This is a genomic window from Paraburkholderia kururiensis JCM 10599 = LMG 19447 (assembly GCF_003986935.1).
Taxonomy (GTDB): domain Bacteria; phylum Pseudomonadota; class Gammaproteobacteria; order Burkholderiales; family Burkholderiaceae; genus Paraburkholderia; species Paraburkholderia kururiensis.
Genome location: NZ_RJZE01000005.1, coordinates 168,671 through 226,341 on the forward strand (window position 1 = coordinate 168,671; position 57,671 = coordinate 226,341).

The 57,671-nt window shown below is 65.5% G+C and carries 46 protein-coding genes (2 of these 46 running past the window's edge); 21 read left to right on the top strand and 25 right to left on the bottom strand.

What is annotated here, in order from left to right; all coding sequences use genetic code 11:
- Positions 1–67, bottom strand: partial view of a pyridoxal phosphate-dependent aminotransferase gene (locus PKKP23_RS07735; RefSeq protein ID WP_126876450.1) — the 5' portion only. The gene continues 1,091 nt to the left of window position 1, outside the view; only the first 67 of its 1,158 coding nucleotides appear in the window; its start codon is at positions 65–67; the stop codon falls past the left edge of the window.
- A 491-nt stretch (positions 68–558) separates the two neighbouring features.
- On the opposite strand from PKKP23_RS07735, the gene PKKP23_RS07740 reads away from it, so the two are divergent.
- From PKKP23_RS07740 to PKKP23_RS07750, 3 genes are all read left to right on the top strand, one after another.
- On the top strand, positions 559–2,148 hold the full coding sequence (locus PKKP23_RS07740) for an inorganic phosphate transporter (RefSeq protein WP_126876451.1): 1,590 nt from the start codon (positions 559–561) through the stop codon (positions 2,146–2,148).
- A 568-nt stretch (positions 2,149–2,716) separates the two neighbouring features.
- Positions 2,717–3,202 carry a DUF2844 domain-containing protein gene (locus PKKP23_RS07745; protein ID WP_026121975.1) on the top strand — a complete coding sequence of 162 codons (486 nt, stop codon included), beginning with the start codon at positions 2,717–2,719 and terminating at the stop codon, positions 3,200–3,202.
- Positions 3,203–3,216: 14 nt separating this feature from the next.
- Complete coding sequence (locus tag PKKP23_RS07750) at positions 3,217–4,539, top strand: DUF3443 family protein (protein WP_126876452.1); 1,323 nt, start codon at positions 3,217–3,219, stop codon at positions 4,537–4,539.
- A gap of 201 nt (positions 4,540–4,740) precedes the next feature.
- On the opposite strand, the gene ppk2 is transcribed toward PKKP23_RS07750, so the two are convergent.
- Entirely contained in the window at positions 4,741–5,661 is a 921-nt protein-coding gene (ppk2, locus tag PKKP23_RS07755) for a polyphosphate kinase 2 (RefSeq protein ID WP_126876453.1), read from the bottom strand.
- A 234-nt stretch (positions 5,662–5,895) separates the two neighbouring features.
- Here ppk2 and PKKP23_RS07760 point away from each other — a divergent pair, with 234 nt between their 5' ends.
- On the top strand, positions 5,896–6,972 hold the full coding sequence (locus tag PKKP23_RS07760) for a S1C family serine protease (protein ID WP_126876454.1): 1,077 nt from the start codon (positions 5,896–5,898) through the stop codon (positions 6,970–6,972).
- Positions 6,973–7,083: 111 nt separating this feature from the next.
- Here PKKP23_RS07760 and ggt read toward each other — a convergent pair whose 3' ends face one another.
- From ggt to ehuR, 9 genes are all read right to left on the bottom strand, one after another.
- On the bottom strand, positions 7,084–8,811 hold the full coding sequence (gene ggt / locus PKKP23_RS07765) for a gamma-glutamyltransferase (protein ID WP_126876455.1): 1,728 nt from the start codon (positions 8,809–8,811) through the stop codon (positions 7,084–7,086).
- Between the two features lie 179 nt (positions 8,812–8,990).
- Positions 8,991–10,394 (bottom strand): aspartate aminotransferase family protein, encoded by a 1,404-nt coding sequence (locus PKKP23_RS07770; protein ID WP_126876456.1) that lies wholly within the window; start codon positions 10,392–10,394, stop codon positions 8,991–8,993.
- 58 nt (positions 10,395–10,452) lie between these two features.
- Positions 10,453–11,955, bottom strand: coding sequence for an NAD-dependent succinate-semialdehyde dehydrogenase (locus PKKP23_RS07775; protein ID WP_126876457.1), 1,503 nt, complete (start codon positions 11,953–11,955; stop codon positions 10,453–10,455).
- Between the two features lie 203 nt (positions 11,956–12,158).
- On the bottom strand, positions 12,159–12,647 hold the full coding sequence (locus PKKP23_RS07780) for an Lrp/AsnC family transcriptional regulator (RefSeq protein ID WP_126876458.1): 489 nt from the start codon (positions 12,645–12,647) through the stop codon (positions 12,159–12,161).
- 31 nt (positions 12,648–12,678) lie between these two features.
- A complete protein-coding gene (doeB, locus tag PKKP23_RS07785; RefSeq protein ID WP_126876459.1) occupies positions 12,679–13,731 on the bottom strand; it encodes a N(2)-acetyl-L-2,4-diaminobutanoate deacetylase DoeB in 1,053 nt (350 codons plus the stop codon).
- Between the two features lie 3 nt (positions 13,732–13,734).
- Positions 13,735–14,970: an ectoine hydrolase DoeA gene (gene doeA / locus PKKP23_RS07790; protein ID WP_126876567.1), complete on the bottom strand. Its 1,236-nt coding sequence runs from the start codon at positions 14,968–14,970 to the stop codon at positions 13,735–13,737.
- Positions 14,971–15,070: 100 nt separating this feature from the next.
- On the bottom strand, positions 15,071–16,084 hold the full coding sequence (locus PKKP23_RS07795) for a cyclodeaminase (protein ID WP_126876460.1): 1,014 nt from the start codon (positions 16,082–16,084) through the stop codon (positions 15,071–15,073).
- 38 nt (positions 16,085–16,122) lie between these two features.
- On the bottom strand, positions 16,123–17,094 hold the full coding sequence (gene eutB / locus PKKP23_RS07800) for a hydroxyectoine utilization dehydratase EutB (protein WP_126876461.1): 972 nt from the start codon (positions 17,092–17,094) through the stop codon (positions 16,123–16,125).
- Between the two features lie 106 nt (positions 17,095–17,200).
- On the bottom strand, positions 17,201–18,610 hold the full coding sequence (gene ehuR, locus PKKP23_RS07805; RefSeq protein ID WP_176048891.1) for a MocR-like ectoine utilization transcription factor EhuR: 1,410 nt from the start codon (positions 18,608–18,610) through the stop codon (positions 17,201–17,203).
- Positions 18,611–18,831: 221 nt separating this feature from the next.
- Here ehuR and ehuB point away from each other — a divergent pair, with 221 nt between their 5' ends.
- The 4 genes from ehuB to ehuA all read left to right on the top strand — a co-directional run bounded on the left by ehuB (position 18,832) and on the right by ehuA (position 22,180).
- The gene (gene ehuB / locus PKKP23_RS07810; RefSeq protein WP_017777435.1) at positions 18,832–19,698 is read left to right on the top strand and encodes an ectoine/hydroxyectoine ABC transporter substrate-binding protein EhuB; all 867 of its coding nucleotides are present in this window, start codon (positions 18,832–18,834) and stop codon (positions 19,696–19,698) included.
- A gap of 210 nt (positions 19,699–19,908) precedes the next feature.
- Positions 19,909–20,628: an ectoine/hydroxyectoine ABC transporter permease subunit EhuC gene (ehuC, locus tag PKKP23_RS07815; RefSeq protein WP_126876462.1), complete on the top strand. Its 720-nt coding sequence runs from the start codon at positions 19,909–19,911 to the stop codon at positions 20,626–20,628.
- The gene (gene ehuD, locus PKKP23_RS07820; protein WP_017777433.1) at positions 20,625–21,284 is read left to right on the top strand and encodes an ectoine/hydroxyectoine ABC transporter permease subunit EhuD; all 660 of its coding nucleotides are present in this window, start codon (positions 20,625–20,627) and stop codon (positions 21,282–21,284) included. Before ehuC ends, ehuD begins: the two co-directional genes overlap by 4 nt.
- Positions 21,285–21,355: 71 nt before the next feature.
- The gene (ehuA, locus tag PKKP23_RS07825; protein ID WP_017777432.1) at positions 21,356–22,180 is read left to right on the top strand and encodes an ectoine/hydroxyectoine ABC transporter ATP-binding protein EhuA; all 825 of its coding nucleotides are present in this window, start codon (positions 21,356–21,358) and stop codon (positions 22,178–22,180) included.
- 63 nt (positions 22,181–22,243) lie between these two features.
- On the opposite strand, the gene PKKP23_RS07830 is transcribed toward ehuA, so the two are convergent.
- On the bottom strand, positions 22,244–23,659 hold the full coding sequence (locus PKKP23_RS07830; protein WP_126876463.1) for an MFS transporter: 1,416 nt from the start codon (positions 23,657–23,659) through the stop codon (positions 22,244–22,246).
- 288 nt (positions 23,660–23,947) lie between these two features.
- Here PKKP23_RS07830 and PKKP23_RS07835 point away from each other — a divergent pair, with 288 nt between their 5' ends.
- The 3 genes from PKKP23_RS07835 (at position 23,948) to PKKP23_RS07845 (ending at position 26,825) form a co-directional block, all read left to right on the top strand.
- Positions 23,948–24,370, top strand: a complete 423-nt coding sequence (locus tag PKKP23_RS07835; protein ID WP_126876464.1) for a hypothetical protein — start codon at positions 23,948–23,950, stop codon at positions 24,368–24,370.
- Between the two features lie 536 nt (positions 24,371–24,906).
- Positions 24,907–26,061: a porin gene (locus PKKP23_RS07840; protein ID WP_126876465.1), complete on the top strand. Its 1,155-nt coding sequence runs from the start codon at positions 24,907–24,909 to the stop codon at positions 26,059–26,061.
- 407 nt (positions 26,062–26,468) lie between these two features.
- Positions 26,469–26,825: a sugar ABC transporter ATPase gene (locus PKKP23_RS07845; protein ID WP_126876466.1), complete on the top strand. Its 357-nt coding sequence runs from the start codon at positions 26,469–26,471 to the stop codon at positions 26,823–26,825.
- 267 nt (positions 26,826–27,092) lie between these two features.
- On the opposite strand, the gene PKKP23_RS07850 is transcribed toward PKKP23_RS07845, so the two are convergent.
- Together PKKP23_RS07850 and amaB are read right to left on the bottom strand one after the other, a co-directional pair.
- Complete coding sequence (locus tag PKKP23_RS07850; RefSeq protein WP_126876467.1) at positions 27,093–28,265, bottom strand: NAD(P)/FAD-dependent oxidoreductase; 1,173 nt, start codon at positions 28,263–28,265, stop codon at positions 27,093–27,095.
- A 97-nt stretch (positions 28,266–28,362) separates the two neighbouring features.
- Positions 28,363–29,862 (bottom strand): L-piperidine-6-carboxylate dehydrogenase, encoded by a 1,500-nt coding sequence (gene amaB / locus PKKP23_RS07855; protein WP_126876468.1) that lies wholly within the window; start codon positions 29,860–29,862, stop codon positions 28,363–28,365.
- Positions 29,863–30,157: 295 nt separating this feature from the next.
- Between amaB and PKKP23_RS07860 the strand changes: the two genes are divergently transcribed.
- The gene (locus tag PKKP23_RS07860; protein WP_126876469.1) at positions 30,158–30,805 is read left to right on the top strand and encodes a helix-turn-helix domain-containing protein; all 648 of its coding nucleotides are present in this window, start codon (positions 30,158–30,160) and stop codon (positions 30,803–30,805) included.
- Positions 30,806–31,033: 228 nt separating this feature from the next.
- On the opposite strand, the gene PKKP23_RS07865 is transcribed toward PKKP23_RS07860, so the two are convergent.
- Both PKKP23_RS07865 and pcaQ read right to left on the bottom strand, forming a co-directional pair.
- The gene (locus PKKP23_RS07865) at positions 31,034–32,149 is read right to left on the bottom strand and encodes a 4-hydroxyphenylpyruvate dioxygenase family protein (RefSeq protein ID WP_017777424.1); all 1,116 of its coding nucleotides are present in this window, start codon (positions 32,147–32,149) and stop codon (positions 31,034–31,036) included.
- A gap of 194 nt (positions 32,150–32,343) precedes the next feature.
- Positions 32,344–33,426 (bottom strand): pca operon transcription factor PcaQ, encoded by a 1,083-nt coding sequence (gene pcaQ, locus PKKP23_RS07870; protein ID WP_126876470.1) that lies wholly within the window; start codon positions 33,424–33,426, stop codon positions 32,344–32,346.
- Between the two features lie 123 nt (positions 33,427–33,549).
- Here pcaQ and pcaH point away from each other — a divergent pair, with 123 nt between their 5' ends.
- Both pcaH and pcaG read left to right on the top strand, forming a co-directional pair.
- Positions 33,550–34,254 (top strand): protocatechuate 3,4-dioxygenase subunit beta, encoded by a 705-nt coding sequence (gene pcaH, locus PKKP23_RS07875; protein WP_126876471.1) that lies wholly within the window; start codon positions 33,550–33,552, stop codon positions 34,252–34,254.
- Positions 34,255–34,257: 3 nt separating this feature from the next.
- Complete coding sequence (pcaG, locus tag PKKP23_RS07880; RefSeq protein WP_126876472.1) at positions 34,258–34,845, top strand: protocatechuate 3,4-dioxygenase subunit alpha; 588 nt, start codon at positions 34,258–34,260, stop codon at positions 34,843–34,845.
- Positions 34,846–35,030: 185 nt separating this feature from the next.
- Here the strand turns inward: pcaG and PKKP23_RS07885 are convergent, their stop codons facing one another.
- Entirely contained in the window at positions 35,031–35,609 is a 579-nt protein-coding gene (locus PKKP23_RS07885) for an NnrU family protein (RefSeq protein ID WP_017777420.1), read from the bottom strand.
- 217 nt (positions 35,610–35,826) lie between these two features.
- Here PKKP23_RS07885 and PKKP23_RS07890 point away from each other — a divergent pair, with 217 nt between their 5' ends.
- The 4 genes from PKKP23_RS07890 to PKKP23_RS07905 all read left to right on the top strand — a co-directional run bounded on the left by PKKP23_RS07890 (position 35,827) and on the right by PKKP23_RS07905 (position 39,566).
- The gene (locus PKKP23_RS07890) at positions 35,827–36,213 is read left to right on the top strand and encodes a hypothetical protein (protein WP_126876473.1); all 387 of its coding nucleotides are present in this window, start codon (positions 35,827–35,829) and stop codon (positions 36,211–36,213) included.
- A 42-nt stretch (positions 36,214–36,255) separates the two neighbouring features.
- Positions 36,256–36,801: a GNAT family N-acetyltransferase gene (locus PKKP23_RS07895; protein WP_126876570.1), complete on the top strand. Its 546-nt coding sequence runs from the start codon at positions 36,256–36,258 to the stop codon at positions 36,799–36,801.
- 430 nt (positions 36,802–37,231) lie between these two features.
- Positions 37,232–39,082, top strand: a complete 1,851-nt coding sequence (locus tag PKKP23_RS07900) for a S10 family serine carboxypeptidase-like protein (RefSeq protein ID WP_126876474.1) — start codon at positions 37,232–37,234, stop codon at positions 39,080–39,082.
- A 70-nt stretch (positions 39,083–39,152) separates the two neighbouring features.
- Positions 39,153–39,566: a hypothetical protein gene (locus PKKP23_RS07905; protein ID WP_026121971.1), complete on the top strand. Its 414-nt coding sequence runs from the start codon at positions 39,153–39,155 to the stop codon at positions 39,564–39,566.
- 97 nt (positions 39,567–39,663) lie between these two features.
- Here the strand turns inward: PKKP23_RS07905 and PKKP23_RS07910 are convergent, their stop codons facing one another.
- From PKKP23_RS07910 to uvrA, 5 genes are all read right to left on the bottom strand, one after another.
- Complete coding sequence (locus PKKP23_RS07910) at positions 39,664–40,473, bottom strand: class II aldolase/adducin family protein (protein WP_126876475.1); 810 nt, start codon at positions 40,471–40,473, stop codon at positions 39,664–39,666.
- A gap of 195 nt (positions 40,474–40,668) precedes the next feature.
- Positions 40,669–40,926 carry an H-NS histone family protein gene (locus tag PKKP23_RS07915; protein ID WP_026121970.1) on the bottom strand — a complete coding sequence of 86 codons (258 nt, stop codon included), beginning with the start codon at positions 40,924–40,926 and terminating at the stop codon, positions 40,669–40,671.
- A gap of 322 nt (positions 40,927–41,248) precedes the next feature.
- Positions 41,249–43,435 (bottom strand): TonB-dependent siderophore receptor, encoded by a 2,187-nt coding sequence (locus PKKP23_RS07920; protein WP_126876476.1) that lies wholly within the window; start codon positions 43,433–43,435, stop codon positions 41,249–41,251.
- Positions 43,436–43,650: 215 nt separating this feature from the next.
- A complete protein-coding gene (locus PKKP23_RS07925) occupies positions 43,651–43,968 on the bottom strand; it encodes a hypothetical protein (RefSeq protein WP_017777412.1) in 318 nt (105 codons plus the stop codon).
- 144 nt (positions 43,969–44,112) lie between these two features.
- Entirely contained in the window at positions 44,113–50,073 is a 5,961-nt protein-coding gene (gene uvrA / locus PKKP23_RS07930) for an excinuclease ABC subunit UvrA (RefSeq protein ID WP_126876477.1), read from the bottom strand.
- A gap of 292 nt (positions 50,074–50,365) precedes the next feature.
- Here uvrA and PKKP23_RS07935 point away from each other — a divergent pair, with 292 nt between their 5' ends.
- Together PKKP23_RS07935 and PKKP23_RS07940 are read left to right on the top strand one after the other, a co-directional pair.
- On the top strand, positions 50,366–51,316 hold the full coding sequence (locus PKKP23_RS07935) for a hydroxymethylglutaryl-CoA lyase (RefSeq protein WP_126876478.1): 951 nt from the start codon (positions 50,366–50,368) through the stop codon (positions 51,314–51,316).
- Positions 51,313–52,518, top strand: a complete 1,206-nt coding sequence (locus PKKP23_RS07940) for a CaiB/BaiF CoA transferase family protein (protein WP_033351720.1) — start codon at positions 51,313–51,315, stop codon at positions 52,516–52,518. The genes PKKP23_RS07935 and PKKP23_RS07940 overlap by 4 nt, the downstream gene beginning before the upstream one ends.
- A 21-nt stretch (positions 52,519–52,539) precedes the next feature.
- On the opposite strand, the gene PKKP23_RS07945 is transcribed toward PKKP23_RS07940, so the two are convergent.
- The 3 genes from PKKP23_RS07945 to PKKP23_RS07955 form a co-directional block, all read right to left on the bottom strand.
- Entirely contained in the window at positions 52,540–54,357 is a 1,818-nt protein-coding gene (locus PKKP23_RS07945; protein WP_126876479.1) for a chloride channel protein, read from the bottom strand.
- 19 nt (positions 54,358–54,376) lie between these two features.
- Positions 54,377–54,790 carry a MarR family winged helix-turn-helix transcriptional regulator gene (locus tag PKKP23_RS07950; RefSeq protein ID WP_126876480.1) on the bottom strand — a complete coding sequence of 138 codons (414 nt, stop codon included), beginning with the start codon at positions 54,788–54,790 and terminating at the stop codon, positions 54,377–54,379.
- Between the two features lie 119 nt (positions 54,791–54,909).
- A complete protein-coding gene (locus tag PKKP23_RS07955; protein ID WP_126876481.1) occupies positions 54,910–56,094 on the bottom strand; it encodes an HPP family protein in 1,185 nt (394 codons plus the stop codon).
- Between the two features lie 351 nt (positions 56,095–56,445).
- On the opposite strand from PKKP23_RS07955, the gene PKKP23_RS07960 reads away from it, so the two are divergent.
- Positions 56,446–57,671: the 5' portion of a phospholipase C gene (locus tag PKKP23_RS07960; protein ID WP_126876482.1), read on the top strand. Its footprint extends 466 nt past the window's final position; the window shows 1,226 of its 1,692 coding nt (coding positions 1–1,226); the start codon lies at positions 56,446–56,448; its stop codon lies beyond the right edge, outside the window.

Here is a 57,671-nt window from a genome sequence, read left to right on the forward strand (position 1 = left end):
CGTCCGCGGCGTCGCCCATTCGGTCCACGCCAATGCCGGGAATCATCTTGAGACGGGAAACGGTCATGCCTTCCTCCTCGGTTGATGCCCGCGCGCTCCTGCAGCGCACGAGTCTGCGCGAGCGACGCCAGAGCGGTCTTCTACCAACGTCCGAGCAGCCGAAGACCGCCCGGAACTGCGCGCGCCAAACCAAACTCACCCCAAAGCGACCCCAACGCGGTCGCATCCATACAAAACCGTCATCAAGCCGACATTCACATTCGCCACGATGGACGGGGACCCGCTTGTTGGTCCGCTGTTCGGTCGGCTTTCGGGTCAGCTTTCAGTGCGCTTTTCTGGCACGCGCTTGAGATCGTTCTGAGCCCGCTCTGAGCCCGCTTTCGAACCTGCTTCTGGCCCGTTTTGGGCCGGTTTCGGGCTTGCTTCAAGGCCTCTTCAGGGCCTGCTTCAAAACCCCTTCAAGGCCGCTTTCAGGCCCGATCCCGAGCGGCCCTGCCCCGGCCGCGTCCTGCCAAGGCCGCTCCCGATCTCGACACCCTAATGAGGAGAGACAAGGCAATGCCCGACCTTTCGTATCCCCAGCAGGCCACTGCCGGCGCCGCGCGCGGCCGCAACGCAAGCCTGGCCGCATTTCTCGCCGTGCTGCTGATCGGCGCCGTCTACGTTGCAACGCACCTGGTCGGCGATCTCGCGCCCGTGCGCGAGGGCTCCATCCTGCCCTGGCTGCTGCTGGGCGTGGCCCTCGCCATCGCGCTCGGCTTCGAATTCGTGAACGGCTTCCACGATACCGCGAACGCCGTGGCCACCGTCATCTATACCCATTCGCTCACGCCGAATGCGGCCGTGATCTGGTCGGGCACGTGGAATTTTCTGGGCGTGCTCACGTCCACGGGCGCCGTCGCGTTCGGCATCCTGCAACTGCTGCCGGTGGAACTGATCCTGCAGGTGGGCAGCAGCGCGGGCTTCGCGATGGTGTTCGCGCTGCTGATCGCGGCCATCATCTGGAACCTGGGGACGTGGTACTTCGGGCTGCCGTCGTCGAGTTCGCATACGCTGATCGGCTCCATCATCGGCGTGGGGCTCATGAACCAGCTGATGCACGGCGCCTCGCGCACGAGCGGCGTGGATTGGAGCCAGGCGCTGGGCGTCGGCAAGTCGCTGCTGTTTTCGCCGGTGGTCGGCTTCCTGCTTTCCGCGCTGTTGCTGCTCGTGCTCAAGGCGCTCGTGCGCGTGCCGGCGCTCTACGCCGAACCCAAGGGCAACGAAGCGCCGCCGTTCTGGATTCGCGCGCTGCTCGTGCTGACGTGCACGGGCGTGTCGTTCGCGCATGGCTCCAACGACGGCCAGAAGGGCATGGGGCTCATCATGCTGATCCTGATCGGCACGGTGCCCACCGCCTACGCGCTCAACCGCGCGGTCACGCCGGCCGAGACGCAGACCTTCATCGCCGTGGCGCACGAGGCGGCGGCCACCTTCGGCAAGTACACGAACGGCGTAGCGGCGCCCGCGCAGCCGCGCGTCGAGGCGGAACGCTACATCGCGAGCCGGGAGCTGTCGCCCGCCACGGTGCCGGCCATTCAGGCGCTCACGCTGCGCATTGCGGACCAAGTGGGCGCGTCGCCCTCCATGGCCGCCGTGCCGCAGAGTGAAGTGGGCAACGTGCGCAACGACATGTACGTGGTGTCCGAAGCCATCCGGCTCATGGAAAAGGCGAAGCAGCCGGTCTTCGCGGCGGCGGATGCCGGCGCCATCGACAACTTCCGCAAGCAGGTGGACCACGCCACCAAGTTCATCCCGACCTGGGTGAAGGTGGCCGTGGCGATCGCGCTCGGGCTGGGCACGATGGTGGGCTGGAAGCGCATCGTCGTGACGGTGGGCGAGCGCATCGGCAAGCAGCATCTGACCTACGGCCAAGGCGCCTCGGCGGAACTTGTCGCCATGGCGACGATTGGCGCGGCCGACGTGTACGGGCTGCCGGTCTCCACGACGCACGTGCTCTCGTCGGGCGTGGCGGGCACGATGGCGGCCAACGGCTCGGGGCTGCAATGGGGCACGGTGCGCAGCCTCGTGCTGGCCTGGGTGCTGACGCTGCCGGCCTCGATCGCACTGGCGGGCGCACTGTACTGGGTGTTCCGCCACGCGTTCTGACGGGCGGACGGACGTGGTGCGCGGTGCGCCGCCGCCATTCGGCGGGCGGGATGCGGCGCACTGCCTTCCCGCGCGGCCGTCCGAAGGATGAGCCGGGACGCGCCACCTTTCCGCGTGGCCTTCCGAAGGAAGAGCCGCCACGCGCCGCCTTTCCGCACAACCCTCCGAGGGATGAGCCTCCACGCGCCCCCTTTCCGCGCGGCCTTCCGATGGGTAAGCCGCGCCCCGCACCTTCCGGTCGGCGGACGCGCCACACACGTCGCGGCCGCCCCATTTTCCGCGCCGCTGTTTTCTCCGTTCAGCCTTGTCAGCCTGAGGGTGTCGCACGCGCCAGGCGCTCCCGCGGCCATTCATTTCGGATCATTGATCGAACGCTGTTCCGCTACGATTGCGTTGCCGCGTCTTACCCGCTGCCGCGAACGCCAAGCCCAGCGGGGCTACGACTGCTTACCGGCGTAATCGCCCTTAAGAATTCCCTTTAACTGCCGTCATTCCCCATTGGGTGACCCATGAATCACCTGTTGTCGCACCACTCACCCAATAAACATAAAACGTTGGATATTCGCGAATGAGAAGATTCGATACGAGGGTTTTGTCGCCCGTTGCTGTCGCGCTCGCCGCGGCCGCAATCGTTTCCGCCTCGCCGGCCTATGCCGAGCTGGGCGCCGCTCCGACCTGGCAGCCCGCCAGCACCACCAACACGCGGATGACGCAGCGCATCAACGCCGCTGCCGTGCTGTTCCGCGTCAACGAGACCACGCTGCCGAGCGGCACGGTGGTTCGCGAATACGTCGGAACGAACGGCACCGTGTTCGCCATTGCGTGGCAAGGCCCGCAGATGGCGCCGCTGAACACGCTGCTCGGCACCTACTTCCCTGCCTACGTACAGGGGCTCGCTACTGCGCATGCGGCGCAGCACAACGGATACGGACCCGCCACCGTCCAGCAGTCGAACCTCGTGGTTCAGACGGGCGGACACATGGGTTCCTTCACGGGCCGTGCATGGCTGCCGCTCGCGGTGCCGGCCGGTTTCAACACTGACGATATCCAGTAAGCGAGATAACCCTCATGTCCAGCAAATTCGCATGGTTTGGCGCGATCGCCGGCTTCTGTCTCGTTCTGGCCGCCTGTGGCGGCGGCGGTGGCGGCGGCTCCAGCACGACCACGACGACCAGTTCCGGCACGACGTCGGGCAGCACCACGACGTCCGGCAGCACGAGCAGTTCGACCAATTCCACGAACACCACCCCCTGGGCCGACGCAACGGCTACGCCGACCGCCGTCAACGGCACCAACGCGGTGGCGATCAGCGTGTCGAACCAGCTGTATGGGCTCGTGAACGCGCCGATGGTGAGCGTGACGGTGTGCCAGGCCAACACCGGCGCCACGGGCTCCACCTGCTCGACGATTCCGAACGTGCTGCTGGATACCGGCTCGTATGGCTTGCGGCTATTCGCATCGGTCGTGCCTTCGAACACGATGAATGCATTGGCGGCACCGACTGTCGCCGAATGCGGCCTCTTCGTCAGCGGCTACACGTGGGGCGGCGTGCGCAACGCCGACATCAAGCTCGGCACCGAAGTCGCCACGAACGTTCCGGTGCAGATCATCAGTGACTCCGCGATCTCGGCATCGGCTCCGAGCGAATGCCAGATCGGCACGGCCATGAACACGCCTAATGCGGCCTTTGCCAACGGCATTCTCGGCGTCGGCAGTAGTCAATACGACTGCGGCACCGGGTGTGTGAGCGGCGCGCAGAGCGGCGCGTATTACACGTGCTCGGGCTCCACCTGCACGGCTACCACGCAGCCGCTCGCCTTGCAGGTGCAGAACCCCGTCGCCCTCTTCCCGACGGACAACAACGGCGTGATCGTGGAAATGGCGCAGGTGGCGGATCTGGGCGCGACAACCGCCTCAGGCACGCTCGTGTTCGGCATCGACAAAACAAGCAACAGCGTCTTGTCTGGGACTGGCGCCACGCTGCTCAAGACCAACAACGCGGGCAACTTCACGGCCACCTACAAGACGCAGACCTTCACCGACAACGCGTTCTTCGACTCGGGCTCCAACGGCCTGTTCTTCCCGGACTCGACCATTACGCGCAGCGGTTCGTGGTACGCGCCCAGCACGACGCTGCCGCTCACGGCCTCGCTCACCAATTCGAGCGGAAATGCCTCGGCGACCACCACGGCGCTGAACTTCAACGTGGCCAACGAAATCGTGCTCGCCAACACCGGCAACTTCGCGTTCAACGACATCGCGGGCACGGCCAGCGGCATGATGGACTTCGGCCTGCCGTTCTTCTACGGACGTCACGTGTACGTGGGCATCGTCGGCAAGACGTCGACCGGCGGTGGCACGGGGCCCTACGTCGCGTACGTGTCGCAGTAATGTCGCAGTGACCCGCTGACCGTGGCCGTCTGAAGAACGACACCGCGACGGTCCGCAACAATCCCGCCTTGGCGGAGCCGGCAACAAAAAACGCGCGGCGCAGGCACTGGCAGAAACCAGTGTCCGCGCCGCGCGTTTCGTCTTTCAGGCTCTGAAACCGCCGCGGTTACAGTTGGCGCGCTGCTCCCGCAGCGCCACGGCTCAATACACCTCGGGCACCATCATCGCCCCCGGCACGGGCTGGCGGATGTAGTCCGGATGATGCACGCGCGCCGGCAACGCCACGGCCGGATGCTCGATCTCGTGGTACGGCACCTGACTCAGCAGATGGTGGATGCAGTTGAGCCGCGCGCGCTTCTTGTCCACGGCGTGCACCACCCACCACGGCGCCTCGGGAATGTGCGAGCGCTGCAGCATCACTTCCTTCGCCTGCGTGTAGGCTTCCCAGCGGCGCCGGCTTTCCAGATCCATCGGGCTCAGCTTCCACTGCTTGAGCGGGTCGTTGATGCGGCTCTGGAAGCGGATTTCCTGTTCGTCGTCCGTGATCGAAAACCAGTACTTGACGATCTGGATGCCGCTGCGCACCAGCATCTTTTCGAACTCGGGCACGGAGCGGAAGAACTCCTCGTATTCATCGTCAGTGCAGAAATTCATGACGCGCTCCACGCCCGCGCGGTTGTACCAGCTGCGGTCGAACAGCACCATCTCGCCGCCTGCCGGCAGATGCGGCACGTAGCGCTGGAAATACCACTGCGTGCGCTCGCGGCTGTTCGGCGCGGGCAGCGCCGCGACGCGGCACACGCGCGGATTGAGCCGCTGCGTGATGCGCTTGATCGCGCCGCCCTTGCCCGCCGCATCCCGCCCCTCGAAGATCACGACGAGACGGTGGCCCGTGTGCACGATCCAGTCCTGCAGCTTCACGAGTTCGCCCTGCAGGCGGAACAACTCCTTGAAGTAGAGCCGGCGCGTGCTGCGAGCCTCGTCGGTGAACGCGGCCTCGCCATCGAGGATGCGGTCGTCCACCTCCATCTCGAGTTCTTCGTCGTATGCGTCGATCAGTTCTTCCTCGAGCCGCCGCTGCCGCTCAAGCGACATATCGGGCTTGCGGTCTTCGTCGTTCATCGGCTTCCTCCTCGCTACGAAAATGGGTCGCGTGCTGCTTGCGCGGATTGCACACATGGCGCGGCACAAAATGGCGCGCCCCATTATCTGATGCCACGGTGTCAACCGTATTACCCCGCGCATGACTCGCTGTCCAGCAGGGCGGCCACGCGAAACGCGGCACCGCTTGCCCGCGCCCTTGAAAAACAGGGCAATGACCCCGCATCTGCGGCCCTCTTCATCCGGAGCCCCAACATGGGAAGCCGTCCCCGTTTTATCGACGATCTTTCGCGCGGTGCGCCTGAGCCGGACGCATCTCAGCCGGCCACGCCTGAGCCGGCCGCACCTCAGCCGGCCACGCCGGGTCCATTAAGCGACGACGCCCTGCTCGACGCCTACTCGCGCACCGTGATCGGCGCGCTGGCCCGCGTGCAGCAGGCCGTCGCCTTCATTGCCGTCGAACGCAGCCTGCCCGGCGACACCGGCCGCGCGCCGCGCGTGCGCGGCGGTACCGGTTCGGGATTCCTGTTCACGCCCGACGGGTATCTGCTCACCAACAGCCACGTCGTGCACGGCGCCACGCGCATCAGCGTGACGCTCGCCGACGGTTCGAAATACGATGCCGACCTCGTCGGCGACGACCCCGATAGCGACCTCGCCGTGCTGCGCATCGGCTGCGCGGAGCCGCTGCCGCACGTGGAGCTAGGCGACTCGTCGTCGCTGCGCGTGGGGCAGATCGCCATCGCGGTGGGCAATCCGCTCGGCCTCGCGCAGACCGTCACGACGGGTGTCGTCTCGGCGCTCGGCCGCTCGCTGCGCTCCACCACGGGCCGCATGATCTACGACGTGATCCAGACCGACGCCGCGCTCAATCCCGGCAATTCGGGCGGTCCGCTGATCAATTCGGCAGGCCAGGTGATCGGCGTGAACACGGCGATCATTCAGGGCGCGCAGGCCATCAGTTTCGCCACCGCAATCGACACCGCGAAGTGGGTCATCATGCAGATCTTCGCGTATGGCCGCGTGCGACGCGCCTATATCGGCGTGGCGGGCACCGTGTCGCCGGTATCGCGGCGCGCACAGCGCTACTTCGGGCTCGATCAGGCCGCGGGCGTGCGCGTGCTCGAAGTGGTGAAAGGCAGCCCCGCCGCTCAGGGCGGCCTGCGCGTGGACGACACGATCGTCGCCATCGACGCGCTGCCCGTGGACAGCGTGGACGCGTTGCAGCGCTCGCTCGACGCATCGCGTATCGATCGCGCGGTGAAGATCACCGTGCTGCGCGGCGTGCAGCGGCTGGAACTGGACGTGACGCCTGTGGAGCAGAAGGGGTGAGCTGAGCACTGCGGAAAACATCCGTTCGCCGCGGCCCGGCAAAAACGAAAGAGGCATCGCACGGCTACCCGTGCGATGCCTCGTCACTCCAGCTTCCTGCTGACCTGCTACTTACTGAACCACCCGCGTCACCCCGCGCCCGCGCGGGTCCGCCGCGGGCAGCGGCGTGTCGCCGTCGATCTTGATGGCCTGGATGTCGCCGCTGAAGTTCTGCCCCTTCAGCACATAGCCCTTCGCCTCGACCGCCTTCGCAAGCTCGCCGTCCATGGGCTGATACGGCTCCCAGAAGATCGTATTGGGCGGCAGCAACTGGTGATGGAAGCGCATTGCCGCCACCGCGTCTTTCAGCGGCATGTGGAAGTCGTAGATGTTGTTGATCACCTGGAAGATCGACGTGAAGATGCGCGAGCCGCCAGGCGTGCCGATCACGAGCGACACCTTGCCGTCCTTCGTGAGGATGGTGGGCGTCATGGAGGAAAGCGGCCGCTTCTTCGGCGCAATCGCATTCGCGTCGCTGCCCACCACGCCGAACATGTTCGGCACGCCGGGCTTGGCCGAGAAGTCGTCCATCTCGTCGTTGAGCACGATGCCCGTGCCGTCCGCCACCACACCCGAGCCGAAATAGCCGTTGATGGTGTAGGTGTTCGACACCGCGTTGCCCCACTTGTCCACCACCGAGAAGTGCGTGGTCTCCGCCTTCTCCGGCATCGAGGTGCCAAGCCCCGGCTGCACGCTCTTCGTATCGGACGGCGTGTTCTCGTTGACCTCCGCCGCGCGCTTCGCAATGTAGGCATCGTCGGTCAACTGCGCGATGGGCACCTTATAGAAGTCCGGGTCGCCGAGGTACTGGGCGCGGTCTGCGAACACGCGCTTCTCGATCTCCGCGATCAGGTGAACGTATTGAGCCGAGTTGAGCGAAACGCCCTTGAAATACGGCGCGAGATCGGCCTTCATCTTCAAGAGCTGCACGAGCCCGATGCCACCCGAGCTGGGCGGCGGCGCCGTGATGATGCGATAGCCGTTCCAGTTCGCTTCGATCGGTTGACGCCACACGGCCTTGTACTGCTGCAGGTCCTGCTTCGTGATGAGACCGTGGCCGCGCATGGAGGCGGCGATCAGGTCGGCGGTCTTGCCGCTGTAGAAATCTTTCGCGCCGTCGTTGGCGATGCGCGTCAACACGGACGCCAGTTGCGGCTGCTTGAAGTTGACGCCTTCGTTCATGCCGCCGAAGTACTGATCGAAATTCGTCTTGCCCGCGAATTCCTTCGATGCCGCGTCGCGACGCTGCGCGAGCTGGTCGCTCACTTCGAAGCCGTCGCGCGCGTAATGGATGGCGGGCGCAAGCACCTGCTTCCACTTGAGCTTGCCGAAGCGCCGCTGCGCTTCCCACATGCCCGACACGGTACCGGGCACGCCTACGGCGTCATAGCCATAGAGGCTCTTGCCGGGAATCACGTTGCCCTGGTCGTCCAGGTACATGTTGCGCGTGGCGGCCAGCGGCGCACGTTCGCGATAGTCGATGAAGTACGGCTTGCCGTTCACGTAGAGCGTCATGAACCCGCCGCCGCCGATGTTGCCGGCTTCGGGATACGTGGCCGCGAGTGTGAACGCGATGGCGACGGCGGCATCCACCGCATTGCCGCCTTCCTTGAAGACCTGTTCGGCGGCGTCGGCTGCATATTTGTCCGCTACGGCAACCGCCGAGCCGGTAAGGATGGCCGGCTGCTGCGGTACCTTCGCAACAGCGGGCGTGCTCTCGAGAAAGCCCGCGGATACCGATGCGAGCGAGACGAACGCGAATGCACTAGCAGCGACTTTGCTTCTTTCGATTAACTTCATTGGACGTCCCCCATGGCAACACTGCATGGCACTTGCGTGCGCAGTGAGTTGAGTGCGCAGCGAAAACTCTGCCTTGGGCTTATATCACGCCAATGATCGGTTTGCGAGCACGAGCGGGCGCAAACGCCGCGCCCGCGCTGCCTCTGTCGCCTCTACTGCTTCTGCCCTTCGATTTACTTCTACGCTGCCGCCGACGCTTTCTGCGTCAGCACCTGCCCGGCCACGTCGTCCACTGCGGCTTTCGCCAGTTGCACGATCTCGTCAACGTCCGCACGCGATGCGATGAGCGGCGGCGCGAAGCCGAGAATGTCGCCGTTCGGCATCGCACGCGCGATCAGACCGCGTTGCAGCGCAGCAGCCGACACGCGCGGCCCCACCTTCAGCGCGGCATCGAACGGAATGCGCGCATCCTTGTCGGCCATGAATTCGAGCGCGGCCAGCATGCCCTCGCCGCGCACTTCGCCCACGAGCGGGTGCGCATCGAACGCCGCGTGCAGTTGCTGTTGCAGGTACGCCCCCGTTTCGGCCGCATTGCGCGTAATCGACTCGCGTTCGAGGATGTCGAGATTCGCGAGTGCCGCAGCCGCGCAAATCGGATGCCCCGAGTACGTCCAGCCGTGCCCCATGGCGCCAAGTTCCTGGGATGCCTGATCGATTACGTCCCACACGCGTTCGCTCACGATCACGCCCGAGAGCGGCGCATACGCACTCGTGAGGCCCTTGGCCACCGTGATGAGATCGGGCTCGATGCCGTAGTGCTGCGCGCCCATCTTCGAACCGAGCCGCCCGAAGCCGCACACCACTTCGTCGCAGATCAGCAGAATGTCGTGCTTCTTGAGCACTGGCTGGATGGCCGCCCAGTAGCCCTTCGGCGGCGGCAGGATGCCGCCCGTGCCCATTACCGGTTCGCCGATGAACGCGGCGATGGTGTCCGCGCCTTCGTGCGCAATGAGCTTTTCGAGTTCATCCACGCAGTACGCGACGAACTGCTCTTCGCTCATCCCCGCCGGCGCCTGGCGATACCAGTGCGGACACACCGTGTGCTTGACGCGCTCGACGGGCAGGTCGAAGCACTGGTGAAAGCCCGGCAGCCCCGTGAGGCTGCCCGTCACGATGCCCGAGCCGTGATAGCCGCGCTGGCGCGAGATGATCTTCTTCTTTTGCGGGCGTCCCTTCACGTTGTTGTAGTACCAGACGATCTTGATCTGCGTTTCGTTCGCGTCCGAACCGGACATGCCGTAGTACACCTTCTTCATGCCGGCCGGCGCCCAGTCGATGATGCGCGACGACAGTTCGATGATGGTGTCCGTCGAGTGGCCGACATAGGTGTGGTAGTAGGCGAGCTTCTTCGCCTGCTCGTAGATGGCCTCGGCCACTTCGGTGCGGCCGTAGCCGATGTTCACGCAATAGAGACCCGCGAAGGCGTCGATGAACGACTTGCCCGTGTGGTCTTCAATGCGAATGCCCTTCGCGCCCGTGACGATGCGACCCGGCAGCGCGCCGCTCGCGTGGTCGTGAGCGTGCGTGGAGGGGTGCATGAAGTGGGCGCGGTCGGCCGTGAGCAGGGAGTCGAATGAGGTCATGTGCTTCTCCGTGATGATGTCGTGATCGGTTGAATAGAGGGGCGGGCCTGCTCGCGCGTCATGCCGCAGCCGCATGCCGCATCGATGCGGCGTTCGCGTGAGGCAAGCCAAGTTGGCCCAGGCAGTAGTAGCGGGTTTCCACGAACGGTTCGAAGCCTTCCATGCCGCCTTCGCGGCCAAGGCCCGAGGCCTTCATGCCGCCGAAGGGAATGGGCGCGCCCGTGAACTTCACGCCGTTCACGGAGACCATCGCGAATTCGAGTCGGCGAAGGGTCTGCCAGACGGTGTTCAGGTTCGTCGACATCAGATAGGCGGCAAGGCCGTATTCGGTGTCGTTGGCAAGCGCGATGGCTTCGTCGAGCGTCTCGAACGGCGACACCGCCGAGATGGGTGCGAAGTTTTCTTCGTCGTAGACGCGCATGCCGGGCCGCGCGTCGGCAATCACGGTGGGTTCGAAGAACCAGCCGCCCAGCGCGTGCGGCTCGCCGCCCACGGTGATGCGTGCGCCTTTCGCGCGGGCGTCGGCCACGCGTTCGCGCGTGGTGTCGAACGCCGCCTGGTGCATGAGCGGACCCACGTCCACGCTGTCTTCGAATGCTCCGCCCACTTTCAGCGCACGCACGGCGTCGCTGTAGCGGGCAACGAATGCTTTGTAGAGCGGCTTCGCCACAAGAATGCGGTTCGCTGCGCAGCAGTCTTGCCCCGAGGTCTGAAACTTCGCGGCCACGGCCACGCGCACGGCTTCTTCGAGATCCGCATCTTCCGCGACGATGAAGGGCGCGTTGCCGCCCAGTTCCAGTGCGGTCTTCTTGATGTCCACACTCGCCGCGGCCTGCATGACGAGCGTGCCCACGCGCGTGGAACCCGTGAAGCTGACCGAGCGCACGCGAGCGTCGCGCACGAGCGTTTCCATCGCGGTCTGCGGCTCACCGAGCACGACGTTGAAGACGCCTGCGGGAAAGCCCGCTTCTTCCGCGAGTTGCGCGAGCGCGAGCGCCGAGAACGGCGTCTCGTGCGCGGGCTTCACGACTACGGTGCAGCCCGCCGCGATAGCCGCCGCGGCCTTGCGCGTGATCATCGCCGAGGGGAAATTCCACGGCGTGATGAGTGCGGCCACGCCTACCGGCTCCATCATCGTGCCGAGCTGCGCGCCGTCGATATGGGACGGGATCGTGCGGCCGCCCAGCCGTTTCGCTTCGTGCGCGAACCATTCGATGAAGCTTGCGCCATAGGTGATCTCGCCGCGCGCCTCCGCGAGCGGCTTGCCCTGCTCCAGCGCAAGCATGCTGGCCAGATCGTTGCGATGGCGCAGCACGAGTTCGTGCCAGCGCAGCAGCAGCGCGCTGCGCTGCGCCACCGGCACCCAGCGCCACGCTTCGAACGCGCGCTGCGCCGCGGACACCGCTTCCTCGATCTGCGCGGCGCTCAACATCGGAACGTGGCCGATCACGCTTTGATCGGCAGGGTTCTGCACCGCGACGGTGGATGCCGTGTCGCTGTGAACCCAGCGTCCGTCTACATAGCACAGCGACTTGAATAGAACGGGATGGCCCAGCAGCATGACTTCCTCCATGATTGGCCGGCAGAGTGGCGACGACATTGGCCAGAACCTGCCTCTGTAGCGTTGTTTCAATGCCTTCCACTGTAGGGCCGGCATGCCCTCTGCTCTTTCTGTGTTGCGGCCCGACGCTGTGCGTTCTTTCTGTTTTCGAGCCGGAATTTCAGGGGTTTTTTCTGTGGCGTGCTTTCGGGCGGGTGCGGCCCTCAGCCCGCCTCGCCTGAATCCGCAACCCAGTCCGGCACCGTATCCCCTGCCTGCTTCACGACCTTCGTCACGATGTAGGTGAAATAGCGCTCGATGCCGAGTTCGTCCGTGAGCAGCGAATCGATGAAACGCTGGTACTGGTCGATGTCGCGCGAGACCACGTGCATCACGTAGTCCACGCCGCCGCCAGTGGCGTGGCACTGCACGACTTCGGGAGCGCTAGCCACGCGCTCCTCGAAGCGGCGCATGTCGTGCGCCGTATGGCGCGCGAGCGTGACTTCCACGACGATGCGCGTGCCCTTGAACGCCGCAATCCAGTCGATATCCGCACGATAGCCGCGAATCAGCCCGCTTTCCTCCAGACGCCGCACGCGCTCCCACGCCGGCGAGATCGACAGGTTGACCTCTTCGGCGAGGCGCGACTTCGTGATGCGTCCATCGCACACCAGGGTACGCAGAATCGCGAGGTCGTAGCGGTCGAGTTTCATGGATGTATCGCGTGCCTATAGCGGGCGGCGCTCAGGCCGCCACCGGAATGCCGCGCTCCACGACGTCGGCCACCACCGCGACGGTGTCGCCCACGCGCACGAGCCCCGGGAAATGGCGCGCCGCAAGCAGCCCGCTGCGCGCCGCGCGATATTCGAAGGGCCGCGCGCCCGAGCGCGTCGTGTCGTACACACGGGCGATCACCTCCCCGTGTTCCACCATCTCGCCCAGGTCCTTGCACGGCTCGATCAGGCCGTCGTGCTCGCTCGTCGTATAGCAGCTGCCGTCGGGCATATCGAGCAGCGTCGTGGTGCGCGATGCCTCGCCCCACGCGCGGCTCGCCGCCTCGAACAGTTCGCCCGCGGGCGGCGCGAGCACGCCGGCATGCTGCAGAAAGCCACGCACGCCGCGCATCGCCACGGCCACGCTCGCCGCGGTAGCCGTGCCGCCGCCGCCCAGTTCCGTCGAGACGAATACCTTGCCCGCCTCTTCCACCGCCGTATCGAAGAGCCCGACGCTGTCGAGTTCCAGCATGCGCATGGAGTACGGCGCGCCGAACGCACGCATTGCGGCCTCGCAGCGCGCCTGCTGCTTCGGGTCGTGCAGCACGTGAATGGCGGCGAAGGGCACGAAGTCGAGCGTGCGTCCGCCTGCGTGCAGGTCCAGCACGTAGTCGGCAAGCGGCAGCAGATAGCGCTGGAAGTAGTCCGCGATTTTTTCGGTAAGGGTGCCGTCGGGGCGACCCGGAAAGCTGCGGTTCAGGTTGCCGCGATCGATGGGCGACGTGCGGCTTCCCGCCAGAAACGCGGGGTAATTCATGAACGGCACGATGATGACGCGGCCCGCCACGTCCTCGGCCTTCAGCGTGGAGGCGAGCCGCGAGAGCACGATGGGCCCTTCGTACTCGTCGCCGTGGTTGCCGCCTGTCAGCAGCACCGTGGGCCCGTGCCCGCGCTGCACGACGGTGACGGGGATCATCACCGCGCCCCACGCGGAACTGTCGTGCGAGTGCGGCAGTTTCAGGAAACCGTGCTGAACCCCTTGCCCGTCGAAGTCGACGGTCGGTGTAATCGGCGATGCGCGCATGCCCTACTCCTTCACGAACAGTTTGCGCGGCGTGTTGCAGAAGGTCTCGACGCCGGTCTCGGTAATCAGGATGCTTTCCGTAATTTCGAGGCCCCAGTCGTCGAGCCATAGGCCCGGCATGAAGTGGAACGTCATGCCCGGTTGCAGCACCGTGCGGTCGCCGGGCCGCAGGCTCATGGTGCGCTCGCCCCAGTCGGGCGGATAACTCGCGCCGATGGGGTAGCCGCATCGGCTGTTCTTTTCGATGCCCGATTTGCGCAGCACGGCGAAGAACGCGTTCGCAATGTCTTCACAGGTGTTGCCCGGCTTCGCGGCGGCAAGCCCCGCTTCGATGCCTTCCACCACGGCACTTTCGGCATCGATGAAATGCTTCGGCGGGTTGCCGAGATAAACCGTGCGCGACTGCGGGCAGTGATAGCGGCGAAAGCAGCCGGCAATCTCGAAGAACGTGCCGGCTCCGCGCGCGAACGGCGTGTCGTCCCAGGTGAGGTGCGGCGCGGCCGCGTCGGCGCCCGTGGGCAGCAGCGGCACGATGGCGGGATAGTCGCCGCCGTAGCCTTCGACGCCCGTGATGCCCGCGGCGTAAATATCCGCGACAAGGTCGTTCTTGCGCATGCCGGGCTCGATGCGCTCCACGATGCGCGCATGCATCTTTTCGACGATGCGCGCCGCAATGCGCATGTACTCGATCTCGCGCGGCGACTTCACCGCGCGCTGCCAGTTCACGAGCGCGGTCGCGTCGCGCCACTGCGCCTGCGGCAAGTTGCGCTTGACCGCTTCCCATGCCGCAGCGCTGAAGTAATAGTTGTCGAGTTCCACGCCGATGCGGCCCCGGCCCCAGCCGCGCGCTTCGATCACCTCGTGCGAGAGGTAGTCCATGGGATGCCGCTCCGTGGACTGCACGTAATGATCGGGATACCCAACGATCTGGTCGTGCTTCATGAACACCGTGCGGCGCGCGCCGTTGGCATCCTGGCCGCGACCGAACCAGACGGGCTCGCCTTCCATGGCGAGCAGCACGCACTGGTGCACGTAGAACGACCAGCCGTCGTAGCCCGTGAGCCACGCCATGTTGGTCGGGTCCGTCACGATCAGCAGATCGACGCCGGCTTCCTGCATGGCACGGCGCGTGCGGGCGATGCGCGCGGCGTACTCCTCGCGCTCGAACGGCAGGCGCACGGCGGGCGCGGCGGGTGCGGCGGGCGCCACGCCGCTCGTCGCGTGCGGTTTCTGTTGCATGGTTTCTGGCATGGTGGTCCCTTCCTTGTCCTTCGGTTTGTTGCCCTTCGTGCTGCTTTGCCTGCGCGTCCTGGCCTTCTGCGCTCAGGTGGACGGCTTGTCACTCGCTTGCGTGTTTGAGGGCATCGTTGTGAAACGTCGTGCCTGCACCCGCGGCGCGCGCACGGGCCAGCGCGAGCGCGGCAATCGCCGTGTCCTGTGCGCCGGTGCCCGTGAGGTCGCAGATCGTGATGTCGTCGTCGCTCGTACGTCCAGGCACGCCGCCCGCAATCACTTCGCCCAGCTCGGCGAAGCGCGCGTTGGCGGCCACAGCGCCCGCTTCGATGGCGTGATGCAACTCGCCCAGCACGCGCGTCTGTTGCAGACGGTCACACACGTAACGTGCGGCGGCGAGCGCCGCGGGCTCGATCTCGTTCTTGTGTTCCGCGTCGGATCCCATCGCCGTGATGTGCAGACCCGGATGCAGGTCACGCGCCTGCACGAGCGGTGTCTCGCTCGGCGTGGTGGTGATCGCGATGTCGGCTTCGCACAGCGCGTCGTGCACGTCTTGCGCAACACATGCTTCGACGGCGAGCCGCTCGCCCATCTCGCGGGAAAACTGCGCGGCGCGTTCGCGGTCGCGCGCCCAAACAGAGACGCGCTCGAAGCGCCTCACGCGCGCGAGCGCACGCAACTGAAGCCGCGCCTGCTCGCCCGCGCCGATCACCGCCACGTGCCGCGCGTTTTCACGCGCCAGCCAGCGCGCGGCAACCGCACCTGCCGCCGCGGTGCGCACGGCGGTGAGATAGCCGTTGTCGAGCAGCACGGCTTCGGTCAAGCCCGTGCGCGCCGAGAGCACGAGCATGAGTCCGTTGAGGCTGGGCAGCCCGAGCTGCGGGTTGTTGAAGAAGCCGGGGCTCACCTTGATCGCAAAGCTCTCGAAGCGGGGCAGATACGCGGTCTTCACATCCACCTCGCCGCGATACTCGGGCAGATCAAGCCGCAGCACAGGCGGCATCGCCACCGCTTCGGTCGCGAGCGCGAGGAACGCGGATTCCACCTGATCGATCGCGGCCAGATCGAGTGGCACGAGTTCGCGCAGTTCGCTTTCGCCCAGCAACGTGATGGATGACATATCGGGGTGTCCTGTTCAGATGGCGCGTGGCCTTTCGCTCAGCCTGCCGCCACGCGGCGATGCAGACCCATATCGATGTTCGAGCCGCTCACCACGAGCACGACGGGGCCACGCCGCAACTGTGTCGCGTCGAGCACGCCATCGAGCACCGCTGCCATGCCCACCGCGCCAGCCCCTTCAACCACGAGCCGTTCCTCGCGATACGCGTGCGCGATGCCGCGCGCAATGGACGCCTCGTCGAGCAGCAACGCCTCGTCGATCAAGTCACGTGTGAGGGAGAACGTGTAGCGGTTGTCGAGACCGATGCCGCCGCCCAGCGAATCGGCAAGCGACTCGACCTCTTCCACGATCACAGGTCGCCCCGCTGCGAGACTCGCGTGCATCGCGGCGCCGCGCGCCATCGTGACGCCCGTCATGCGAATGGCGGGGTTCAAGGCTTTCGCCATCAGCGCGATGCCGGCAAAAAGGCCCCCGCCCGAAAGCGGCACGACGATGTTCGCGACATCGGGCAAGTCCTCGACAATTTCGAGCCCGATGGTGGCTTGCCCGGCAATGACGTGCGGGTCGTCGAACGGCGGCACGAACAGGAAGCCTTCTTCCTGCGCGAGCCGCCGCGCTTCGTGCTGCGCATCGTCCTGGCTTGCGCCGGTAATGCGCACCTGCGCGCCCAGCTGGCGCACGGCTTCCACCTTGTTGGCCGGCACGAGCGACGACATGCACACAGCGGCCTGCATGCCAAGCGCCTGCGCTGCGTAAGCAACGGCGCGCCCGTGATTGCCCGTGGAGGCTGTGACCACGCGCGTGCAGCCTTGCTCCGCAAGCACGGCTAGCGCATGGGTCGCGCCGCGCACTTTGAAGCTGCCCGTGGGTTGAACCGTTTCGAGTTTCAGCAGCACGCGCGTACCGGCAAGCGCCGAAAGCGAAGGCGATTCGACGAGCGGCGTGCGCCGCACACGCGTGCCGATTCGCTGACGCGCGCGGTAGACATCGGCAGGACAGACGACAGACATGAGGCAGGCCGCAGTGAGGGGTTCGGCGCCGCGCCGGATGGCGCAGCGTCCTTCAATGCGACCGAGTCTAATGTTCTAAAAATTGTTTTCGATTGTCCTGGTACATTTACGCGAAGTCGTGCACCTGCGGGTATTGCTCGAACACGTCGCGCATGGTTTCGAGCGCCGCGCGGAAGGTGTCTTCGCCCACTTCCGCGCCCACGCACAGGCGCACCGCATCGGGCCGCTCGCCGCCGCGCACGAGAAACGGGTCCGGCGACGTGACCGCGATATTGCGGTTGCGCAGTTCGCGCACGAGCCGGTCGGTCTGCCAGTGCGAAGGCACGCGCAGCCACACCGAAAGCGCGTGCGGATGCGCGCCCAGCACGTAGCTGCCCAGAATCTGCTGCACGAGCGCCTGGCGGCGCGAAAGACATTCGCGCTGCACTTCGAGCAGGCGCGCCGCAGTGCCGTCGACGAGCCAGCGCGTGGCGACTTCGGCCATGGGGGGCGTCGCCATCCAGCTGTTCACGCGCAGCACGCTCTCGGCGCGCAGCGCGAGGCGGCGCGGCGTGGTGAGATAGCCGATGCGCAAGCCCGTCAGCACCGACTTCGTGAGGCTCGTGCAGTAAAACGAAAGCTCGGGAATCAGGCTCGAAATGGGCGGCACGGGCTTGGGCAGCAGCGGGCCGTACACGTCGTCTTCGATCACATAGACGCCGTAGCGCTGCGCAATGCGCGCAATCGCGCGGCGGCGCGACTCGGGCATCAGCGAAACCGTGGGGTTGTTCAAGGTGGGCGTGCACACGAGCGCCGAAATGCGCTCGCTGTCGCACATCTCTTCGAAGTGCTCGGGGTGAATGCCGTACTCGTCTATTTCGAGTCCCTTCAGCGTAAACCCCAGCACGCTTGCGCTGCCGATCACGCCGTGGTCCGTCAGACTTTCGCAGAGCACGGTGTCGCCCGGCCCTACCAGCGAGGCCAATGCGAGAAAGATGCCGTGCGCCGCGCCGTTCGTGACGAGCAGCGTGTCCGCCGAGGCCGGCATGCCGAGTGTGGCGAGCCATGCCGCCGCAGCCTGGCGATGATGCTCGAAGCCCGCAATAGGGCGAAATGCGCGAATCCAGGGCTGATCGTCAAGGCCCGCGAGCGTCGCGCAGACCTTGCGCCACATCGCGTCGTGCTCGGCGGTGTGGATGATGCGTGCAATCGAGAAGTCCACCACGGAGCGCTCGGCCGTATCGAGCATGTAGTTCGACATGGTCTCCGTCACGCGGCCCGACACGAAACTGCCGCGCCCCACTTCGCAGCGGATCAGGCCCTGGCGCTCCAGTTCCTTGTAGGCGTTGGTAACCGTCTGCACGCTGATTTCCAGCTCAGCCGCCACATCGCGCTGCGGCGGCAAGCGTTCGCCCGCGCGCAACACTGTGCTTTCGATGTCGCCCGCAATGGCCTTCACCAGCCGCTTGTATTTCGATTCGGCGCCGTGCGCCGCGCGCACCGCTTCGCGCCACTGCTCTCTCACCGTCTTCTCCATGGCTCGGGTCTTCGTTGGGTCTTCGTCGGTGTTCGGATAGTGCGGGCAAAACCCGTTGGAAAATTATTGTCCTAGAGCAATCAGAAACAAAAATATGGCTTTGTATGCTGGGCTCCAATGGCGGTGTACCACGACACCACACCGGGTTTTTACGGACACCCCGCCTGACTCCGCGGCGCATGACGCACCGCGCCATCCTTACCCCACGCAATGGGACCGACATGAACCCGAAGCGCCATTCCAGACTGCCCCAGGCTTTCAGCATCGCGTGCATCGCGGCGGCCGGCCTGCTCATGCACGTGCAGCACGCGGCGGCCGAAACCACGCTGCAGCGCATTCAGCGCACCGGCGAGGTACGCATCGGCTACGCGAACGAAGCACCGTTTGCCTACACGACGCCCGACGGCAAGGTGACGGGCGAGTCGCCCGAAATCGCGCGCAAGATCTTCGCGAAGCTCGGCGTGAAGAAGGTGGATGGCGTGCTGACCGAATGGGGATCGCTGATTCCAGGCCTGCGTGCGGGCCGCTTCGACGTGATCGCGGCAGGCATGTACATCACGCCCGAGCGCTGCAAGCAGGTTGCGTTCGCCGATCCGCAATACCAGATTCAGGACACGCTGCTCGTGCTGAAAGGCAATCCGAAGAAACTGCACAGCTACGGCGACGTAGCAAAACAGTCCGACGTGAAGCTGGCGGTGATGGCGGGCGCGGTGGAACTGGGCAACTCGCGCGATGCGGGCGTGAAAGATGCTCAGTTGCTCCAGGTACCGGACACCACGGCGCAATTGCAGGCCGTGCGCGCGCGCCGCGCGGATGCCGCCGCAGGCACCGCGCTCACGATGAAGGGTCTCGCCTCGAAAGACGCGGCGCAGGTGGAAACCGTCTCCGACTTCACCGACGACCCGAAGCACACGGGCTATGGCGCGCTCGCCTTCCGGCCCGAGGACACGGATCTGCGCGACGCCGTGAACAAGCAGCTGCACGCGTGGCTCGGCACGCCGGATCATCTGCAGACCGTCGCACCGTTCGGCTTCGACAAGTCGAACATCACGACGAAGACTGCCGCGGAAATCTGCAGCGGCAAGTAAGCCGCAAACAGGCGGTAAATACGCGGTGGGTCCGCGGTAAATACGCCGCAAGTCAGTCGCAAGTCTGCCGGCCGGGTGTAGCCCCCCCGGTATTCGCGCCGGCTCTGGCCGACCCCGTCGGCCCCTGTGAAGCCGGCAGGCGGACGCACCACCGTTGCGGCCCGCGCACAGCGCGGCGGGCCGCACGCCATCATGCAAGCGAGGACCGCCATGCGTGAATTGTTTCCCCTGCTCATGCAGGGCACTCTGGTGACCATCGGCATTACGATCGGCGCGACGTTGCTCGCCATCGTCATGGCGTTCGTGGCCACCGCCGCCAAACTCGCGCCGTGGGCACCGCTGCGTTGGGTGGGCAACGTCTATGTCGAAGTGTTCCGCGGCACGTCGCTGCTCGTGCAGCTCTTCTGGTTCTTCTTCGTGTTGCCGCTGCCGCCGTTTCGTATCGAACTCACGCCGCTCACGGTGGCGATCGTGGGGCTCGGGTTGCACTACGGCGCCTACGGCTCGGAGATTCTGCGCGGCGCGCTGCGTTCGGTGCCCGGCGGTCAGTTCGAGGCCGCGCTCGCACTCAATCTCTCGCCCTTGGCGCGCATGCGCCGCATCGTGCTGCCGCAAGCCATGATCAACGCGCTGCCGCCCGCCACGAACCTCATGATCGAATTGCTCAAGGGCACGTCGCTCGTTTCGCTGATCACGCTCTCCGACCTCACGTTCCGCGCGCGCCAGCTCGACGAAGCCACGTTCAAGACCGCGGAGATTTTCGGGCTCACGCTCGTCATCTACTTCGTGCTGGCCCAGTGCATTGCGACGTTGATGCGCTACTTCGAACGCCGCGTGAATCACGGCATCGCGAACAGCCGGCCACGCGCAGCGAGGGGCCTCGCCGCCGGCACCGCCATGAGCCGCTTCTTGCAGAGAGTCGCCCGATGAACAGCTTCTTCGATCTTCACTACGCCGCGCAGATTCTGCCGGCCCTGCTGCACGCCTCGCTCTACACGATCCTGATCACGCTCGTCGGCTTTGCCATTGCGCTCGTGCTGGGCCTCGTGTTCGCGATTCTGAGGCGCAGCACCTTCCGGCCGCTGGCGCTGACGGTGGGCTTCGTCGTCGAGTTCGTCCGAAGCACGCCGCTGCTGATCCAGATCTACGTGCTCTTCTATGTGCTGCCGGTCTACGGCATCACGATGAGTGCGCTCACGGCCGGCACCGCGGGCATCGCGCTGCATTACGCGTGCTATACGTCCGAGGTCTATCGCGCCGGCCTCAACGGCGTCGCGCGCGGCCAGTGGGAAGCGTGCTGCGCGCTGTCGCTCTCGCCGCGGCGCACCTACCTCGGCGTGATCCTGCCGCAAGCCATTCGCCCCGTGGTGCCCGCGCTCGGCAACTATCTCGTCGCCATGTTCAAGGACACGCCCGTGCTCTCCGCCATCACTGTCGTGGAGCTGATGCAGCAGGCGAAGAACATCGGCTCCGAAACGTTCCGCTATCTGGAGCCCATCACGCTCGCGGGGCTGTTCTTCCTCGTGCTCAGCGTGACGTTCGCCCACCTCGTGCGGCGGCTCGAATTCAGCCTGAGGTTGCCATGAACCTGCCCACCGCCATGCGTGACGGCGCGCCCAGCGCCTCGAATTCCGGATCCCCCGTAATGGAGCAAGCAATGAAACGTGACCCCGCCGCCGCGTACACGCCCGCCGCCACAAGCAACGGCGAAGCGCCCATGGTGCGCTTTCGCAACGTGACGAAGCGCTATGGCGCGCTGACCGTGCTCGACGGGCTCGACCTCGAAGTGGGCCGCAACGAGAAGGTGGCCATCATCGGGCCAAGCGGCTCCGGCAAATCGACGCTCCTGCGCGTGCTGATGACGCTCGACCCGCTCACGGACGGCATGATCGAAGTGGACGGCGAACCGCTCACGCACATGGTGAAGAACGGCTCGCTCGTGCCCGCTTCGCTGCGCCACCTGCGCCGCGTGCGCAGCAAGATCGGCATGGTGTTTCAGAGCTTCAATCTCTTTCCGCACATGACGGCGCTCGCCAATACGATCGAAGCGCCCATGCAGGTGCTCGGCCTCTCGCGCAAGGAAGCCACGGAGCGTGCGCACGAACTGCTCTGTCTTGTGGGCCTCGAAGACAAGTGCAACCACTACCCGTCGCAGCTTTCGGGCGGCCAGCAGCAGCGCGTGGCGATTGCGCGGGCGCTCGCCATGCGGCCCAAGGTGATGCTGTTCGACGAGGTGACCTCCGCGCTCGACCCCGAACTGTGCGGCGAAGTGCTCAACGTGATCCGTCGCCTCGGCAGCGAGCACAACCTCACGATGCTGATGGTCACGCACCAGATGGGTTTTGCGAAAGAGTTCGCGGACCGCGTGTGCTTTTTCTCGCAGGGCAAGATCATCGAGCAGGGACCGCCACAGCAGTTCTTCTCGGCGCCCGAACACGAGCGTACGAAGCAGTTCCTGCGCGCGGTGAAAGAAGCGATGTAAGAGAGGCGCGGGCGGTGGACGCGGGTTGTTGTCCCGCTCGTGTTGCCGCGCCGTTGCTGCCCGCTACGCTGCCTTGCCCACCTTCCCGCGCACGCCGCGCGCGATCTCGTCGCCGGTGCCGTGCGGCAGCCTCGCGGTAACCGGAATCGACGCCACCGAAAACAGCGCGACGGCGAAAAACGCGGGCCAGAAGTCCGACCACACCACGTGGGCATGGCCTTGCAGGTCGCGCGAAATCTGCAATACGATGCCCGCGATGGTCACGCCGAGGCCCAGCGAAATCTGCTGGATCACGCTCGCCACGCTGGTTGCGCGACCGATGTCGCGGCCCGCAATGTCCGCGTAAGCAAGCGAGTTGAGGCTCGTGAATTGCAGCGACGGAAACACGCCGCCCACCAGCACCACGCACCAGATCACCCAATGCGGCGTGCCGGGAAAGAAGAAGCCATACGCGGCAATCGCCGCACCTGCGAGCGCAGCGTTCACCATGAGCACCTTGCGGAAGCCAAACTTCGCAAGCACGCGTGTCGCAATGGTCTTCATGAAGATGGAGCCGAACGCGGAGGCGCACGTAATGGAGCCCGACACGAACGCGGTCAGGCCCAGCCCTTCCTGGAGTGCCAGCGGCAGCAGGAACGGCACGGCACCCAGCCCGATGCGAAACAGCGACCCGCCCACCACGCTTGCATGAAAGCTCGGAATGCGCAGAAAGCGCAGATCGAGCACGGGCCGCTCGGCGCGCTGCGCGTAGAACCAGTAGAGCGCGAGCAACAACGCGCCCGTCACGGTCATCACGAACGCCACGTTCGCCGACGCCAGTTCACCGCCCACGAGCGAAAGCCCGAGCATGAAGAGCGATGCGCCCGCAGCAGAAAGCACGAAGCCGATCCAGTCGAGCGGACCGGGATGCTCTTCGTGCATGTTGGCAATGTGGCGATTCGCGAGCCAGATACCGAAGAGACCGATGGGAATGTTGACGAAGAAGATCAGGCGCCAGTGCAGATAGGTGGTGATGAAGCCGCCCAGCGGCGGCCCCACGACAGGCCCTAGCAACGCGGGCACGGTGAGGTAGTTGACGGCGCGAATGAACTGGGACTTCGGCACCGAACGGAAGATGAGGATGCGCCCCACCGGCACCATCATCGCGCCGCCAATGCCCTGCACGAAGCGCGCAGCCACGAGCGCGGACAACGACGTGGCCGCCGCGCACAGCAGCGAGCCGGTCATGAAGATACCGATCGCCACGCGAAACACGGTGCGCGAGCCGAAGCGGTCGGCCACCCAGCCGCAGATGGGAATGAACACGCCGAGGCCGATCACATAGCTCGTGATGGCGAGTTTCAGCGAGATGGGGTCGTGTCCGAGGTCGCGTGCGAGGGCGGGAAGCGACGTCACGATGACCGTGGCGTCCACGTTTTCCATGAACATCGCGCACGCGACGATGAGCGGAACGATGAAGGGGCCGAGGGCGAGGGGCATGGAGACGGCGGCGCGGCAATCCGCGAGTCCGCGTAAAAGCGCCATTATGGCATCGGAGCGCAGCCTATGTTGTATGTGCAACATTCGCGAGTGGCGGCGCGCGCCGCGCAAACCCTCACCCCGCAAGGCTGTGACCGGCACGCAACGTGGCGAGCACAATTGTCAAAAGGCGGGTAAAGTGCGAAACCTGTCGCATGCCTATTAAATAAGCACGGCAAGCCTTTTGTTGCGGCCCTGAATAAAGCGTCCCCTAAAAAAGCACGCGCCGCGAAACATTCCACCGATCAGATGAAACGTCGTCTTTTTGCCCTTTTGTTCGCGGCAACGCCATTGTTTTGCCAGGCGGCCGCGCTGGACGCGCCACTCGCGTGCACGGTGTCCGCCCATCAGTTCGTCTCCGGCCTGATCGACCAGAACCTGATCCAGCCGCATGCCATGCGCGTGGAGAGCAACTCCATCAACGCGTTCTGGCCGATGCACGACGCCGATGTCACCGCATTCGGCTTTCGCGTGTTCGCCATCGTGGGCTACGAAAAGGACGACCCCATCTTCCGCACGGGCAGCGGCGAACCCGTGGGCAAATCGGCCTACGGCGCGGTAGTGATCGGCAGCGACAGCAAGGTGCAGTCGGCCGTGGCGGCGGCGGGTAGCCCCGCCATCGTGCGGCACGTCGGACCACTCATGACAGCGATCTTCTGTCCGCGCAGTTAAGTGGCGGCACGTTCCTTTCTCATTCGCACATTTCTATTCCCGCAATAAAGTTTTTCTGATTTTCCGGGAACTTAATACGACACGCCATATCGCGTGCATAAAAAAAGCGGCCCGAAGGCCGCCTGAAAAAGATGAAAAAGACTGCCCTTGGTCAAGGGGCAAAACGGATTTTATGACTTTCGGCGCCCACGAATGAGGCAATAACCGGGAATAGTGCTTTGCCCGAAACGGGACCAATCGGCCACACTGCCCTGAGGCACAATAGGCGCGCCAGACCCGGCCGTCGCGCATAAGCAACATACCGCGGATCAACCAGGTTCGGTCACGCCGCGAAACGAACCGAAATAATCTTTTATTCGCACGCACTTACGTGCCGAATTGGCGGCATTACAAATCCCGGAAAGCACTGTTGTGCGATTTGGAATTAAAGTCCGCCGTCACCCGAATACACTTTCCCCCGAATCGTCAGACCACTCGCCTCTCGCGGTGAATACGCTGATGCGATTCTTCTGGATTGTCTCGGAGAGTTATAAATCATGAAAAAAACCCTTTTTGTCGCGGGCATCGTAGGTGCCTTCGCAGCCGCCTCGGCTCATGCGCAAAGCAGTGTGACCCTGTACGGCACGCTGGACGCCGGTCTCGTCTACTCGAACAACCAACTGGGCCATAGCAACTGGCAACAGGGCAGCGGTTCGGTGTCGAACACGTACTTCGGCCTGCGCGGCAGTGAAGACCTGGGTGGCGGCCTGCATGCCATCTTCAAGTTGGAGAACGGCTTCAATCTGAACAACGGCCAGTTCCGCGAAAGCAACACGTTGTTCAACCGTCAGGCGTACGTGGGCCTGCAAAGCAACCAGTTCGGTACGGTGACGCTGGGCCGCCAGTATGACTCCGTGGTGGACTACCTCGCGCCGATCTCGGCGGCGGGTTACGGCTACGGCAACAACCTTGCCGGACACCCGTTCGACAACGACAACCTCGACAACTCGTTCTCCATCAAGAACGCCGTTAAGTACGCCAGCCCGAATTTCGCCGGTGTGCAGTTCGGCGGCCTGTATGGCTTCAGCAATGCGGCAGGACAGTTCTCGAACAACCGCGCATGGAGCGTGGGCGCGTCGTATGCGAACGGTCCGCTGAACGTCGCGGCCGCCTACTTGCAGCTCAACAACTCGGGCAGCAACAACACGGGCGGCGCCGTGTCGGCGGGTGACGGCAGCGCGCAGGTCGCAGCCGCGCTGCAGCGCACGTATGGCGCAGGCGTGAATTACACGTACGGCCCGGCAACGGTCGGCTTCGTGTACACGCACACGCAGTTCGACAACATGCAGAGCACGAATGTGGGCGGCACGTTCGTCGGCGGCCTGTCGGGCACGAACCTGCACCTCGACAACTACGAGATCAACGGCCGCTATGCCCTGACGCCGGCATTGAGCCTCGCCGCCGCGTACACGTTCACCGACGGTCGCGTGACGGGCTCGAACGGTACGGGCGACCCGAAGTGGCACACCGTGTCGCTGCAAGGCGATTACTCGCTCAGCAAGCGTACCGACGTGTACCTGGAAGGCGTGTACCAGCACGCATCGGGCGAGTTCGGCAACCTGGGCGCGAACGTGGCGGCCATCAACACGCTGTCGCCGTCGTCGACGCAGAACCAGACGGCCGTGGCAGTGGGCCTGCGTCACCGGTTCTAAGGCTCGATGAAGTTTGGCAAGAGCAGAGTCGCGTCGGGAAGCTGCAGCAGTCTCGCTGCACCTGACGCATTACTGCCTGCCTGAAGTCCCTGTGCAAAGTGCTGTGCGATACGCGCGCGTGGTGTGAACCATGCGCGCGTATTGCCATTGGCGTTGCCGCGTAGCGCCCCGAATACCGGCGCGTATATTGCCGAGTCGCGGCTTGCAAGTCCCCTCCACGCACCCCGCCTCGCTGCCCCTTCCTGTTGCATCTTCTTACGCACTCACGCGTGATGTCGTGCGTATACTGCTGCGCACCGCGTCGCCGCTCAGACGGCGCGCCAGGCCACGCATCCCCTCCACGTCGGCGCACAGGCGCCGGAGGCCGGGTGCGGATCGGTACAACGAACGCCCAGGTCAAGCCCGCCATGAAGAAATCGTTCCTTCTCGCCCCGAGCCTGCTGCTCGCCGCCTGCGGTTCGCCCAGCGGCCCTCAGCAGAACGCCACCCTCGCGAACGGCCCGACGCCGATGATCTACGTGTCGTCGATGCATGCGCCCGCGTCGATTTCCCGTTGCCTCGAGAACCGTCTCGGTCGCGTGCACGAATCGCGTGCGAACGGCGCCACGGAACTCGAAGTGGGCTCCCGTTCGAACGCGTCGTACTTCGTCACGTTGACGCCGTCCGCGAACGGGTCCGTGGTGCGCGTGGTGCACCCGGACAACGCGCCCAACGATCCGCCGGAAGAGGAAATGCGCTTTCACGTGGCGCGCTGCGCGGTTTGAAGTTTCGGGCTTGAGGCTTCGGGCTTGAGGCTTCGGGCTTGAGGCTTGGGGTTTGAGGGGCTTCGGGCTTGAGGCTCTGCCGTAAGGCCGAGCGCAGCCCGGCAGAAACGCGAGCGCGTCCGCCTGTCGCTATCGCCCGAAGTTGTCGCCCGTAGTTATCAACAGAAAATGTGAGCAAGCCTGTGGATATCCTGGGCAAGCTGCGCGCAAGTGACTGACGCGCCAGCGAATCGGCGCGCTGCACTGCAAAGCGCGCGCCAGTCGGCGCTACACCACGTTCTTTTCCACGAAGGGCCGGTTCTCCAGCACACGGGCAAAGCCGAGCGCCGAAAGATCGAGCGTCGTATAGCGGCCGTGCAGGATCAGTTCGCTCACGCCGCGCCCCGTCGCCGGTCCCTGTTGCAGACCGTGGCCGCTGAAGCCGTTCGCAAAGATGCAGTTATCGATATCGGGATGTGCGCCGATGATCGCGTTGTGGTCGAACACGTTGTACTCGTAGTAGCCCGACCAGCAGTTCTCCACGCGCAACGCTTCGAACTGCGGCACGCGGTGCGCGAGCGTGGGCCAGATCACCTCGTCGAAGAGCGCATGATCCACTTCGTCGAGCGGCAGGTCGTCGGGATCGTTGTCGGGCGACGGCGACGTGCCGCAGATGTAGGTGCGCCCTTCGGGCCGGAAGTACACGCCTGTCGGGTCGACCAGCAGCGGACAGCGTTCCAGCTGCGCCGGCGAACTCACATTGAAAATGCTGCGGCGGCGCGCGAACACGGGAATCTCGATGCCGAGCATTGCCGCGATACGGCGGCACCACGCGCCCGCGGCGTTCACCACCACGTCGCAGGCATACGACTCGCCGTTCGCGTCCACGACATGCGTGACGCGCCGGCCATCGCGCACGAGCCCTGTCACGTCGCTCGGCACATAACGCGCACCCAATGCCTGCGCTTTTTTGCGCAGCGCCTGCACGAGACCGTAGCCGTCGAACCAGCCCTCGCCGCTTTCGCCGAACGCGCCTGCCACGAGGTCTTCCGTGTTGAGCCACGCAAAGCGTTCGTCCAGTTGAGCGCGATCGAGCAGGCTGATGTCGGCGCCCAGGCGCTTTTGCAGCGCGTGATTCTCGCGCAGCGTATCGAGCCCCGCGGGCGTGGCGAGAAACAGATAGCCGCCCTCATGCAGATCGATGGACGGCTGCACGCCGTCCACTTCGAGCCGCTCGCCGATGGAGCGCAGAAACTCGATGCCGAACAGCGACATCTGGATGGAGAGCGGCGTCGAGAACTGCTGCCGGATAGACGCGGCCGACAACGCCGACGACGAGCGCGCATACGTCGGGTCGCGCTCGATGACGGTCACGCTAACCGTTGGATCGGCGGCCCGCAGGAAATACGCAACCGAACTGCCGATTACCCCACCGCCGACGATGACGACTTTCGCACTCACCTGTCACTCCGTAAAAGAACGCTTCGACGCCCACGCGCCGAAGCGTTGACCACGCCGTTGTCCACGCCATTGAGCGAGCCGCGGAACACCGCGGCCTTCAGCCGATATTGAAGTCGATGCCCTGCGCAAGCGGCAGCGCGGACGAGTAATTGACCGTGTTGGTCGCGCGGCGCATGTAGCCCTTCCACGCATCCGAGCCCGACTCGCGGCCGCCACCGGTTTCCTTCTCGCCGCCGAACGCACCGCCAATTTCCGCGCCGCTCGGTCCGATGTTGACGTTGGCGATGCCGCAGTCGCTACCCGTGGCCGAAAGAAAGCGTTCGGCCTCGCGCAGGTCGGTCGTGAAGACGCACGACGACAGACCGTGCGACGCCGCGTTGTTGGCCGCAATGGCTTCGTCGAAGTCGCGATAGCGCATGACGTAGAGGATCGGCGCGAAGGTTTCCTTGAGCACGATCGCGCTTTGCGCCGGCATTTCGACGAGCGCCGGACGCACGTAATAGCCGCCTTCCAGGCCCTTCACGTCGACGCGCTCGCCGCCATGCACCTTGCCGCCTTCGGCCTGCGCCTGCTGCAACGCTTCCTGCATGCGCGCAAACGACTGGCGGTCGATCAGCGGTCCCATCAGCGTGCCCGTTTCGAGCGGGTTGCCGATAGGCACCTTGCCGTAGAGCTGCTTGAGACGATCCACGGTTGCGTCGTAGACGCTCTCGTGCACGAAGAGCCGCCGCAGCGAAGTGCAACGCTGGCCCGCCGTGCCGACTGCGGAGAACAGGATGGCGCGCAGCGTGAGGTCGCGGTCCGCGCTCGGTGTCACGATGCCGGCGTTGTTGCCGCCCAGCTCGAGAATGGAGCGGCCGAAGCGCTTCGCCACTTCCACGCCCACGGCGCGGCCCATTTCGGTGCTGCCCGTCGCGCTGACGATCGCGGCCCGCGGGTCGGCAACCAGTTTCGCGCCCACTTCGCGGCCGCCGTGGATCAGGGCAACGAGCCCCTCGGGCGCATCGCCGAATTCCTTCAACACGTCCGTCATGATCTGCTGCACGGCGAGCGCGGTGAGCGGCGTCTTCTCCGAAGGCTTCCACACCACAGCGTTGCCGCAGACGAGTGCGAGCGCCGCGTTCCACGACCACACCGCGACCGGGAAATTGAACGCCGAGATGATGGCGCACACGCCCATGGGGTGCCACGTTTCGCCCATGCGGTGGCCGGGACGCTCGGACGCAATCGTGAGGCCGTATAGCTGGCGCGAAAGGCCCACGGCGAAATCGCAGATGTCGATCATTTCCTGCACTTCGCCCAGGCCTTCCTGAAGGATCTTGCCGGCTTCGAGCGACACGAGGCTGCCGAGCGCCTGCTTCTTCTCGCGCAGACGGTCGCCGAGCAGGCGCACCAGTTCGCCGCGGCGCGGCGCGGGCACGCTGCGCCAGCGGCTGAAGGCATCCTGGGCGCGCGCCAGCACGGCGTCGACGTCGGCCACGGTGTGGCTCGCGACGCGGCCGATGAGTTCGCCCGAGATCGGCGAGTGGACCTCGATGTCGCCGGACTGGACAGCCTGCGCAATGCCGAGATCGGCGAGGATGGTCGAAGCGTTCATGGCGTTTCCCTTATTTCCGATAAGAAACAAACTTGCGTCCGGTGACTATACACGCCGTGCCCGGCGACGGCAATGCCGAGATTGCTGAGCATTCATCATAGGCGTTGGGCAAAAGCCTTGCCAGCACGTCTGTCGCGGCCAATCGGGCAGGATCGGCGCACCCTTCCCGCCACTTCGCGAGACGCCCCAGCCCCCCGATTTCCGGTGCAGGCCTCGCGTTTCCTATAGGAACAAAATCCGATGTTATGATCGCCAACACCGTGCGCCCGGAGCGGCGCCTGCATCGATTGCGCTTATGGACACCAACCTCACCAAACCGGCCGAATCGTCCACGACGGACCTGGGCCGCCGCGTGCGCGCCGCCCGCGTGGCGCAAGACCTCACGCTCGAAGTGGCGAGCCGCCTGTGCGGCGTATCGCGCTCCACGCTCTCGAAGGTGGAAAACGGCCTGATGTCGCCCACCTTCGATGTGCTGCAAAAGATCGTGCTGGGGCTCAAGATCGATCTGGCCGAGCTGTTCGGCTCCACACCGAAGCTCAACGCGAGCGGCCGGCGCGCGATCACGCGCAAGAACGCGGGCCAACGCCACGCGTATCGCGGCTATCAGATGGAGGTGCTGGCCACGGACCTCGCGCACAAGGCCATGCTGCCGTTTCGCATCCGCATCACGGCGCATACGCTGGACGCGTTCGACGATTGGGGCCGCCACGAAGGCGAAGAGTTTCTGTATGTGATCAGCGGCAGCGTGTGCCTGTATTCGGAGCTGTACGCGCCCACGCAACTGGAAGCGGGCGACAGCATCTACTTCGACAGCCGCACGGGCCACGCGGCGGTTTCCACGAGCGAGGAAGACGCCGAAGTGTTGTGGCTCGCCACGGGCGCTGATGTGCCACAGTCCGCGCAGGTGGCACCGCCGGCACCCGCTGCGGGCGGGAAGCGCTGAGCTGAGCGGCCCCTTCAGGACTTTCTGTCAGGCCTTCCCTTTAGTTCCTTTCGTTAGTTCCTTTCTTTAATTTCTCTCTTTAATTCTTCCCTTCAGGTCGCCTGTTCACGTCGTTCCTTTCATCGTCTCCTTCACACAGCCGCGTTCAGACAGCCTCTTTCACACGGCCGCTTTCAGGCGCCCGCTCCAGCCCGCCTTTTTCAGCCCGCCTTTTTCAGCCCGCCTTTGTCAGCGCGCCGCCGCCAGCGCCGCGAGGTTGCCCTCGCCGAACCCGTGGTGTCCCTTGCGCTGCACGATCTCGAAGAAGATTTCGCCGGCGTTGCGCCGCACGAAGGTCTGGAAGAAGAGTTGCGGCGCACCCTTGCCCGTCTCGCCATCCACGAGAATGTGCGCGCGCCGCAGACGTTCGATGTCGAGGCCGTGCCCCGGCAGCCGTGCGTCGATTCCCTCGTAGTAGCGCGGCGGCGGCTCCACGAAGCGCACGCCGTTGGCCGTGAGCGCGTCGACGCACGCGAAGATGTCGTCGGTGGCGAGCGCGATGTGCTGCACGCCTTCGCCCGGATGATCGGGCAGATACTCGTGCATGAGACTCGTGCGCGGCGTGCCTTCCTCGTAGAGCGGAATGCGGATCGCCCCGCACGGCGACACCATCACGCGCGATTCCGCCGAAACGTGCCAGTTCGCGTGCAACTCGTGAATCTCGCGGAAATTGAGCAGGTCGCGATAGAAATCCACCCACTCCTGCATACGGCCCACGCCCACCGTCTGCGTGAGGTGATCCACCGCCACGAGCCCGCTGCCCGCGTGGCTGAGGTCCGCGTGGGCGGTGTCGATATGAATGGGACGGAAGTCGATGTCGAAGATCGAGATGTCGCCCACGCCGCCGCGCTGACCGCCGCGGCCGCGCCAGCGGTCCACGAAGTAGATGTGCGAATTGCCGATGCCCTGAATGGCCGGAATATAGAGTTCGCCCTTGCCGATCTTCTCGCCCTCGAACTGCCAGGCGCCCAGTTCCACGGCGCGCTCGAAAGCGCGCTGGGCATCGTTCACACGAATGCCGATCGCGCAGATGCCCGTGCCGTACTCCTCCGCGTAGCGGGCCGCGAACGAATCCGGCTCCGCGTTGATGAGGAAGTTCATCTCGCCCTGGCGGTACAGCGTGACGTTCTTGCTGATGTGGCGCGCAATGGGCTTGAAGCCGAGACGCGTAAAGGTTTGATCGAGCGCCTGCGGGTCGCGTGCGGCGAATTCGACGAACTCGAGGCCCGCGGTGCCGAGCGGATTGTGCTCGCGGTCCGCGGCGGCGTGCTGGGCGGCGGCGGGATCGGGCAGGTCGCTGGGCATGGTTTCTCCTTGTCGAGGCACTAGATACATCGAAGATGGCAATGCCGCTCGCCTCGCCGGATCGTGTTGCGCGGCGCGGCGCGCCTGCTGCGGTCCGCCGGCGCGCTGCGGCCTGATTTGAACCGTGTTTTTACACCGGCTTCGCGGTCTGCCGCAACTGCAATTTGTACTGTATGGTTCACCCCGACCGCGCTTCAGCGACGGCCGCGCGAACGCCCTGTTTCGGCCGCTGCGGCAGCCCCCGTCGAGGTACGGCGCGGCGCGGTTTTGCGTGCCGGTTTAGCGGCGCGTTGCGTAACGGGTTTGGTGACGGGGTTGGCTGCGGGTTTGCCCACGGGTTTGCTCAATGAAGCGGCCCGCTCGCGCGCCACGGTGCGCACCGCGTCGATCAGCGCGCGGGCCACCGGCGAAGGCTCAGCATCCGTACGCTGAATGAGTCCGACGGGTTCCTCGGTGCCCGCGTGCGGCATCGGCAGACGCACGAGCGCGCCTTGCTGCAGATCGTGCTCGACGGCACCGGCCGGTGCAAACCAGACCGCGTCGTTCTGCAACGCAAGCAGCCGCGCCACGGAAACCGACAGCATCTCCACGAACGATGACAACGGCGGAACACCCCACGCCTTGAGCAGATTGTCCGCGGCCTGGCGGATGAGCGTGCCGTACGGCGGCAGCACGATCGTGAAGCGATCGAGCGCCGCGTGCAGATCGGCGTGCTCCACAAGCGGATGACCCGCGCGAACCACGGCGAGCAATGGCTCGCTGTAAAGCTGCTCGAAGCTCAAGCCCACCATGCGCTCGGGGTCCGCCAGCCGCCCCACCGCGAATGCGATCGCGCCCGACTTCAACCGCTCCAGCAACTCCGCGTTCGCCGCCGTGGCGAGCCGCACGATGACATGCGGCCAGTGCGCCGCGAACACCCGCAGCGCGGCCGGCACCAGCGACGGCGCGACCGTGGGCAGCACGCCGATATCGAGCGTGGCCGTCGTCGTATTGCCATTGCGCGCGAGCAGATCAACGCCAAGGCGCAGCGCACTCACGCAGGCGCTGGCGTGCGGCATGAAGAGCAGCCCTTCGCGCGTGGGCACGGCGCCGCGCCGGCCGCGCTCGAACAGCCTCACGCCGAGCACCGCCTCCAGTTCGGCGACGGTCTTCGACACGGCCGGCTGCGTGATGGAAAGGCTCTCGGCAGCCTTCTGCACGCTGCCGAACTGCGCCACGGCGAGAAAGCACTGCAGATGGCGGAACTTGACCCGGCTGTCGGCGAGACGTCGTTGCATAACCGTCCGTTATACGAAACGCGAAAAAACGTCATTTTGCATAACTTTCCGGGTTCGATAAAGTCGCATCATCCCGCTGCACCTCATCACCCCCACTCCACAACGATTCCAAGGAGACACCCGATGGACGATTCGATTCTGTCCGCGCGCGACTTCCCTTCTCATCCGGCCTACATCGATCCCGGCTATCGGTCGTCGGTGAAGCGCGGTCCCACGCGTCCGCTCATTCCGCTGAAAGAAAAGCTGCGCGACCAGCACGCGCCCGTCTACGGCGCCGAAGACCTGGGCCCGCTCGACAACGACCTCACGCGCAATGCGGCCAGGAACGGCGCGCCGCTCGGCGAACGCATCATCGTGACGGGCCAGGTACTCGACGAAGGCGGCAAGCCGGTGCGCAACACGCTCGTGGAAGTCTGGCAGGCCAACGCCGCGGGCCGCTACGTGCACAAGCAGGACCAGCACGACGCGCCGCTCGATCCGAACTTCCTCGGCGCGGGCCGCTGCCTCACCGACAACGAAGGCCGCTATCGCTTCCTCACCATCAAGCCGGGCGCGTATCCCTGGGGCAATCATCCGAACGCGTGGCGGCCAAACCACATCCACTTCTCGCTGTTCGGCGATTACTTCGGCCAGCGGCTCGTCACGCAGATGTACTTCCCCGGCGACCCGCTGCTCGCGTACGACCCGATCTATCAGGGCGTGCCTGAAGGCGCGCGCGAGCGGCTGATTTCGCGCTTCTCGCTCGACACCACCGAAGAAGGCTTCTCGCTTGGCTACGAATTCGACATCGTGCTGCGCGGCCGCAACGAAACCCCGATGGAGCGTTGAACCATGACTCTCAAGCAAACGCCTTCGCAAACGGTCGGCCCGTACTTCGCCTACGGCCTGTGCCCTGAGCAATACAACTTCGACCACAAGAGCCTGTTCACGCCCGCGCTCGTCACGCCCGAAGCGCGGGGCGAGCACATTACGATCATCGGCCGCGTGTTCGACGGCGACGGCACGCCGATTCCCGACGCGATGCTCGAATTCACGCAGGTCGATAGCGATGGCCGCTATCCGCAGACGAGCCAGGAGGCGAACGAAACGGGCTTTCGCGGCTTTGCCCGCGTGGGCACGGGTACGGATGCGAAGCAGCGCTTCATTGTCGAAACCGTGAAGCCCGGTCGTGCGTCGGACAACGGCGCGCCGCACATCGACGTCACGGTGACGATGCGCGGTGTGCTGCTCCACGCCTTCACGCGCATCTATTTCGACGACGAAGCCGCGGCGAACGGACAAGATGCGGTGCTGTCGGCCGTGCCGGCCGAACGCCGCGCGACGCTGGTCGCGAAGCGCGAAGAGCACGTGGGCCGCGTGATCTACCGCTTCGACATCCACATGCAAGGCGACCGCGAGACGGTGTTCTTCGACGTGTAACGACACGGCGAAAGCGCTGACGTGCACGCTTCGGCGACGCGTCACGCCGCTTTCACGAGGCTTTCACATATCGGGACTACGATGCAGTCCGCGATAACCTGATCGCAAAACTCCGAGACACATTCGGTGCCCGCCTCGCGCGGGCACTTTTTTTATGGGTCTTTCGATGTTTTATGCGATGGGTCTCAACCGAACGGGCGCACGCCGATCAGCACGCCGTGCAGCCACAATGCGAAGATCGCCCACGCAACGAGGCCGGCGACCACGCATATCAGGTCCTTCGAGAACCGGCCCGGCGGATAAACGACGTTGGCCGCTGCATCGCGCCGCAGGGCCGCAATGAGGTCCACGACTGACCACACCAGAAACGCGCCGAACAGCACGAGCGCATTGAGCGTGCCGTTGGCCGCGAGGTGCGCAATCGCCCAGAGCATCACGCCCGTCACCATGGGGTGCTTCAGCAGCGACTTGAAATGCGTTTCGGGCACGTGTGCCGCGGGAAACAGAATGAACGCAAGCGCCGTGAGCGGCGCAGCGAGATGCGGCGCCCACGGCGGCGGCGTCCACAACACCACGGGATTGTGCCGGGCGAGGCCGTAGCCCCACACCAGCAGCACGAATCCGATCAACGACACCACGGAGTACGCGCTTTTCCAACCCTTCTCGCCGAGGCGGGCAATCTGCGCGCGCCGCCAGTCTTCGGCCACGATGCGAACCGAGTGCGCACCGAGAAAAACCACCAACCCGATAATCAGCACCGACATGTCTAGCACCTCGCGCAGGCTCCATGAAGATGGCGGCGATTGTCGCCCGAATTCGAGCCGGCTGACAAACGGATTTCGGATTTCGGATTCCGATGCACCACTTGCATGCATTGTGGTCGTGCGATTTTGTCGTTGATACTGTTGCGCAGCCGTTCGTGCCATCGCGCCCTTCACCACATACCCAGCGAATGCAAGCGGCATATCCCGGAGCCCCCGCATGGAAACGAACTGGAATCTGATTCGCGAAGTCATCAAAACCGCCATCGACAGCTGCGAGAAACTCGAACAGGCGGGTTACGCCGAACAACACCGAGGCATCACCATCGAAGTGGGCGGACAGCGCGCCAGCGGACAGGACTTCCTCGTCAGCGCGTGGACGCTGGCGGAAAACGCCCGCTACGAAATCATTCGCGAGCGACACGACCACGGCCTCGATCTGCCGTATGTGCCCGAGACGTCGCGCATTCTGGTGGCCGTCGCGGCGGCATGCGCGGAACTGGTCGGCGCAGGCAAGTCGCCGCCCGCCGAAACGTTCATGCGCGGCATGATCGACTGGTATAGAAACCACTTCGACGCGCACGTCGGCAAGGCTATTTCGTCTTGATGGCGAGAACGCATGGACGACAACCCGAATAAACAACAGCGAATGGCGCCACGGCTAAGCGAAATCGAGATTGCATCGGCACGGCTTTCAATCAAACCGTTCTCCGCCGACGACGCAAACGCCGCGTTCAGGTGCATTACGCCTACCCTCACCCGGTTCATGGCGTGGGATCCGCCCGCCAACAAAGAAGCCTTCAATCGCATCTGGCAGCAATGGCAGCTGGCTGCCGCAGAAGGATCGGAGTTTGTCTTCGCGATACGGGAACGCGAAAGTGCAGCGTTTCTTGGCTTGACGGGATTGCACCGGCTGCACAGCGAACACCCGGAACTGGGCATCTGGATTCGCGAAGATCGCCACCGCGAAGGTTTCGGCCGTGAAGCCGTGAGCCAGGTGGCTCGATGGGCAACGTGCATTCTCGGCATACAACGAGGCTTCACGTATCCCGTAGCAGAGGAAAATCGCGCAAGTCGCCGGATTGCCGAAGGGCTCGGTGGCGTCGTGGTCGAACAGCGAATCGAGCCTAAATATCGCGCTGTCGTGTATCGCATACCACCGCAGTCCATTGCGCACACCGATCCGCAAGCTTGACGCGAGCGCCGCGTTCCACGCGGCATCGCTTTCGTCTGCGCACCAACCACGAGCCCACTGCCACACCCCGACTGTCCGCCGCGAAGCCACGTACAAGAAACCGAACTACAGGCCCGTCGCACCGACTGCGCACACATGGGCGCCGCTTGACAAGGTCATGTGACCCCTCCTATTTTTCCCTTGTCGCTCGTCCTTACCAAATCTTTCTCAAGGCGGCGAAAGCCTCAAAACAGTAGGAGTTACTGACCATGCCTCACGGCATGTAGTTAGTACTCTTATTCATATCGGTCAGTTCAAGCTCAAGGCAGTTGTGAAAGTCGAACGTCAGCCGCAGGTGCCGGCGGGTTCTGCACGCGCTGTCTGTTTCTCATGTGCCCAACCGGCGACCGCGGTCTTGTGTAGTGGTATCTCACCAGTCACAGGGACAGAAATGAAACCAGACCGTAGTTCCAGCGGCAGCCGCGCCATTGCGCCGGCCCGCGCCGGCCGCGCGCGCCGTGGGCGCTGGCTCGCAGTGCCGGGCGCATTGCTCACGAGCGTACTGATTCTTGCGGGTTGCGGCGGCGGCGATAGCGGCTCGGGATCGTCTGCGGCAAGCGCCATGCGCCAGGTGGCCGCAAATCAGGCCGCCGCACAAACGCCTGCGGCCAATCAAGCCAATCAGCCCTACACCGACCCGGTGGCCTACTCGCTCAATGCCAATGACGGTCTGCCGCTTTCGCAGGTGAAGGAACGCGCGGCCGTCATGCATTACCAGTGGACGTCGGGCCAGAGCACCGTCAACTACACGACGACCACCGGCCATCTGACGGCTCTGGATGCGAACGGCAACCCCGAAGCGACCATGTCGTACGTCGCCTATACGGCCCCGAACGCGGACGGCTCGCCACGGCCCGTCACGTTCTTCTATAACGGCGGTCCCGGTTCGTCGTCCATCTGGCTGCGGCTGGGCTCGTTCGCGCCCACGCGCGTCGCCACGCCTGACCCGCTGCTCACCAACTGGCCCAACTATCCGCTCGTCAACAACAGCGAGAGCCTGATCGACACCACGGACATGGTGTTCATCGATCCTCCGGGCACCGGTCTTTCCGAAGCGATCCTGCCGAACACGAACCAGAAATTCTGGGGCTGCGATCCCGACGTGAACGTGATGCGCGATTTCATCACGCGCTATCTGACAGTGAACAACCGCAGCAGCTCGCCCATTTATCTGTACGGCGAATCGTATGGCACGCCGCGCACCGACATGCTCGCGCTCGCACTCGAGTCCTCGGGCGTGCACCTTACGGGCATCGTGCTGCAGTCGTCCATCCTCAACTACTTCGCCGACGCCATCGAGGCCACCGCGATCACGGCATCCACGGAAGGCTTGATGCTGGATACCGATACGCTCGCGGGCTATTACCCCGGCTATGCAGCCGTGGCGGCCTATTTCAATCAGGTCTCGCCACCGCCGCTCGACATGGGTCTCTATGCGCTGCAATCCGAAATATTCGCGACGGGCCAGTACAACCACTTCAAGAAGTACGCGCAGTCGTGGGTACTGAGCCAGCTCGGCATTCCGGACGCGCTCGGCACGCCGGTGTTTCCGGCCACGCGCACGCTGGAATCGTGGCGCTGGCCGTCGAGCCTGACCTTGCAGGCGCTGCAGGGTTACTTCAACGTGAATCCGTTCAATACGGCGCTGCTGCCCGGCACGACGATTGGCCGCTACGACGGACGCGTTTCGCTGCCCAATTCGGACCCGCGTCTGCAGAACGATTCGGATCCGTCGGACATCCTGATCTCGCAGCCGTTCACCACCGCACTGCAGACGCAGATGCCGAACTACCTGGGCTACCGCGCGCCGAACGCGACATACATGCCGCTCAACGACGCCATCATCCAGGTGTGGGACTTCTCGCATGACGGCCAGCCGTTGCCGGACACGCTGCCCGATCTGCTCGGCGCCATCACGCTCAACCCGCAGTTGAAGGTACTCGCGGAGAACGGCTATCACGATCTCGCCACGCCGTTCTTCAATACGGAAAAGCAGCTCGCGCGGTTGCAAACGGTGCCGGGCATGAATCCGAACCTGCAGGTGAACTTCTTCCAGGGCGGCCACATGATTTATCTGGATGACGTGGCCCGTCCGCAGATGAAGACCGACCTCGTGGACTACTACCGCGGCCAGCCGATTCCGCTCGCACTCTCGCTGTGGACGCTGCCGGCGCCGTGGCCCGACGAGAGCCCGGCCGGCACACCCACGGCCGCCGCAGCGCAGACCGCGGCCGCGCAGTAAGCTAAGGAGAAACGCGGGCATCCGTTCGCGCGGGCGCCCGCCCCATCATGCCCTTCTATTGCGAGTGATCATGTCTCCAATCGATATGCTGCGGCGCGTTCTGCCGCTAATCGTGCTCGGCGCCGTGGTCGGCAACGTTCAGGCGTCCGATCTTCAGTCCGTCGCGCCCGTCACGCTGCCCAAAGGCGGCCACGGCGTGGATGGTCCGTTCTTCCCGACCAACCGCCCCGTGCCTGTGGTGCCGTCCACCGGAACCCAGCTCCAGCAGCAGGCCCAGCAACGCATCGAAGCACGCCTCGGCGCCAATACGGTGCTGAGCAACGGCGCCGCCATCACCAAGGCGCAGGCCCAGACGAGCGGGCTCGGGTATATCGCCAAGCACTTCGACCAGATCGATACGTCGCATACGGGACGCGTGTCGATGAGCGACGTCCGGCAGTATCTGCAACAGCAACAGGCACAGTTGCAGCAGAAGCGTCAGTGATGTCGTGCAGGTCGTGAGTACTGTGCGGGTTATGTGATGTTCCGTTCAACGGCTGCACGAGTCGAAGGCAGCCGTTGAACGGACGACGCAGCCCGCGCTAGCTGCGATAGTCGGAAAGCGTGTTGTCGATGAGCCGCAACGCGGCTTCCCATGCGAGTTGCACGATGCCTTCGGCTTCGTCCCGCTGGAATTGACTGGCCGTGAGCTTGCAGACCGCCTCGGAAGGCATCGAGAGTTCCGCACCGCCCGCCAGCGCCTGCACCTGAATCTGGCAAGCGCGCTCGAGGAAGTAGATCTCCTGAAAGGCAGCCGCCGCCGACGCGCCCCCCGCCAGCAAGCCATGATTGCGCAGGATCATCGCGTTGCATGATCCCAGATCGGCAATCAGCCGCTCGCGCTCGCCGAGATCGAGCGCAATGCCTTCGTAGTCGTGATACGCGAGGTGACCGTAAAACTTCAGCGCGTGCTGGCTGATCGGCAGGAGTCCGTGCTTTTGCGCCGACACCGCCGACCCCGCCGCCGTATGCGTGTGCACGACAAAGCGCAGGTCGGGACGCGCCATATGCACCGCGGAGTGAATCGTGAAGCCCGCGGCGTTCACGCGGTAGCGTGCGGGGTCGTCGGATACGGAGGGCTCGACGACGCGTCCGTCGCGGTCGATCTTCACGAGATCGGAAGCACGCATCTCATCGAACAACACGCCGTAGCGATTGATCAGGAAATGGTGCTCGGGACCCGGCACGCGTGCGGTGATATGCGTGTCGATCAGGTCCGTCATGCGGAAATGCGCAACGAGCCGATAAAGCGCGGCGAGATCGCAGCGGGTGGCCCATTCGTCGTCGCTGTAACGCGAGGAAGCCGCAGCCGCTGCGGTCGTGGATGCCGATGAATTCGGGGTGGCCGCCATGCGGAAAGCTCCTGAATCGACTGAACAGCACGCGCGTGCCGTGGTGCAAAATCCCGCCGCGCAATATCCGTCTGCCAAATACTTTTTATTGCCGGGATTCAGCGGAATTGAGCGGCGGTCCTGATACGAAAATAACGGCGGCTGGAATAACGCGCATCACCTATTCGCGAAAACACGGCAATGCGCTTTACCGCTTCAGCAGCGGAAATGCTCCATGTTCTGGCCCGCATTGACCGCCCGGGTCAGCCATTCGGGCCGCTCGCCCTGGCCGTCCCAGGTGTTGCCATATGCATCGCGGTACATGGGGGACTTTTGCGCATCGGCCGCTATGGAGGCTTCAAGGTCTTCCAGCGTAATCCCGAATTCATCCATACGGCGTCGAATCCACACGATCAGCCGTTCGCGCGCCTCTCCGTCGAGGTCGAACATTCGTAAGTCCTCTCGCTCCGTCACGACGTGCCGCATTTTTCCGTGTCGGAAAATGCACGTCTCAAAAGGGTTTTGAATACTGAATAGGACAAAGGCTTCGCTGATGCCAGCGAAGCCTTACTGTTTGTTTTGACGAGGGCGGGGGCGAGACCGCGTTCGATTCGAACCCGCGGTGTGCGTTCCGGAGATGGACTGGATGGGCCGCTCCGCCCGCAAATCAATACCTTGCGCTGTGCCAGATACCGCAAACGGCGCCCATCATACCCTGCGCCAGGCCCGCTGATCAAGGGGTTGTCGCGAGGCCCAGGGTCGTGCGCAAGCCCCGCCGGGCAAGGCTCTCACGGCATCAGAAATCGAGCCGTGCGGAGAGCAGAAACTCGCGGCTCTCGCCAATCGTGACGAACGGCAGCCCCGTGCAGCAGCTCGACGTGTAGTACGTCGAGTTGAAGAGGTTTTTCGCGTTCAACTGCCACGCAATGGAGCGGCCATAAATGCGCGAATCCCACGCCACGAACGCATCCACCACGTGTCCCCACGGCAGGTGGTACACCTTGCCCGTGCCGTCGCCCACCGGCAGGCTGCTGAACACGCGACCGCCCACGCCGGCGCGTACGCGGCCGCTCACGGGCGCCTCGCCGACGTTGCCGAAATCGTGCGTGAGGTACAGCGCACCCGCGTGCTTCGGCGCATTGGGCAGCGGATTGCCGGCGAGCTTCGGGTCGTCGGCATAACGCGCTTCGGTGTAGGTATAGCTGCCGATCACGCTCCACGTGCTGCTGAGCTTGCCGTTCGCCTCGAGTTCGAGCCCGCGCGAGCGCGCACGCCCCGCATTGCGCGTGTAGTTCACGCCGTTGATGGTTTCCGTGGTCTGGATGTTGCGCTTGTGGATGTCGAACAGCGCGACCGACGCCGTGATCCGATCGGTCACCAGCTTCGAGCCCGCTTCCCACGCGTTCGCTTCTTCGGGCGGCAGATCGCCGATAGGCTGCGCAATCGACGTATTCGGCCGGAACGACTGGCTATAGCTCGCATAGACCGACCACGCCGGATCGATCTTGTAGACCACGCCCGCGCGCGGCACCACCTTGTCGGCATGCACGTTGGCGCCGGTCACGAAGGGCCGTCCCTTGCCCGTGAGTTCGCCGAACGACTCGTAACGCAGCCCGCCCATCACGATCCAGCGGTCGCCCAGATGCACCGCGTCCTGCACGAACGCGCCGCGCGAAATGAGCTTGTCGGTCTGGTCGCTGTCGGCCTTCGAGAGCGTACTGGTCTGCGAAAGCAGGCCGTACACCGGCGCATACAGGTTGAAGCTGGAGCTGTTCTTGCCGCGATAAAGGTCGCCCAGCACGCGATAGTTGCGCATGTAATCGACGCCCGCGAGCACGTCGTGCTGCAGCCCGAAAATCTGCACCTTGCCTTCCAGGTTCAACGTGAGGTTGTGCACGTCCTGCACGCCGTTCTGCGTGCTGTCCACGCGGCGCGTGAGCACGCCCGTATTGAAGTTCGCCGAGAGCACGCGCGCCTGCCAGTCGTTGTAGTAGGTGCGGTTGTAGCCGTAGCCCGCATGCACGGTCCAGTTCGGGCTCAGCTTGTGATCGACGCGCAGGTTGACCGCATCGGAGCGGCCAGTCGAGACGTTGTAGCGCTCGTCGAGCCGTTCGTCGGCGGGAATCGCCACGGGATTGCCCGTGCGCGTGTCGATCAGCGTGCCGCGGTCGAACGGCACGGAGTAATTCATGTGCTCGTATTGCAGCAGCACTGTCGTATCGCGCCCGTACCAGGCGAGCGACGGCGCGATGGTCTCCTGGCGCGTCTGCCCGAAGTTGCGCCAGTAATCGACGCGCTGATGATCGGCAATCAGCCGATACGCGAGGCCCGACGTGCCGACAGGCCCGGTCAGGTCGATCTGCGCGCCGCCTCCGCCGTACGAACTCGCGAAGCCCGACACCGAATTCTGTGCTTCGAGTTGCGGCTTCTTCGTCACGACGTTGATGATGCCGCCCGGGTCCTGAATGCCGTAGAGCATCGACGCCGGGCCTTTCAGCACTTCGATGCGCTCCGTGGTGGGCGTGAAGTTGCGCGGCTGCACGGACTGCATGCCGTCGCGCAGGATGGAGTTGTCGCGGTTGTCGCCGAAGCCGCGTTTCACGATGGCATCGAGCGTGCCGCCAAGCGTATTGCCCATGCGCACGCCGGGCACGGTGGCGAGGGCGTCGGCGAGACTGTCGGGTGCGCGGTCTTCGATCTGCTGCTGGGTGACGACGTTGACCGCTTGGGGCACATCGATGAGCGGCGTGTCGGTTCGCGTGGCCACCGTGGCGCGCCGCGGCTGGTAGCCCGTTTCGTCGAGCGGCTTCGATGCGCTGACTTTTACGGCCGGTAATGACGGCGTGGCGTCGGCTTGGGGCGTCCTGGTTTCCGTTTGGGCGTCGCTCACTGCGCCTGTTACGGCGCTCCCCGTCACCGCGTCCGCGCGCACGGCCGTTGCCGCCCATCCCTGCGCGACCACGAGCGATGCCGCGCATGCCAATCCTCGGCGCCTCGTGCGCCGCTTGCTGCTTTCCATCCGGTACCCCGAATCCATTTGTAAGTTTTCTGGAAGACGGGGATAGTACCGTTATCGAGAATGATTCTCAATAATTTATTTTCGGGAAGCTGTCTCTGAGTTGAACGAAAGCCTTCGTTGCGTGGACGTGAGGCGTTTGCGGCCCGCAGCGCGGGGCATCAAGCCTCAAGCGTCAGGCCTCAAGCGTCCGGCGACGCCTTCGAAGCCGCTTTGCGCCTGTCCCGGAAGAAATGAACGAGCGCGGCAACGCCGAGCAAGAACATCAGAAAACTGCCGATCGGCAGCGTCATGAGGCCCATCCAGCCCAGCACGCCCATGGACCCCAGCAACTCGCCGAAGTCGTGACCCAGGATCACGCAGGGGTAAAAGCCCGCCTCGTCCAGCCGGCATCCGTTCGCAGTCGCCACGGCGCCGGCAATGAAGACCGAGATGAACGGCGACGCGGTGAACAGGGCAATGAGCCAGAAGGCCAGCACATAGCGTTTGCGGAGGGTCATGGGGCGGTCCTCGAGTTCTTGCGTACGTCTTCGCGCGATTTTTCCACGGCACGTGTCGATTCATCAAACCGCCCCGGCACCGAATAATGCCCGGCGTCCGGGGCGTACGAAGCGTCCAAATCGTTCAAGGCACCGCGATCCGCCTCACGCTTCGCCGCCCGCCGCTCTCGCCGCTCTCGCCGGCACGCCCTCGCCCCGCGCCAGCACCGGCCGCAGCGCCACGCCCGTGTGACTGCCGGCCACGCGCACGAGCCCTTCGGGGTCTGCAGCGGCCACAATGGCGCCGCCGCCCACGCCGCCTTCCGGACCGAGGTCGATGATCCAGTCGGCTTCCGCGATCACGTCGAGGTCGTGCTCGATCACGACGACGCTGTGCCCGCCGTCCACGAGCCGGTGCAGCACGCGGATCAGCTTCGCGACGTCGGCCATGTGCAGCCCCACCGTCGGTTCGTCGAGCACGTAGAGCGTGTGCGGCGCCTTCTGCCCGCGCCGTGTGACGTCGTCGCGTACCTTCGAAAGTTCGGTGACGAGCTTGATGCGCTGCGCCTCCCCGCCCGAAAGCGTCGGCGACGGCTGGCCGAGCGTCAGGTAGCCGAGCCCCACGTCCTTCATCAGCTGCAGCGGATGCGCGATGTTCGTGACTGCCGAGAAGAACTCGACCGCCTCGTCGATCTCCATCGTGAGCACTTCGCCGATGTTGCGTCCGCGCCAGCTCACGGCGAGCGTTTCGGGGTTGAAGCGCTGGCCGTGGCATACGTCGCAGGGCACTTTCACGTCGGGCAGGAAGCTCATGCCGATGGTGCGCACGCCCTGGCCTTCGCAGGCCGGGCAACGTCCGTCGCCGGTGTTGAACGAGAAGCGCGAGGCCGTGTAGCCGCGCGCACGCGCTTCGAGCGTTTCCGCGAACAGCCGGCGAATCGCGTCCCACACGCCGATATACGTGGCCGGACACGAGCGCGGTGTCTTGCCAATGGGCGTCTGGTCCACTTCCAGTACGCGGTCGATGCTTTCCCAGCCTGAGATCGAATCGCACCCTTGCCAGGCGTGTGCGACATCCACCTTCGGCCGAACCGCCGACCGCGCGAGCACGCTGGAGCGCCTTGCGGCCATCGCGGCCTTGTCGTTCGCCGCGCGTGCACCGCCCTGCGCGGCCTTGCGCGCCCGCCGTTCCGCAGGCGACGAGAGCACCGAGCGCCCCACCGCGTCGAGCATGTTGGCCATCAGCACGTCGCGCGCGAGCGTCGATTTGCCCGAACCGCTCACGCCCGTAATCGCCACGAGCCGCGCCAGCGGAATCGGCACCGTCACGTCGCGCAGGTTGTGCAGCTTTGCGCCGTGCACGGTGAGCCAGTTCAACGGCGGCATCTCTGCGCCGTTCGCGCTTCCGTTCACGTTCGCCGTTGCCTGCTGCGCCTTTGCCTGCCGCGCCTTTGCTTTTGCCCCGGGCACCGCCACCGGCCGCCGCGCCTGCAACGGATGCACCATCGGCCGCGCCAGGAACTGCCCCGTCAGCGATTCGGGATGCGCGGCGAGATCCGCCACGCCGCCCTGCGCGATCACGCGCCCACCGCGTTTGCCCGCACCGGGCCCGATGTCGATGATGTGATCCGCGCGGCGAATCGTGTCCTCGTCGTGCTCCACCACGACGAGCGTGTTGCCCTTCTCGCCCAGGCTGCGCAGCGCGTCGAGCAGAATCTGGTTGTCGCGCGGATGCAGGCCGATGGTGGGTTCGTCGAGGACGTAGCACACGCCTTGCAGGTTGCTGCCCAGTTGCGCCGCAAGCCGGATGCGCTGCGCTTCGCCGCCCGAAAGGCTGGGCGCCGCGCGGTCGAGGCTCAGATAGCCGAGCCCCACTTCCTCCAGGAACTGCAGGCGGCTGCGGATTTCGCTGATCACGTCGCGCGCGATCTCCGCGTCGCGTCCCGAGAGTTCCAGCGTGTCGACCCAGCGGCGCGTGTCGGCCACCGTCCATTGCGCGACGTCCACGATGGCGTGCGCGTCGAAGGTCACCGCACGCGCCACCGTGTTGAGGCGCGTGCCACCGCAGTCGGGGCACGGCTCCTCGCCCACGCCTTCGGGCTCCAGTTCCTCGGAAGGCAGCGTCTGTTCGCGGCCGCGGCCGTCGTCGGCGGTGATCGTGTCGTCGTAGGCCGCGCGCTGTTCACGCGTGAGCGAAAGGCCCGTGCCCACGCACGACGTGCACCAGCCGTGCTTGCTGTTGTACGAGAACATGCGCGGATCGAGTTCGGGATAGCTCGTGCCGCACACCGGGCAGGCGCGCTTCGTGGAGAGCACCTTCACGGTGCCGATGCGCGCCGTCGGCTTGCCGTTGCCCATCGCGCGGTCCAGCCCGTCGAGCGGCGCAAGCAGATGCACGACGCCCTTGCCCGCTTCCAGCGCCGCATCCAGCGCGCGTCGCAGGTCGGCTTCGCGTTCGGGCGCGATCACGAGGTCCGCGACAGGCAGCTCGATGGTGTGCTCGCGAAAGCGGTCGAGCTTCGGCCACGGGTCCACCGGCACGAACTCGCCGTCCACGCGCAGATGGCTGTTGCCGCGCGCCTTCGCCCACTTCGCGAGGTCCGTATACACGCCCTTGCGGTTCACCACGAGCGGCGCGAGCAGCCCCACGTGCTGGCCGCGATGGTCGCGCATCAACTGCGCGGCAATCGAATCCACGCTCTGCGCCGTCACGGGCGTGCCGTCGTGGACGCAGTGCTGCACGCCGAGCTTCACGTACAGCAACCGCAGGAAGTGCCACACCTCGGAAGTGGTGGCCACGGTGCTCTTGCGTCCGCCGCGCGAGAGCCGCTGTTCGATCGCGACCGTGGGCGGAATGCCGTAGACCGCATCCACTTCGGGACGGCCCGCCGGCTGCACGATGGAGCGCGCGTAAGCGTTCAGCGATTCGAGGTAGCGGCGCTGCCCTTCGTGAAAGAGGATGTCGAACGCGAGCGTCGATTTGCCCGAACCCGACACGCCCGTAATCACGTTGAAACGGCCGTGCGGAATGTCCACGTCGAGCGACTTCAGGTTGTGCTCGCGTGCATTGACGATGCGCACCACGTCTTCGCCTTCCACGGCACGGCGTGCGCGCGCCGCCTTCAGCGACCGCTGCAGCGGCACGCCCTGCTCGCGCGCTTCCAGCGTGCCGAGCGCCTCGTCGTATTGCAGCAGCGCGAGGCCCGTATGCGAGCGCGCGCAGGCCTTCACGTCTTCGGGCGTGCCCGCGCACACCAGTTCGCCGCCCGCGTCGCCGCCTTCGGGGCCCAGGTCGACGATCCAGTCCGCCGCGCGGATCACGTCCAGGTTGTGCTCGATCACGACGAGCGAATGGCCGCGCGCCAGCAGCTTGCCGAACGCCTGCATGAGCTTCGCGATGTCGTCGAAGTGCAGGCCCGTGGTGGGTTCGTCGAACATGAAGAGACGACCTTCGCCGGAGGTCTGACCGCCGCGCGTGGGCGCCGTTTCGGCGAGGAAGCCCGCAAGCTTGAGCCGCTGCGCCTCCCCGCCCGAAAGCGTGGGCACGGGCTGACCGAGCTTCACGTATTCGAGGCCGACATCGACGATGGGCTGCAACACGCGCAGCACTTCGGCGTCGGCGGCGAAAAGCTGCGTGGCCTCGCTCACCGTGAGGTCGAGCACGTCGGCAATGGAAAGCGCACGGTCGCCGCGCGCGATCTTCACTTCGAGAATCTCGGCGCGGTAGCGGCTGCCGTCGCAGTCGGGGCAGCGCAGATACACGTCGCTCAGGAACTGCATCTCGACGTGCTCGAAGCCCGAGCCGCCGCACGTCGGGCAGCGGCCCTCGCCCGAGTTGAAGCTGAACGTGCCCGCGCCGTAGCCGCGCTCCAGCGCGAGCGGCGCCTTCGCGAACAGCTTGCGGATTTCGTCGAACGCGCCCACGTAGCTGGCGGGGTTCGAGCGCGCCGTCTTGCCGATGGGCGACTGATCGACGAACACGGCGTCGCTGATCGCGTCCACGCCCTTCAACGCGCGATAGGCGCCCGGCGATTCGGTCGCCTTGCCGAGATGGCGCGCGAGCGCCGGGTACAGCACGTCCTGCACGAGCGTCGATTTGCCCGAGCCCGACACGCCCGTCACGCAGACAAGGCGCTGCAACGGCAACGCCACCGTCACGTCACGCAGGTTGTGCTCGCTCGCGCCTTCCAGCACGAGGCGCGGCGTGGTGCTTTCAACCGGCCGGCGCGCCCAGCGCGAGGCGTCGGCCACGTGCCGGCGGCCGCCCAGGTAGTCGCCCGTGAGCGTGCCCGCCTCGCGGATGTCGTCGGGCGTGCCGTCGTAGATGATCGTGCCGCCGCGTTCGCCGGGCCCCGGGCCCATGTCGATCAGGCGGTCCGCCGCGAGCATCACGGAAGGGTCGTGCTCCACCACCACGAGCGTGTTGCCCGCGTCGCGCAGCCGGTGCATGGCCTCCACGATGCGGTTGAGGTCGCGCGGATGCAGCCCGATGCTGGGCTCGTCGAGGACGAACAGCGTCTTCGTGAGCGACGTGCCGAGCGCCGTGGTGAGGTTGATGCGCTGCACCTCGCCGCCCGAGAGCGTGCGGCTCTGGCGGTCGAGCGTGAGGTAGCCGAGCCCCACGTCGCACAGATATTTGAGCCGCGTGCGCACTTCGGCGAGCAGCAGTTTGAGCGCGTCGTCGAGCAGCGCCGAAGGCAGCGTGAGGTCGTCGAAGAAACGCCGGATGCGCTCGATAGGCAAGAGCATCAGGTCGTGCACCGTGAGCCCCGGCAGCGCTTCGAGCTGCGCGCGCTGCCACTTCACGCCGTGCGGCAGGAAGCGCGCGTGCGGGTCCAGCACGGCGTCGGCGTTCGGCTTGCTGCCAAGGCGCCATTGCAGCGACTCGGTCTTGAGCCGCGCGCCGCCGCACACCTCGCAGGGCGTGTAGCTGCGGTACTTCGAGAGCAGCACGCGGATGTGCATCTTGTACGCCTTCGACTCGAGGTAGCCGAAGAAACGCTTCACGCCGTACCACTGCGTCTGCCACTTGCCGGTCCACTCGGGCGAGCCTTCGATCACCCAGTCGCGCTCGGCCTGCGTGAGCTGCGACCACGCCACGTCGCGGCGAATGCCGGCCTTCGCGGCGTAGCGCATGAGGTCGTCCTGGCATTCCTTCCAGGCGGGCGTTTGCAGCGGCTTGATGGCGCCGCCGCGCAGCGTCTTGCGCTCGTCGGGAATCACGAGGCCCCAATCGACGCCGATCACGCGGCCAAAGCCGCGGCACGTCTCGCAGGCGCCATAGGCCGAGTTGAACGAGAACAGCGCGGGCTGCGGGTCCGCGTAGCGCAGATCGCTTTCGGGGCAATGCAGGCCCGTGGAGAAGCGCCAGATTTCGGGCGGCTGCGCCTCGCCCGCGGTTACGGCCGCCTCGCCTTCACGCACGACATAGACGTTCACGCGGCCCGCGCCGCGCTTGAGTGACGCCTCGATGGCCTCGATCACACGGCTCTTCTCCGCGTTCTGCAGGCGAAAGCGGTCGGCCACCACGTCGAGCAGCTTGCGCTTGCCCGCCGCCGTCACGACCTCGCGCTGCGCCTGCACGCGCGTGTAGCCGCTCGCGGAGAGCCACTGCGCGACTTCCTCTTCGGTAGCCGAGTCGGGCAACTCGACGGGGAACGTCACGACGAGGCGCGGGTCGTCCGTCGCGGTGCGCGCGCGCAGTTCGGCGTAGATCGTTTCGGGCGTGTCGTGGCGCACCGGCAGCGCCGTCTCGCGATCGAACAGGCTCGCCGCACGTGCGTAGAGCAGTTTCAGGTGGTCGTTGAGTTCCGTCATCGTGCCGACCGTGGAGCGCGAGCTGCGCACCGGATTGGTCTGGTCGATGGCGATGGCGGGCGGCACGCCGTCCACGCGGTCCACCTGCGGGCGGTCCATGCGGTCCAGAAACTGGCGGGCGTAGGCGCTGAAGGTCTCGACGTAGCGGCGCTGGCCTTCGGCGTAGAGCGTGTCGAAGACGAGGCTCGACTTGCCCGATCCCGAAGGACCGGTCACGACCGTCATCTCGCCCGTGCGCAGGTCGAGGTCGAGGTTCTTGAGATTGTGCTGGCGGGCGCCGCGAATGCGGATGGTTCGGTTATCGCTCACTTGGGCAGATATTCCGGCTGGTCAAAATGTGGGACCGGGACGGCGGCCGGGGCATATGCGCTGGGGCGCGCCATGCGTGAGACCCGGAACGCCGTCCGCGGCGTAGGTGTTAAATTCTACTGTATGTTTATACAGCACATGCAACGCCGCGCCAGGCGTGGCTGCGGCGGGCGGCGACGGTGAAATCCCGCCTGGGCGCGCGTGGGTTCGCGTGATAGATTCAGCGCTCGCGTCGCTCGTCTGGCGGCCCGCCGCCAGCTTCCCCCCCTTTTCACCCACACGGAGCATCCCGATGGACTCACGCGCCGAGCGTGTCATCGTCATGGAGGTGGGCCTGCGCGACGGCCTGCAAAGCATTGCGCGCATCATGCCCACCGACGCCAAGAAACGCTGGATCGACGCCGCCTATGCCGCCGGCGTGCGGCACATGGAAGTCACGTCGTTCGTGCCGCCGAAGCTGCTGCCGCAACTGGCCGACGCCGCCGACGTGGTGGCCCACGCGCTCGGCTACGCGGACCTCGTGGTCACCGCCCTCGTGCCCAACGTGAAGGGCGCCGAACGGGCGCTCGATGCCGGCGTGCAGCGCATCGTGGTGCCCATTTCGGTCAGCGCCGCGCACAGCCTCGCGAACGTACGCAAGACGCCCGACGAGATGATCGCGGCCTTCGCCGACATGCGCAGGCTCTGCGAAGGCCGCGCCGAACTCGTGGCCGGGCTGTCCACGGTGTTCGGCTGCACGCTGCAAGGCGACGTGCCGCGCGAAGAGGTGGCGCGCATCGCGCGGCTCGCGCTCGATGCGGGCGCCGACGTCCTCTCGCTTGCCGACACGACGGGCATGGCCACGCCGCGCCAGGTGGGCGAGATCATCGAGCTTGCGCGCGGCATTGCCGGCAGCAAGCTGCGCGCGCTGCATCTGCATGACACGCGCGGCCTTGCGCTCGCCAACGCGCTCGTCGGGCTTCAGCACGGCATTCGCGAATTCGATGCATCGCTCGCGGGCCTGGGCGGCTGTCCGCATGCGCCGGGCGCAACCGGCAACGTGAACACCGAAGACCTCGTTTTCATGCTGGAAAGCATGGGTTACGACACGGGCATCCACCTGCCCGCCCTGCTCGCCTCGCGCAGCGTGCTGGCCGACGCGCTGCCCGGCGAGCCGCTCTATGGCTACCTCGCGCGGGCGGGTCTGCCCGCCACGTTCGACTCGCAACGCAGCACGTCATCGGTTACGCGCACCACCTCATGAATACCGCATCCGCATCGCCTCCCATGCCGCTCGCCGGCATCCGCGTCGTCGAGCTCTCGCACATGGTGATGGGCCCCACGTGCGGCATGATCCTGGGCGACCTGGGCGCCGAGGTCATCAAGGTCGAGCCGCCGCGCGGCGACAGTACGCGGCGTCTGATCGGCACCGGCGCCGGCTTCTTTCGCACCTTCAATCGCAACAAGAAGAGCGTGACGCTCGACCTCGATACGGAGGCCGGTCTCGACGCGCTGCGCAAGCTCGCGGATACCGCCGACGTATTCGTCGAAAACTTCAAGCCCGGCCGCATGGCAAGTCTCGGGCTCGACTACGCCTCGCTCAAGGCGCGCAATCCGAAGCTCATCTACGTCTCGCACAAGGGCTTTCTCGCGGGCCCGTACGAACATCGCCTCGCGCTCGACGAAGTCGTGCAGATGATGGCGGGCCTCGCCTACATGACCGGTCCCGCAGGCCGCCCGCTGCGCGCGGGAAGCTCGGTCAACGACATCATGGGCGGCATGTTCGGCGCCATCGGCGTGCTGGCCGCGCTGCACGAACGCCACGCCACGGGCCACGGCAAGGAAGTGCAGAGCGCGCTCTTCGAAAACTGCGTGCTGCTTTCTGCGCAGCACATGCAGCAATACGCGGCGACGGGAGCCGCACCTTCGCCGATGCCCGAACGCATCAGTGCGTGGGCCGTCTACGACGTGTTCACGCTCGCGCACGGCGAGCAGATGTTCATTGCCGCCACGGGCGACGCCCAATGGCGCTCGCTGTGCGCGCTGCTTGACCGGCCGGACCTGCTGGCTGACGCGCGTCTTGCCAGCAACAACGACCGCGTTCGCGCGCGCAGCTGGCTACTTGCCGAACTTGCGACCACGCTCGCCACGCGCGAAGCGGCAGAACTGGCGCCGTTGTTCGAGCGCCACCACGTGCCGTTCGCGGCCATCACGAAGCCGGAAGAGCTATTCGACGACCCGCATCTGCTCGCAAGCGGCGGCCTCGCGCCGCTTCAACTCGACGACGGCGGCGAGACGCGCATGCCGCTGCTGCCGCTTTCGCTCGACGGTCAACGCCTGCCGCCGCGCCTGCCTATCGCGAAGGTCGGCGAGCACACGCATGACGTGCTGCGCGGGCTCGGTTACAGCGATGAAGAGATCGACGCGCTGAGCGGCACGGCGAATGGGGCGCAGCAAGCGACGTGAGTCGGGGGCCGTGCGCCTACATCAAGGCCGCCGCGCCCCGCCTAGCGGCGCCAGGCGCCGGCGCGCCACCACCGGCGCAATGCGGCGAAAGCGTTCGCGCTTGTGCTCTTCGTCGAAGAGCGCGAGCGACGGCTTGACGAGGTCGCTGCGCGAAACGATGCCCACCAGCTTGCGCGACTCGCGGTCCGTCACCACGGCGAGCCGCTCGAGACCATGCACCGCGAGCCGCGTGGCCACGAGCCGGCACGTTTCCTCGCGCAGCGCCGTCACGAGTTGACGGTCGCGTAACGCCGCGCGCAACGGCGCGTCGGCGCCGTATTTCATGGTATCCGCCGCGAATGCGTCGAGCAGCGCGCGGTCCACCATGCCGACGAACACGCCGTCCTCTTCGACCACGGGATACGCGCGATGCGTCTGCATCGGACCGAAGTACGACGCGAGTGTGGCGGCCACGGTCAGGCTCGCGTCGATGGTCTCGACCTGCTGCGTCATGACTTCGTCGACGTAGTGGCGCTCCAGCGGGTCCACGCTGTATTCGCGGTAGATGTGATAGCCGCGTCGCGCGATCTTCTCCGTCATGATGGAGCGCCGCATGACGACGGTCGCGAAGCCGTGCGCGATGAGCGTGGCCGCGAGTAGCGGCAGCAGCGCGTTGGCGTCGTGCGTCAGCCCGAACGCGAACACGATGGCCGTGAGCGGCGCGCCCAGCGTGGCGCCCAGCGTCGCGGCCATGCAGACGAGCGGCCAGAGCGCGGCATCGTGGCCAGGCAGCACGTGGCCCAGCACGACGCCGAGCCCCGCGCCCAGCATCAGAAGCGGTGCGAGCACGCCGCCCGACGTGCCCGAGCCCAGCGCGATCACCCAGATCACGGCCTTCACCACGAGAATCGCGATGGCGGCCTGCAACGCAATGTGCTGATGAAGCAGGTCGCCGATCACGTCATAACCCACGCCGAGCGCGCGCGGCTCGAAGAATCCGCCAATGCCCACCACGAGGCCGCCGATAGCGGGCCACCACATCCAGTGCACGGGCAGCTCGCCGAACAGGTCTTCGATCTTGTAGAGCGCGGCCGAAAGGCTCGCCGCCAGCACGCCCGAAAGCAGTCCCGCGAGCAGGCACCAGAGCAGCGCCTGGCTGTCGGCGGGTGCGGTCTGCAACGCGAACAGCGGACCGGTGCCGAAGAACACGGCACGCGCAAAGCCCGCTACGGCACAGGCCAGCGCCACGGGAATGAAGCTGCGCGGCCGCCATTCGAACAGCAGCAGTTCGACCGCGAGCAGCACCGCCGCGAGCGGCGTGCCGAACACGGCCGTCATGCCCGCCGAGGCGCCCGCGACGAGCAGCGTCTTGCGCTCCGCAGCCGTGAGCTTCACGCACTGCGCGATGAGCGAGCCCAGCGCGCCGCCCGTCATGATGATCGGACCTTCCGCGCCGAACGGCCCGCCGCTGCCGATCACGATGCCGGACGAAAGCGGCTTCAACACCGCCACCTTCGGCGACATACGGCTCTTGCCGAACAGGATCGCCTCGATGGCTTCGGGAATGCCGTGGCCGCGAATCTTGTCGGACCCGAAGCGCGCCATGAGGCCCACCACGAGACCGCCCACGGTCGGCACGAGCACCACCCACAGGCCCTGCGTGTTGTGCGCGGGCGAGTGATCGGCAAAGGAAAAGCTGCCGAAGAAGAACAGGTTCGTGAACAGATGGATGAGACTCAGCAGCACGAACGCCGCCAGGGTGGCGAGCGCGCCGGTGCAGGCGGCGATCGCGCAGATCACCGGCAGTCTCGCGTTCGCGGAAAAGTCACGCTTGTGGGTGTGGATCAGGGCGGTGCTCATGGTCCTGGAAAGGCAAGTTTTAGAGATCGATGTTCGGCACGCGGAACTGGCCTTCCAGCGACTTCAGTTCGGCGCGATGCAGTTGCGCGAGCTTCGCGAGCACGCGCTCGCCGGCTTTGAGCAGATGCACTTCCACCTGGCGCCGGTCCGTTTCGCTCGTTCTGCGCTCGACCAGTTCGAGCGCTTCGCAGCGCGACACGAGCGCGACCATGCCGTGATGCTGCGTCTGCAGGCGTTCGGCCAGCTCGCCGATGGTGGCCCACTCGCGGCCCGGGAAGCCTTTGATGTGCAACAGCAGCAGATACTGCAACGGTGTAATGCCCTCGCTCTGCGCGGCCTGTTCGGAGAAACGTTCGAACCGGCGCATCTGGTAGCGGAATTCCGAAAGCTGCTCGAAATCGGCCTTCGCGAGCGCTGGAAGCTTCTTGTTCATTAACAGCGATTTCCCGTGACTAAACGGTAAACATATCATTTCTTGATATATTTACCCGGCCCTGTGAAGGGGAACCACCGCCCCACGCCAAAGCGTCAGAGACGGCACTCAGATGGAATTCACGCGGCGAGACGCTGCTCGCGCGACGTCTGCCGATACAGCCCGGCAATCAGGTCCGCCTGCGTGATGATGCCGGCCAGCCGGCGTTCGTTGTCCAGCACGGGAATATGGTGGTGCCCGTAGTGGGCGAACACGGGCACGAGGTCCGCAATCGGCGTGGACACGTGTACGGTGTGCACGCTGCGGCTCATCAGCGAACCGGCCGTGACGGCGCGTTGCGCAGCAGGCGCGCGCCCACCAAAACCAGGCCGGAGCGCCATGCCTGTGCCCCACCATCCCGTCGACTTGCGCGGCCTCGCGCGGGCCAGGTCCGCGCGCGTGACGATACCCGCTACGTGACGGCGTTCGTCCACCACGGGCAGCGCCTTGATGTTGTATCGCTCGAGCCGTTTCAACGCGGCCCACGCGGACGTGCCGGACGATACCGTCACCACGTCGCGCGACATCACGTCGGCGCAGGTCAGTTCGTCGAACGAGCGGCTCCACGCCTGCAATTGCACGTCGCGCAGCAGCGCTTCGAGGTCGCCCGTGTCGATGTCGAGCAGTTCGCTGCGGCCGCGCAGCACGGCCTCCAGATCGGCGCGCGCGAAGGTCTGCGCGGGCGCGGGCACGCCGGGTGCGCGCACGGGGCGGTCCTGCTTCGGCGCCGCGTGCGGATAGCGGTGGCCCGTGAGGTTGTGATAGACGATCGCCGCGCCGAGCAGCACGGCCGACTGTGTCGCGATAGGCGCAAGCACGAATCCGTAGCCCAGCGCATGAATGGCGGGCCCGCCCAGCACCGCAGTAAGCGCCACCGCGCCCGACGGCGGATGCACGCAGCGCAGCGCGAACATCGCGCAGATGGCCAGTGCGACCGCCGTGGCCGCGGCGTACACCGGATTGGCGATGAGGGTTGCACACGTCACCCCCACCACGGCCGACACAAGGTTGCCGCCCATGATCGACCACGGTTGCGCAAGCGGACTGGCAGGCACGCCGAACAGCAGCACGGCGGACGCGCCCATGGGCGCCACGAGCAGCGGCACGTTGACGTCGGACGCGGGCAGCAGCAGCCGCATCGCCGTGCCCGTAAGCGCAATGCCGACGAGCGCGCCTACGGCGGAGCGCACGCGTTCGGACCAACGGATCGCAACAGTGGCGGGCATAAAGCTGGCGAACCAGCGGGTGACGACAGAACGGGACACGGCTTGAACCAGTGAGAACGAACGAAGCGATGGCGCCGGGAGGCCACCCGAAAGGCGGGACACTCATGCCACCCGGCAGGGCCGCGAATTATATCGCGTTGTGATATATCGCGTCGCTATGTCGCGCCGTTGCCGCATCCTGGCGCGTCTTCGTGTTGGACATCCGCGCTCGCACATGCTACGGCGCCGTTCCTCGGCCGAACGCTGTCCCCATTTCGTCAGACGGTTGAAGCCTCTTTGAAAGTGCAGTGCCCCGGGGCTTTCACAGGGCCGTGTTTCAATCTGGCGCGATTCTGGAAGGTTCTGCAAGGAACAAACACAACTGACCCCACCACGACTCGGGAGAATCGAATGTCTTTTCGCCAGGCCTGCGCGCTGAGCGCCGCAGCAGCCGCCGGGGCAACCGCCCTCGCCCTTGCCGCCTGCAGCAGCAGCGGCAACGACGTCAATCAGACCGTCTCGAACCAGGACGCGCTGACGACGGCCACGCCGATCAAGCACCTCGTCGTGATCTTCAACGAGAACGTCTCGTTCGATCACTACTTCGCGACTTACCCGAATGCCTCGAACCCGACGGGCGAGCCGGCATTCACGGCGGCAGCCGGCACGCCGTCGATCAACGGGCTCTCGGGTTCGCTGCTCACGGCAAACCCGAACTTCACGAACACGGCGAACGGCGCGGGCGCCTCGAACCCGTTCCGTCTGGACCGCACGCAGGCGGCCACGGCTGACCAGAACCACGCCTACACCGCGGAACAGGAAGCCTACGACAACGGCCTCGCCGACCTCTTCCCGAAGTTCACGGGCAAGGGCACCAGCGGCGGCGCCGGCGCGTTCGGCACCACGGGCCAGGTGATGGGCTACTACGACGGCAACACCGTGACGGGCCTCTGGAACTACGCCCAGCACTACGCGATGAGCGACAACGCCTATACGACGAGCTACGGCCCGTCCACGCCGGGCGCGCTCAACGTGATCGCCGGCCAGACCAACGGCATGCAGGTCGTCACCGCGAACACCGGGCCGGTCTCCGCCACGGCCACGTCGTCGTACTACGTGGACGACGGCCAGGGCGGCTTCACGATGATCAACGACGTCGATCCGGGCTTCGACGTGTGCTCGAGCACGACCAACGCCGCGATGATGACGGGCAAGAACATCGGCGACCTGCTCAACAGCGCGAACATCACGTGGGGCGGCTTCATGGGCGGCTTCGACCTGTCGCAGACGAACTCGAACGGCACGACGGGCTGCAAGCGCAGCACGCTCTCGCCGGTCGTGAACGCCAGCACGGCCGACTACATTCCGCACCACAACTGGTTCCAGTACTACAAGTCCACCTCGAACCCGCAGCACACGCGGCCGAGCAGCATCGCCGCCATCGGTTCGAGCCTCGAGACGGACGGCAAGACGCCGGAGCCGGCGAACCACCAGTACGACGCGGACGACTTCTTCGCCGCGGTGAAGGCGGGCAATTTCCCGTCCGTGAGCTTCGTGAAGGCGCCGGCGTTCCAGGACGGCCACGCGGGCTACTCGGATCCGCTCGACGAACAGGCGTTCACGGCAAAGGTCGTCAA

Coding starts and splice junctions, on each gene's coding strand:
- PKKP23_RS07740 (WP_126876451.1), top strand. CDS start 559: ATGCCCGACCTTTCGTATCCCCAGCAGGCCACTGCCGGCGCCGCGCGC.
- PKKP23_RS07745 (WP_026121975.1), top strand. CDS start 2,717: ATGAGAAGATTCGATACGAGGGTTTTGTCGCCCGTTGCTGTCGCGCTC.
- PKKP23_RS07750 (WP_126876452.1), top strand. CDS start 3,217: ATGTCCAGCAAATTCGCATGGTTTGGCGCGATCGCCGGCTTCTGTCTC.
- ppk2 (WP_126876453.1), bottom strand. CDS start 5,661: ATGAACGACGAAGACCGCAAGCCCGATATGTCGCTTGAGCGGCAGCGG.
- PKKP23_RS07760 (WP_126876454.1), top strand. CDS start 5,896: ATGGGAAGCCGTCCCCGTTTTATCGACGATCTTTCGCGCGGTGCGCCT.
- ggt (WP_126876455.1), bottom strand. CDS start 8,811: ATGAAGTTAATCGAAAGAAGCAAAGTCGCTGCTAGTGCATTCGCGTTC.
- PKKP23_RS07770 (WP_126876456.1), bottom strand. CDS start 10,394: ATGACCTCATTCGACTCCCTGCTCACGGCCGACCGCGCCCACTTCATG.
- PKKP23_RS07775 (WP_126876457.1), bottom strand. CDS start 11,955: ATGCTGCTGGGCCATCCCGTTCTATTCAAGTCGCTGTGCTATGTAGAC.
- PKKP23_RS07780 (WP_126876458.1), bottom strand. CDS start 12,647: ATGAAACTCGACCGCTACGACCTCGCGATTCTGCGTACCCTGGTGTGC.
- doeB (WP_126876459.1), bottom strand. CDS start 13,731: ATGCGCGCATCGCCGATTACACCGACCGTCGACTTCGACGGGCAAGGG.
- doeA (WP_126876567.1), bottom strand. CDS start 14,970: ATGCAACAGAAACCGCACGCGACGAGCGGCGTGGCGCCCGCCGCACCC.
- PKKP23_RS07795 (WP_126876460.1), bottom strand. CDS start 16,084: ATGTCATCCATCACGTTGCTGGGCGAAAGCGAACTGCGCGAACTCGTG.
- eutB (WP_126876461.1), bottom strand. CDS start 17,094: ATGTCTGTCGTCTGTCCTGCCGATGTCTACCGCGCGCGTCAGCGAATC.
- ehuR (WP_176048891.1), bottom strand. CDS start 18,610: ATGGAGAAGACGGTGAGAGAGCAGTGGCGCGAAGCGGTGCGCGCGGCG.
- ehuB (WP_017777435.1), top strand. CDS start 18,832: ATGAACCCGAAGCGCCATTCCAGACTGCCCCAGGCTTTCAGCATCGCG.
- ehuC (WP_126876462.1), top strand. CDS start 19,909: ATGCGTGAATTGTTTCCCCTGCTCATGCAGGGCACTCTGGTGACCATC.
- ehuD (WP_017777433.1), top strand. CDS start 20,625: ATGAACAGCTTCTTCGATCTTCACTACGCCGCGCAGATTCTGCCGGCC.
- ehuA (WP_017777432.1), top strand. CDS start 21,356: ATGAAACGTGACCCCGCCGCCGCGTACACGCCCGCCGCCACAAGCAAC.
- PKKP23_RS07830 (WP_126876463.1), bottom strand. CDS start 23,659: ATGCCCCTCGCCCTCGGCCCCTTCATCGTTCCGCTCATCGTCGCGTGC.
- PKKP23_RS07835 (WP_126876464.1), top strand. CDS start 23,948: ATGAAACGTCGTCTTTTTGCCCTTTTGTTCGCGGCAACGCCATTGTTT.
- PKKP23_RS07840 (WP_126876465.1), top strand. CDS start 24,907: ATGAAAAAAACCCTTTTTGTCGCGGGCATCGTAGGTGCCTTCGCAGCC.
- PKKP23_RS07845 (WP_126876466.1), top strand. CDS start 26,469: ATGAAGAAATCGTTCCTTCTCGCCCCGAGCCTGCTGCTCGCCGCCTGC.
- amaB (WP_126876468.1), bottom strand. CDS start 29,862: ATGAACGCTTCGACCATCCTCGCCGATCTCGGCATTGCGCAGGCTGTC.
- PKKP23_RS07860 (WP_126876469.1), top strand. CDS start 30,158: ATGGACACCAACCTCACCAAACCGGCCGAATCGTCCACGACGGACCTG.
- PKKP23_RS07865 (WP_017777424.1), bottom strand. CDS start 32,149: ATGCCCAGCGACCTGCCCGATCCCGCCGCCGCCCAGCACGCCGCCGCG.
- pcaQ (WP_126876470.1), bottom strand. CDS start 33,426: ATGCAACGACGTCTCGCCGACAGCCGGGTCAAGTTCCGCCATCTGCAG.
- pcaH (WP_126876471.1), top strand. CDS start 33,550: ATGGACGATTCGATTCTGTCCGCGCGCGACTTCCCTTCTCATCCGGCC.
- pcaG (WP_126876472.1), top strand. CDS start 34,258: ATGACTCTCAAGCAAACGCCTTCGCAAACGGTCGGCCCGTACTTCGCC.
- PKKP23_RS07885 (WP_017777420.1), bottom strand. CDS start 35,609: ATGTCGGTGCTGATTATCGGGTTGGTGGTTTTTCTCGGTGCGCACTCG.
- PKKP23_RS07890 (WP_126876473.1), top strand. CDS start 35,827: ATGGAAACGAACTGGAATCTGATTCGCGAAGTCATCAAAACCGCCATC.
- PKKP23_RS07895 (WP_126876570.1), top strand. CDS start 36,256: ATGGCGCCACGGCTAAGCGAAATCGAGATTGCATCGGCACGGCTTTCA.
- PKKP23_RS07900 (WP_126876474.1), top strand. CDS start 37,232: ATGAAACCAGACCGTAGTTCCAGCGGCAGCCGCGCCATTGCGCCGGCC.
- PKKP23_RS07905 (WP_026121971.1), top strand. CDS start 39,153: ATGTCTCCAATCGATATGCTGCGGCGCGTTCTGCCGCTAATCGTGCTC.
- PKKP23_RS07910 (WP_126876475.1), bottom strand. CDS start 40,473: ATGGCGGCCACCCCGAATTCATCGGCATCCACGACCGCAGCGGCTGCG.
- PKKP23_RS07925 (WP_017777412.1), bottom strand. CDS start 43,968: ATGACCCTCCGCAAACGCTATGTGCTGGCCTTCTGGCTCATTGCCCTG.
- PKKP23_RS07935 (WP_126876478.1), top strand. CDS start 50,366: ATGGACTCACGCGCCGAGCGTGTCATCGTCATGGAGGTGGGCCTGCGC.
- PKKP23_RS07940 (WP_033351720.1), top strand. CDS start 51,313: ATGAATACCGCATCCGCATCGCCTCCCATGCCGCTCGCCGGCATCCGC.
- PKKP23_RS07945 (WP_126876479.1), bottom strand. CDS start 54,357: ATGAGCACCGCCCTGATCCACACCCACAAGCGTGACTTTTCCGCGAAC.
- PKKP23_RS07950 (WP_126876480.1), bottom strand. CDS start 54,790: ATGAACAAGAAGCTTCCAGCGCTCGCGAAGGCCGATTTCGAGCAGCTT.